Here is a 56,221-nt window from a genome sequence, read left to right on the forward strand (position 1 = left end):
CTCGAGCGCGAACTGACAGGCGAGGGTTTCGCGCCGCTCGCTATGCCTGCGGTCGAAACGCGTGCGGTCGAGCCGTCACAGGACATGCAGACGCCGGTTTCGTTAGTTGCGCAGACAATGCCGGAGCCGACCGTAAGCGCCGCTGCGATCCAGGAACAGGCCCTGCCGGTCGACACGGCATCCGTGGGCCGCGAGGCGGTATTGACGGCTACGGTAGCGCAGACGCCAGTGTTCTCGCAGCGGGAAGAAATGATCCGTCATACGGATCGTATCTCGGCGCAGAAGCCGGTCATCGTCGACCAGGCCGACAAGCTGGCGCCGACCGATGCCGATCTGATCGATGACGATTTCGAGCTCGCGCTCGACGATCTCGATCTCGACTTTTCGGAACTCTCCGAGCCGGAACCCGTCGCGCCTGCGCGGTCTATCCCGGGGGCGGCCCCGGTTGCCCCGGTTCAGGCCGCTTACCAGAACGAGCGACCGGTCGTATCGCAGGCCGCAGCCTATAGTGCGCCTCCAAGCCATGTTCCTGCACACGCACCGGCGCCGGCCGATGTCCCTCCCTTTGCTGCAAGCAGCGGGACCGTCGATGCCGAACAGTTCGATCCAACGCTCATCGCCGAGGGCGAAGAGCATGTCGAAAGCATGTTCGAGGTCGACGTGCCGGAATTGCCGGTCGAAGAACCCGTCGTCCTGCCGAAGCACGACGCCGATTTCGATATCGATCTCGATGCCGAACTTGCCAATCTGCTGCAGGCTTCGCCGGTAGCTGCCCCGTCTCTCACCAGAGGCAGTGCCGCCACGGACAATTCCGCTCAGGCGCGGCCGACGATGTCGCGCGCAACGCCGACGACCGCGGTGCCGGTCGCCGTTGCAGAGCCGGCCGCAGCCGTGGCAAAGCCATCCTACGATGCCGATCTCGATGACTTCGAGCGGGCCTTGGAAGAGGATTTCCGCCGCAGTCTGTCGAACCCGCTGCCGCAGGGCGCGGGTGCGACCGACGACAGAGACGACGGCTATGCGGCGCCCGCCGTGGCGCGGCAGGTCCGTTGGGGTGCTCCTGCGGCGATTGTCGGCGTTCTTTTGATGGGAGGGCTTTCGGCTTACGCCTATTATGCGAGCGGACTTCCCGGCAAGGCCGAAAGCGGCCAGCCGCTGGTCATTGCGGCGGACAAGGAGCCGGTCAAGATTGCGCCCGAAAATCCGGGCGGAAAGACCGTTCCCAACCAGGATAAGGCGGTCTACGAACGCGTGGCCGGCGGGTCCAGCGATGCGCCGCGCCAGGAAACGCTGATTTCCAGCAACGAAGAACCTATGGACGTCGTGCAGCGGACGCTGACATCCGACAACCTGCCTTTGCAGGGCGAGGAAGAAGCGCAGATCGAAGGTCTGGACACGCAGGATCCGCGTCTGCTGCCGCAGCAGGCAAACGCCCTCCCGCAGGGTGAGCAGCCGGTCAGCGTCATGCCGCGCAAGGTTCGTACCATGGTCGTTCGGCCCGATGGCACCCTGGTCGAGCAGGAGGTCTCCGCACCCGTGGCGGCTATCCAGCAGGCGGCTGTGCCAGCACAGCCGGTGGCTTCGCAGAAGGTTCCGGCGCAGCCGGCACTGGCCGAGCCGACGGTAGCGCCGAAGACAGCCCATATCGCTCCGGCCACGCCGGCACCGATGAGCGCTCCCGCAGAACCGTCGGAGCCGGCTGAGCTTGTAACCGCCAGCGCCCCGGCACGACCGGTCCCTGCCGCACGTCCTGCCGAACAGCCCGTCAATGTCGTCGCTTCGGTTTCGGAGCGCGGCAATGTTCAGCAGGCGGTCCCGGCACCGCAGCAGGTCGCCTCGATTGCGGCAGGTGGCTATTTCATCCAGGTTGCCTCGCTGCCGTCGCAGGCCGATGCGCAGAAATCCTATCAGAACCTGTCGAACAAGTTCGGCACGGTCATCGGTGGTCGCGGCGTCGATATCAAGGCTGCAGAGATTGCCGGCAAGGGGACGTTCTACCGCGTTCGCATCCCGGCTGGCGGCAAGGATGAAGCGGTGCAGCTTTGCGAACGGTATCGCTCTGCCGGGGGCAGCTGCCTCGTGACGCGCTAAGCGACTGAACAATCTGACAGAGCAGACGGGGCCGATGGCCCCGTTTTGCGTATGGGCGTAGAGACGGTGCAATGCCGCTCTCGCAATTGCAGCCGACCGCTTTATGATTGCTGCCATGAGCGAATCAAAAGCAATGATTCTCGGCTGCGCCGGGACCGCCCTTACCCCCCATGAGATCGACCTCTACAAGGGCGAGCGCCCCTGGGGATTCATCCTGTTTGCCCGCAACCTGCAGGCGCCCGAGCAGATCCGTGATCTGGTCGCCGCCATGCGGGACGCCGTCGGTCGTCCCGATGCGCCGGTCCTGATCGACCAGGAAGGGGGACGCGTCCAGCGCATCCGTCCGCCCATGATCGAGAAATATCCCCCGGCGCAGCTGCTCAGCGAACTCTACCGGGCGGACAGGGCAAGGGGTTTGCGCGCGGCATGGCTGATGTCGCGCCTGCACGCCTTCGATCTGATGAAGCTCGGCATTACGGTCGATTGCCTCCCGGTCCTCGACGTGCCGGTCGAAGGTGCCAGCAATGTCATCGGCGACCGCGCTTACGGTTTCGATCCGGTCACGGTGGCCGAAATGGGCCAGGCGGCGGCTGAGGGCCTCAAGGCTGGCGGCATGCTGCCTGTCATGAAGCATATTCCCGGCCACGGCCGTGGCATGGCCGATTCGCACCATGAGCTTCCAGTGGTGAATGCTCCGCTTGAAGACCTTGAAGCGCATGATTTTCGTCCGTTCATGGCCATGAAGGACGAATTGATGGCCATGAGCGCCCATATCGTTTTTACCGCACTCGATCCGGAGCGTCCGGCCACGACATCGCGCAAGGTGATCGAAGAGGTCATTCGCGGCCGGATCGGTTTTGACGGCTTGTTGATTTCCGACGACAGTTCCATGAACGCCCTGAAGGGGACACTCGGCGAACGCGCTGCCGACATTGTTGCCGGCGGCTGCGATATCGTCTTGCATTGCAATGGCCTGATGGACGAAATGAGGCAGGTCGTGGATAAGGTTCCGCTGCTGGCCGGCGAGGCGCTGCGCCGCGCGCAGGCGGTCGAGACTGGTTTCCGCACGCCGGATGATGCCGATGAAGCGGCGGTTCGGGCGGAATTCTGGTCATTGCTGCCGACGTCCTAGGCTGCAGGAGGGGAGGCGCATGGCGAGCGAACGATCGAAGAGCGCCACGCCGATGGAAAAGCTCTGGCAGGATGCCGAGGACCGTGCGGTCACCGACCCGGCGCTTGTGATTGACGTCACCGGTTTCGAAGGGCCGCTTGATCTGCTTCTGCATCTGGCCCGCACCCAGAAGGTCGACCTCCAGCGGATTTCAGTTCTGGCTCTCGCCGAACAGTATCTCCAATTCATCGAAAGTGCCCGCAAGGTGCGCATCGAACTTGCCGCCGACTATCTGGTCATGGCCGCATGGCTCGCATTTCTCAAATCCAAACTGTTGATCCCCCAGCAGAGCCGCGGCGATGACGGCCCGACCGGTGAGGAAATGGCGGCCATTCTGGCGTTTCGCTTGAAACGGCTGGAATCCATGCGGGAACAGGCGACCATGCTGGTCAACCGCAACCGCATCGGCCGCGATATCTTCGTGCGCGGCGCGCCGGAGCATATTCCGCAACGCAGCCAGTCGGCCTTCGATGCGAGCCTCTACGACCTGTTATCCGCCTACGCCAACCTTCGCCAACGGCAGGCCGTGACGCAGGTCACGATCGAGCGCCGGAAAGTCTGGTCGCTGGTCGAAGCGCGGCAGATGCTGACCGACATGATCGGCGAGATCGCAGACTGGACGGCGCTGCAGGACTATCTGTTGCGATACATGCCGGCGGAAGAGCGGGTGACGGCGACTGCAAGCGCCTTTGCCGCCTCGCTCGAACTGGTGCGGGAGGGCAAGCTCGAGCTGCGGCAGGACGGCGCCTTCCAACCGATCTATCTGCGCGAGGGGCGCAGACCGCCGCTATCGGTCGTTTCGACCGAACAGGAGAGTGACCGTGCAGACGACTGAAGACGATAGCTTGCCTCCGGAAACGGAGATGGAGGCCGAGAACGGGCAGGGCGAGACGCCGCGTTTCACCCTGTCCGACTTCGATATCCAGCGGACAGTCGAGGCACTGGTCTTCGCTTCGGCGGAACCGGTTTCAGAAGCCTATCTCGCCGACCGCCTCCCGCGCGGTACGGATATCGCCGCTGCGATGCGTCAGCTGGCGGCCTTCTATGCGGGGCGGGGCGTCAACCTCCTGCGGGTCGAGGATCGCTGGGCTTTCCGTACAGCGGCCGACCTGTCCTTCATGATCCGTCGCGATGAAACCGAGGTGAAGAAGCTTTCGCGTGCCGCGCTGGAAGTGCTGGCGATCATTGCCTATCACCAGCCGGTAACGCGCGCCGAGATCGAGGAAATTCGTGGCGTCCAGACGTCCAAGGGCACGCTCGACGTGCTGATGGAAGCAGGCTTCGTACGGTTTCGGGGCCGGCGACGTTCGCCGGGGCGTCCGGTCACGCTTGGTACGACGATCGGTTTTCTCGATCATTTCGGTCTTGAAGAACTGCGCGATCTCCCCGGTCTCGAAGAACTCAAGGGCGCCGGCATGCTTTCCGGGCGTATCCCTCCGAATTTCAATATTCCAATCCCCTCGCTTGGGGACGATCTGACCGAGGATGAGGATCCGATCACGCAGCTCGATCTGGAAGAACTGGGCCTGCTGGCGCCGAGCGGTGGTGGCGAATAAGGCGCAGACTAGTTGCGAGAACCGTCGTCCGCGCTTCTGATGACGCAGACGTTATCGACTTGCTCACCCCGAGCCGCGTTCGAGCATGCATGGCGCGATTTGGTATTTGAAAAATTCCGGCAATACGCTTACACCGGGCCAAAGGCGCTTTAGCCGCGCGATCCATGGAGTTTGAAAATGGGTAGTTTCAGTGTATGGCACTGGTTGATCGTTCTGGTCATCGTGTTGATCTTCTTCGGCCGCGGCAAGATCCCGGATCTGATGGGCGACGTTGCCAAGGGCATCAAGAGCTTCAAGAAGGGCATGGCCGACGACGACGCGCCGACGGACAATTCCAAGACCGTTGACGGCCGTACCGTCGACCACAAGGCCGAAGAGACAAAGACTAGATAACAGAAGGCGTCTCTGCAGAGACGCGATTCGGCGGGAGCCGCGTGAATGTTGGATATCGGCTGGACCGAGCTTTTGGTCATAGCGGTCGTCATGATCGTTGTGGTCGGGCCGAAGGATTTGCCCCCCATGCTGCGGGCGTTCGGAAAAATGACGAGCAATCTGCGCAAGATGGCCGGCGATTTCCGCACCCAGTTCGACGAGGCGCTGCGTGAAGCGGATATGGATGATGTGCGCAAGACCATCTCCGACGCCAAGAGCCTGAACCCCGCCAATGCGCTGCGCGATGCGATCAATCCCCTGCGCCAGATGGGCCAGGAGATCCGTGACGACCTGCAAAAGGCGACCACTTTTCCCAAGCAGGCGGAAAATGGCACGTCGGCTGACGATCCGATGCTGACGGGCGAGGGGACGCAGGACGCCGACGACCTCGCTGATGCGACGGTCCCGCAGGCGGCAACGGCGCCGGTCCAGCCCGCCGCTGCTGCACCCGCCGCCGCCGCTCCCGCTCCCGCCACAACAACTCCTGGGCCGGCCGTGCCTTCCGCCGTGCCCGATACCCTGACCGCCGCTTCGGACGTTCCGGTGCGCAAGCAGCGTGCGCCTCGCGCCAAGGCGGGGGGCGATGCGCCCTTGACGGCCGACGCCCCGGTCGTGTCCAAGCCAAGGGCCAGGAAGGTCGGCACTACGGCGGATGGATCGGCGACGGGCGTCCCGCAAGCGGTAACTTCTGCCGGCAAGCCCGCCAAACGGCCTGCAAAGCAGGAGACGGCCGTTGCTGTCGCAAGAAGCCCGCGCGCGCCCAAAAAGGTCACCCCGCCGAAGGATGAAGCATGACCGGCGATATCGATGACAAGCCGCAGCCGCTGATGGAGCATCTGCTGGAACTGCGCACACGCCTTATCTGGTCGCTGGCCGCGTTCTTCGTTGCATTTCTCGTCTGCTTCTTCTTTGCCAAGGGCCTGTTCAACATTCTTGTCCAGCCTTATCGCTGGGCAGTGATCTGGGCGGGTCTGGACGTTTCGAAGTCGGAACTGATCTATACGGCGCCGCAGGAGTTCTTCTTCACCCAGGTCAAGGTGGCGATGTTCGGTGCGCTGGTCATTGCCTTCCCGATCATTGCCTCGCAGCTTTACAAATTCGTGGCGCCGGGCCTCTACAAAAACGAACGCGCAGCCTTCCTGCCGTTCCTGATTGCCTCCCCGATCCTGTTCCTGATGGGCGCGGCTCTCGTCTATTTCTTCTTCACGCCCATGGTCATGTGGTTTTTCCTGGCCATGCAGCAGGCGCCTACGGATGGCGGCGTGGCGATTTCGCTTCTGCCGAAGGTATCGGAATATCTCAGCCTGATCATGACACTGGTCGTGTCTTTCGGTCTGGTGTTCCAGTTGCCGGTGGTCACGACGCTGCTGGCCCGCGTCGGCCTTCTCACCAGCGACTGGCTGCGGGAAAAGCGCAAGTTCGCGATCGTCATCGCATTCGTCGTCGCCGCCGTGCTGACGCCGCCTGACCCCCTGTCCCAGATCGGTCTTGCGCTACCGACCATCCTTCTCTACGAGATTTCCATCTATGCCGCACGATTGGTGGAGCGTAAGCGCAAGGATCAGGATCTGGCTGAATCTGGCGATAGCGTCTCCGCTTCACCGGCGGACCCAGTCTAACGCGCTCCGGAACACTGTCTTGCTCAGGCCGGAGCAAACCTCGCGGCCGAGCCGGCTGGCACGGCCATAGTCCCTATCCCGACCGATGACGTGGAACGACGATGCTCGATATCAAGTGGATCCGTGAGAACCCGCAGGCGCTCGATGCAGCCTTGGCCAAGCGCGGTGCCGAGCCGCAGTCCGCTGCGCTCGTGGCGATGGACGAAAAGCGCCGCGCCGTCATCGCCAGCCTGCAGGACATGCAGTCCCGCCGCAATGCCGCTTCCAAGGAAATCGGCGCCGCGATGGCACAGAAGAACATGGAACTGGCGGACAAGCTGAAGGCGGAGGTTGCGACCCTTAAGGACGCCATGCCGGCGGCCGAGCAGCAAGAACGCGAAGTCAGCGCCGCGCTTGACGACATGCTGTCGCGCATTCCCAACATTCCGCTTGAAGACGTTCCGGTGGGCAGAGACGAGAACGACAACGTCGTCACCCGCATCGTCGGCGAAAAGCCGCTCTGGACCCATGCCGCCAGAGAGCATTTCGAAATCGGCGAAGCACTTGGCTACATGGATTTCGATCGGGCGGCAAAGCTGTCCGGCTCGCGCTTCACGGTGCTGACCAGCCAGCTGGCACGGCTGGAGCGGGCACTCGGGCAGTTCATGATCGATCTGCATACCGGCGAGCACGGCTATACGGAAGTTTCTTCGCCGTTGATGGTGCGCGACGAGGCGATGTTCGGCACCGGCCAGTTGCCGAAATTCGCCGAAGACCTGTTCAAGACGACTGATGGCCGCTGGCTGATCCCGACCGCCGAAGTGACGCTGACCAATCTGGTCGCCAACGAGATCCTGGAGCAGGAAAAGCTGCCGCTACGCTTCACCGCTCTTACCCCATCCTTCCGTTCGGAAGCCGGTTCGGCCGGGCGCGATACGCGCGGCATGCTGCGTCAGCACCAGTTCTGGAAATGCGAACTGGTCTCGATCACCGATCAGGACAGCGCGCTGGAAGAGCATGAGCGGATGACGGCCTGCGCCGAGGAAGTGCTCAAGCGGCTTGGCCTGCATTTCCGTACCCTGACGCTGTGCACCGGCGACATGGGTTTTGGTGCACGCAAAACCTACGATCTGGAAGTCTGGCTGCCGGGCCAGAATGCCTATCGTGAAATTTCGTCCTGCTCGGTTTGCGGCGATTTCCAGGGGCGGCGCATGAATGCGCGCTATCGCGGCAAGGAAGACAAGGCGACCCGCTTCGTACACACGCTGAACGGCTCGGGCACCGCCGTCGGTCGCTGCCTGATCGCGGTGCTCGAAAACTATCTGAACGAAGACGGCTCTGTCACAATTCCAGACGTGCTTGTGCCCTACATGGGCGGCCTGACGAAAATCGAAAAAGCCTAGGCTCCAAGGATGCGCATTCTCCTGACCAATGACGACGGTATTCATGCGGAAGGGCTGGCAGTTCTCGAACGAATTGCCCGCCAGCTTTCCGAGGATGTCTGGATCGTGGCGCCGGAAACCGATCAAAGCGGTTTTGCCCATTCTCTAACCCTGTCGGAGCCGCTGCGCCTGCGCAAGATCAGCGACAGGCATTATGCGCTGCGCGGCACGCCAACCGATTGCGTCATCATGGGCATGCGCCAGGTCATGGGCGGCAAGCCGGATCTGGTCCTTTCAGGGGTCAATGCCGGAGCCAACCTTGCCGACGACGTCACCTATTCCGGGACGGTCGCCGGCGCGATGGAAGGCACGCTGCAGGGCGTGCGCTCAATCGCGCTGAGCCAGGCCTATATCAAACAGGAGGGCGCCAGGATCATTCCCTGGGAGACCGCGGAAGCCCATGCTGTCGGCCTCATCCGCAAGCTGCTGGAGACCGAATTGCCGGCCGGCACCCTGCTTAACATCAACTTCCCGGCCTGCGCACCGGACGAGGTTGCAGGTATCGATGTAACGGCGCAGGGCAAGACGGATTTCGATCTGGCCGTGGACGAGCGCAAGGACGGACGCGGTTTCCCCTATTACTGGCTCTATTTCGCATCGCGCGCCGGCCGTCCGGGCGACGGCACGGATCTCAACGCCGTGCGTGAAAACCGTATTTCGGTGACGCCGCTGAAGCTGGACCTGACGGATTATTCGGTGCAGGATCGGTTGAAGACGGTTCTGGGCTGACAGCCTTTCGATATGCGTGACGGAGTAGCTGCTTGAAGCCGGGAATGGTCGAGAAGGAAGGTTTTGCGGCGCTCGTGCTGCGTCTGCGCTCCGAGGGTATTTCCGATCTCGACCTCCTGACGGCGGTCGAGCAGACGCCGCGCTCGCAATTCGTGCCGGCGCAATTCTCCGACAATGCCTATTCCAGCCGCACCATTCCCATCGATTGCGGCTCCTTCATGGAAGGGGCCGACCTTGCCGTTCGCATTCTCGCCAGGCTTCAGGTCAAACCTGGCCAGCGCGTGCTGGAGATCGGCACGGGCAGCGGCTTCATGACAGCGGTCATCGGTCGGCTGGCAGAAAGGGTGCTGTCCGTCGAACGCTACAAGACCCTGGTAACCCAGGCGCAGGCCCGCATCGAGGCGTTGGGTATCGGCGGAGTCATCATCCGTCAGGCAGATGGCGGCAACGGCATGCCCGGCGAGGGCACGTTCGACCGTATTCTGGTCACAGCTGCCTTTCCCACAATGCCGCGTTTCTATGCCGATCAACTGACGCATGGCGGCTCGATGATGGCGCCGCTGATGATCGACGAGGATACCTGCATGATGGTGCGTCTCACCAAGACCGGCAGCCGTTTCGAGCGGGAAGACCTCTTCACCGTTCCCTATCTGCCGCTCGTTCCGCAGATGGCAGCGCAGCTCTAGCCGCTCCAACCGGTCACTCGGACCCTCGCTTTCGCAGCCCCGATCCTATGGTTAGCAATTTGCCAAAAATAACCTGAGATTCCACCAGCTTTAACCCGACGGTAAGACTAACGCGCTTTAATCATCCTCACTTGGTTGCGTCACGAGTAGGTCGGTCATGCGTTTTCAGAGTTCATACAAAGTCGGAAAATCGAGCCTGCGGTTTGCGGCTTTGGCCTTGCTGGCAAGCGCCGCAACGGGCTGCAGCTCCGATGCAACCCGTTTCGATAACCTGTTTTCCAAAACGGACAACTTGACCACGGCATCGATCCCGCAGCGGCAGGGTAGCGGCGCTTACGGTCAGGCGCCCGTTCCGCAAGGCGATATCAATGGTGGCGGCATGTCCGCGCCGATGGCCAATGCCGGCGGGTACCAGGGTAGCGGCGGCTATCAGGCCAATGCCGGTTATCAGAACAATGGTGGCTATGGCGGCTCGATGTCGGCAAATGCGGCTCCGTCCGCTTCGGGCAGCGTCCAACGCTCCGAGCTGGCGGCCCCGTCGACGAGCGGCGCGCCGGCGACATATCGTCAGCAGGCCATGGCCCAGCCGATGCCGGCCAGCCAGAACAATGAAGGGCTTGCCCCACGTTCACTCTCGGTGCCCTCGGCAGACAGCGCAGCGTCCGCCCCCGCAAAGTCGGCATCCGGCTGGACCACGGCCAATGCCCCGAAGGTGACCGTTCGTGCCGGCGAAAGTGCCGCTTCGCTCGCCAAGCGTTACGGCGTCCCGGAAAAGGAAATTCTGAAGGCGAATGGCGGCAAGGTTCAGGCCGGCCAGATTGCCGTCATCCCGACCTATGGCACACCGCGCAATGCGGCCAAGGCTCATTCGGACGGCAGCGATCTTGCCGGCGAGAGCCAGGCGCCAATGCCGCAGCAGCCGGAGCAAAAGGTGGCAGCTCTGCCAGGCGCGCCGACGGCACGCGACAAAGCCCGGAGCGAAGGCGGTAAACTAGGCCCGGCCGGCGGCGGCAAGACGGCGGGTGGCACCTATACGGTAGCGCCGGGCGATTCGCTGGCCAAGATTGCCCGCTCCACGGGCACGCCGATCGATCAGTTGAAGTCGGCAAACGGTCTGTCGACGGAAAACCTCCGGATCGGCCAGACGCTGACGCTCCCGAACGCGGGTTCAGATACGGCGAAAACCGCCTCCATTCCGGCCCAACCCGCATCGGCAAAGCCCGCCCAGCCGGCCCAGGTGGAAACCGCCTCCGTAGCGCCGCAGCAGGCTGCAAAGCCGGCAGCCGAGGCAACGCCTGCCGCCACAGCCAGCGTTTCCGAGGTCGAAAAGAAGTCGGATGTGGCTTCGATTGCCCCGAGCTCAACGGGTATCAGCAAGTATCGCTGGCCGGTCAACGGCGCGGTTGTTGCCGGCTACGGCGCCAACGTCAACGGCAGCCGCAATGACGGTATCGATATCTCCGTTCCGGAAGGCACGCCGATCAAGGCTGCCGAAAACGGCGTCGTCATCTATGCGGGCAACGGCCTGAAGCAACTGGGCAACACGGTTCTGGTACGCCATGACGACGGCAAGGTCACGGTCTATGGTCATGCCGGCAATATCAATGTCAGCCGTGGCCAGAAGGTTCAGCGCGGCCAGACACTCGCGGCTTCCGGCATGAGCGGCGATGCCAAGCGCCCGCAGGTGCATTTCGAGGTTCGCAAGGACGCGACCCCGGTCAACCCCATCACTTTCCTTGAATAATGTAGTGCGTTTCAAGGATGTTCGAAAAAGCCCGGTTTCGCCGGGCTTTTTTGCGACTGCCCGATGGTTGCCTACTTGTCCGTCAACGGTTTGCGCAGCCGACCGGCCAGATCCTGAATGAATTGCCAGGCGACGCGGCCGGAGCGGCCGCCGCGCGTAGTTGCCCATTCCAGCGCCTGGTGGTGCAGGGCGGACCGCTCGATGCCGAGATCGAAATGGTCGGCGTAGCCGTCGATCATTGTCAGGTAGTCGTCCTGACTGCATTTGTGGAAGCCCAGCCAGAGCCCGAAGCGGTCGGACAGGGAGACTTTCTCCTCCACGGCTTCGGAAGGATTAATCGCTGTCGACTGCTCGTTTTCCATCATGTTGCGGGGCAAGAGATGGCGACGGTTGGAGGTGGCGTAGAACAACACGTTGTCAGGCCGGCCCTCGATCCCGCCATCCAGCGCCGCCTTGAGCGACTTGTAGGCGGTATCGTCGTGATCGAAGGAGAGATCATCGCAAAACAGGATGACCCGGTGCGACGAGGTCTTGAGGATGTCGAGGAGAGCGGGAAGCGATGCGATATCCTCGCGATGCACCTCGACGAGCTTGAGGGGCGAGCCCGTGGCGCGGCGCACTTCTTCGTGAACGGCTTTCACCAGCGACGACTTTCCCATGCCGCGCGCACCCCACAGCAGCACGTTGTTGGCCGCATATCCTTCAGCGAAACGCAGCGTGTTCTCATGCAGGATATCGCGGACATGATCGACGCCGCGGATCAGCGTCAGCGCCACCCGATTGGGACGGGGAACCGGCTGAAGCGACTGATTTGCCGGCGCCCAGACGAAGCAATCGGCAGCGTCCCAGTCATTGACGGCGGGCGGCGGACCCGCCAGTCGTTCGATGGCGTCCGCAAGGCGACGGACCTCGGCCAGCAGCAGGGCGGTGTTCGGTTCAGTCATTTCGGCCTCCGGGCGCTGGTTTTTTGTGTATTCGACCGGCGGTAGCATGGTGTTGCCGGCCTCGAAAGGGTAGGACGCTTTGAAACGGTACGCCGAACGGTCTGTGTTGCATTCGGGGCGGCGGTTACTATATTTCGGCGGCCTTCACGGCTATCTACGCGTATCGCGTCAATCTGGGAGTTTTCGATGTTTGTTTCCGAGGCATTTGCCCAAGCCAGTGGTGCAGCCCCCGCAGCCGGTGGCGCATTCGGCTCCGGTCTTGAAATGCTCTTCCTCTTCGCGCCATTGATGGTCGTCTGGTATTTCTTCCTGATCCGGCCGCAGCGCGCTCAGTTGAAGAAGCGTCAGGAGACCCTGAGTGCAATCCGCCGCGGTGACCAGGTCGTGCTCGGCGGTGGTATTTCCGGCAAAGTGAACAAGGTCATCGACGACAACGAAGTCGAAGTCGAAATTGCCGAAAACGTCCGGGTTCGCGTTCTGCGCTCCTATATCGCGGAAGTCCGCGTCAAGGGCGAGCCGGTCAAGACCGAAGCCGCGAAGTAACATCGTCAAATCCCGTGCGCCGCCCGAGCCAAGAACATCTTTTCCGATGAAACCTGTACAGATCCGCGACGCACATTTTCCGGGCCGGGCCGAGATCGACGTTTATGGCAATGGCGGTTTCCGCTTTGCCGACATGTCGCATCGCGGCTCGATCCTCTGCCTTCCGTCCGGCATCTACGGTTGGGATATGTCGGAAGGGGACGCGCTCGAGGCTGCAGCCTTCGAAAAGGTTCTGGCGGATGCCGGCGAGATCGAGTTTCTCATTCTTGGCACCGGCGTGGATCTGCGCCCCATTCCGGCCGCGCTGCGCGCCGTGTTCAACCAGCACGGGATCGCATCCGACCCGATGAACACAGGCGCCGCGGTCCGCACCTACAACATCATGCTGATGGAATCGCGACCGGTGGCGGCTGCCCTCATCGCGGTCGACTGACAGGTGACAAGGAACGGGCTTCGTGAGCGCATCGGCCGACACCAATTCGGATATCTGCCTCTCAACATTGAGGCAGACGGACCGTGACCGTTATCTTGCCTGTCTGCTTTCGCCGCAGGACAAGCGCGCCGCTCTTGCAGCTCTTTATGCCTTCAATGCCGAGATCGCCAAGATCCGCGACGTGATCCGCCAGCCGCTGGCCGGTGAAATCCGCCTGCAGTGGTGGCGCGGCCAGTTCGAGAACGGCCCGAACGAAGAAGCACATGCCAACCCGGTTGCCGCCGCGCTGTTTGCGGCGGTCGACCGGTACCGGCTGCCACGCCAGACCTTTATCGACATGCTCGATGCGCGGATCTTCGATCTTTACGATGACCCGTTCCCGGATCGCAACGCGCTGGAAGGCTATGCGGGCGAGACGGCTTCGGCGCTTATCCAACTTGCAGGCCTGATCCTGTCGCCGGCGGATGCCGCGCGTGCCGCGCCCGCTGCGGGGCATGCGGGCGTCGCGCATGCGATATCGGGTACGCTCCTGCTGATGCCGAACCATTCGGCCCGTGGCCAGCTCTATATTCCGCTCGATCTTCTGTCTGCCGTCGGCCTTGACCGAGAAACCTTCCTAGCGGGCGATGACGGTGACCGGATCTCCGCCGCCATCGAGGCCTTTGCCGGCCTGGGCCTCGACCATCTGGCACGAGCCCGGGCGCAGGGCAGGGTGCCCGCCGCGGTTATGCCGGCCTTCCTGCCGGCCGCAACGACCACGGTCGTGCTGAAACGGGCTCGGACGCTGGGGTCAGGTGTTTTCACGCGAAATCTTCTTCCTCTTCAGTGGCGCCGTCAGGTGCATATGGTCATCGCACTGTCGCGCGGGTCCATTTGACTAGGCCGGCCGTCTGGCTCCGCTTCCCGGACCTTTTGTTCGGACCCGTGCGTTGGTAACCTGTTGCACGGCCATGTCCACGCAAGCCTGATGCGCTAGTCGGATATGCCCGCAAGGACGCGGGGTGTTTTCGGGAGGAAAGATGAGCCTTGTCAGCTGGTTGATTATTGCCGTGATCGTCATCGCGCTGGCCTATTACGTGACGCGCATGGCCAAGGACCGCGAGGATGGCGAACGCCACGACCCGGGGCTCGCCATTCTGGAGTTCGGTCGGGCGTTTCCGACGGAAGCGATCCGCGCGCTGCATGAGACGGCCGACGGCAATGCCGTCTTCATCCGGCTGCATGACGGCAAGGCCGGCGTGATGCGCAATTACGGCCGGCATTATTCATGCCATGTCATCCAGCCCGGCCGCGCGCGCGCCACGAGCACGGCCGACGGCAGGGGTTTTGTTATCGAGTTCCTCGATGCGCCGACGCAGAATGGCGAATTCGTCTTTCCAAGCCAGCAGGTCGCTGCCGAAGTCGGGCTCTGGCTGCTGGGAAATTATGTAAGCCCCGAAGACAAGACGGCCGAAGACCGCAATGCCGACTGACCGTTGGCGCGCTGACCAGCCGGGCTCGGTGCGGAGAGCGTCGTGTGCGAGACCGCAAATTGATTATCAAACGACAACGGCCCGCATCTGCGGGCCGTTGCTTTTCAATGCGATGCTCGGGAAAGCCCTGCGTTCAGCCAAGCCATTCCTTGCAGTCCTTGAGCGCGCGCGCCGCGATCAACTGCCGCTTCATGATCGTCTTGTCCTTGCCGCGAAAACGCTTGACACCCTCCGGCTTGACGATGGAGCCCGGTTCCAGTTCAGGGAAAAGTCCGAAATTGATGTTCATGGGCTGGAACGACCGCTTGCCTGGCTCATCGTCGGACATGATGTGCCCGCCGGTGATGTGGTTGAGCAGCGAGCCGAGCGCGGTCGTGGCCGGCGGCAGCGACGGTGTCTCGCCCCTGCGTTCGGCGGCGGCGAACCGGCCGGCAAGCAGACCGACGGCGGCACTTTCCACGTAGCCCTCGCAGCCGGTGATCTGGCCGGCAAAGCGCAGCCCCTTGCGGCTCTTCAATGTCAGCGAAGGGTCGAGCAGAACCGGCGACTGTATATAGGTATTGCGATGCAGCCCGCCGAGCCGGGCGAATTCGGCATTTTCGAGCCCCGGGATCAGGCGAAAAATCTCCGCCTGGGCGCCGTATTTCAGTTTCGTCTGGAAACCGACCATGTTGTAGAGCGTGCCGAGCGCATTGTCCTGACGCAGCTGCACGACGGCATAGGCTTTCACGGACGGGTTATGCGCGTTGGTCAGGCCCATTGGTTTCATCGGGCCGTGGCGAAGGGTTTCGCGTCCGCGTTCTGCCATCACCTCGATCGGCAGGCAGCCATCGAAATAGGGTGTGCCTTCCCATTCCTTGAAACCGACCGTATCGCCGGCAATCAGCGCATCGATGAATGCATCGTACTGGTCCTTGTCGAGCGGGCAGTTGATGTAATCCTTGCCGGTGCCGCCAGGTCCGACCTTGTCGTAGCGTGACTGGTACCAGCAGATATCCATGTTGATGGAATCCCGGTGGACGATCGGCGCAATGGCATCGAAGAAAGCGAGCGCGTCCTGTCCGGTCTGTGCCTGGATGGCGCCGGCGAGATCCGGCGATGTCAGCGGCCCGGTGGCGATGACGGCGAGATCCCAGACCTGCGGCGGTAGGCCGGTCACTTCTTCGCGCAGCACCGTAATCAGTGGATTGCCGTGAATGGCCGCAGTGACGGCATCGGAAAAGCCGTCACGATCGACGGCCAACGCACCGCCGGCCGGAACCTGGTTCTGATCGGCGCAAGCCATGATCAGCGAGCCGGCAAGGCGCATTTCCGCATGGATGACGCCGACGGCATTGGCCGTGGCATCATCGGACCGGAAGGAGTTTGAACAGACCAGTTCGGCAAGGCCGTCGGTCTTGTGGGCGTCGGTGCCGCGTGTGCCGCGCATCTCGTGCAGGATGACGGGAACGCCGGTCTTGGCGATCTGCCAGGCGGCTTCGGAGCCGGCAAGGCCGCCACCGATAACGTGAATGGGGGAGTGGAGCGTGTTTGTCATGGCGCGCTCATTATCATGCGTGCCTGCGCCATCCAAACGGAAAGCATTCGGGCGCATTCGCGGTAGCGAGTAAAAATAGATCAGACATGCAAACGGCGCCGCGTGGGCGCCGTCGAAGAGATATCGAACAGCCGATATCCCATGAACGCGGCCTCATGCCGCGAGGACTTTTACTTAACGGTAGCTGCGGGCGGCGACGTTGCGAATGTCGTAACGCGTCAGGCCGATATCATTCAGGGCCTGGTTCGACAGGCTGCCGAGCTCGTTCATCGTGCGGCGGTAGCTGATCCAGTTCTTAGCGATGCGGATCGGGTTCATGGTTTCCTCGAGTGATCTGATGCCGAGAGCGTTCTTGCTGCGGCGACTGAGGAGCTTATACAACCGAAGGGCAACGGAACGGAGTGCAAAAAATCGGCCGCTGCCATGCAAATGTGCAGGATGTTGAACAAAAAACGCGCTTTGCTGCTTTGCGATGCAGCGCCAGGCAGATTTATGGCAAGAATCGAGCATAAAAAAAGCGCCCGGTAAGGGGCGCTCTTTTGACATCCTGCAACACCCTTCCGGGCAGCAGAAATCAGTTGCCGACGGCGGTGCGAGCCACACGGCGGATGTCGCCACGGCCGATGCCGAGGTCGTGCAGTTCACGGTCGGACATGCGACCAAGTTCAGAGACGGTCTGACGATATTTGCGCCAGTTGGTGAGCGAGCGAGCGATGTTCATGGCCTATTCCTCTATAGTAACTTGCCGACACTCATCATGGCCGGCCTCAATTTCATGAGCTCAATATAAATCGATTTAATCCCCGTAACAGCGCTATTAACGAAGGGGACGTATGCGCGATATGCAGGTCTGGTTAAAGGTCGTTAGCCAAATTCGCAGAAATGAGGCGGACGGCGCCGGAACCGTGTGGGCCTAGACACCAAAACGCCCACCGGGGGAGGAGATCCGGTGGGCGTCTGAGGAAGCGACCAGCGATCGGGAGGAGGAAGATCGCCAGTCTATCGAAGTCACGTTTGGGAGGAGGATACGTGACCCGAATTCTGTTCGCAGGTGAAAGCTTGACGGTGTTTCGACGATTACGTCCGGCCGCCAGCCGTTGCAGCTGCTGTATTGTCTGCTAAGGCGCTTTATAGCTAAGCTCGCTGGCAATTGGAGTGCAAACTGGGAAAGAGAGCCATGCCCTGCGCGCATCGCTCAGCTCGGGCTGCCGTTATTGCCTGCCAATACCGTACTACTGGGAATTCCCACTATCGCGTCTTCGAACGTCCACCGGGAATTGGGATCAATAAAGCGTTGGAAACCGGCTTTTCGGGTGCATGACAACTGTCATTTTTCCTTTGCGTGTCGAAAAACGGGTGATATAGAGACGCGCGCTCCGGAAGGCCTCTTGTCCGAGGATTTCGTCGCGGTTCGGTGCGCGGGTATGGTGAAATTGGTAGACACGCCAGATTTAGGTTCTGGTGCCGCAAGGCGTGGGAGTTCAAGTCTCTCTACCCGCACCAGGATCGCGGAGTTGGCAGTCGGAGCCTTTTGTTTAAGGGCAGTGGAACTGCCGTCGCTCCCCGGTTGCGTTCGAGATTGTATCTGAAGCCACGGCCGGCTGCGTTCCGGGACCGTGCGATCGAAACCACGGCCGTGTGCACACAGCCGTTTGATATGAAGGTTAGACAATGCAGGTTACCGAAACCCTCTCCGAGGGCCTGAAGCGCGAACTTAAGGTCGTCATCCCGGCCAAGGACATGGAAGCGCAGATGAACGTGCGCCTCGCCGACGCCAAGGATAAGGTCCGCATCAACGGCTTCCGTCCGGGCAAGGTGCCGGTCGCGCATCTGAAGAAGATGTACGGCAAGTCCATCATGGCCGAACTCGTCAACGAGATCGTGCGCGAACGCCCGACCGCCATTCTTTCCGAGCGCGGCGAAAAGTCCGCCACCCAGCCTTCGATCACCATGACCGAAGACGAAGCGGAAGCCGAAAAGATCCTGGCCGCCCAGGCCGATTTCGAATTCAGCATTGCCTACGAAGTCATTCCGCCGATCGAACTTCAGCCGACCACTGGCATCAAGGTCACGCGCGAAGTCGTTGAAGTCTCGGAAGACGAAGTCACCGAGCAGATCCTCAAGGTCGCCGAAAGCGCCCGTTCTTACGAAACCAAGAAGGGCAAGGCCGCAGAAGGCGACCGCGTCACCATGAACTATCTCGGCAAGGTCGACGGCGAAGCCTTTGACGGCGGCGCTGCTGAAGATGCCGAACTGGTCATCGGTTCCAACCGCTTCATCCCGGGCTTCGAAGATCAGCTGGTCGGCGTCAAGGCTGGCGATGAAAAGGTCATCACCGTCACCTTCCCGAGCGAATACCCGGCTGCCAACCTGGCCGGCAAGGAAGCCACCTTTGACATCACCGTCAAGGACGTTGCGGCCGCTGCCGAACTGGAAATCAACGACGACCTCGCGACCAAGCTCGGTCTCGAATCGGCTGACAAGCTGAAGGAAATCGTTCGCAGCCAGATCGAAGGCCAGTACGGCAACGTCACCCGCCAGAAGGTCAAGCGTCAGATCCTCGACCAGCTCGACGAACTCTACAAGTTCGACGCGCCGCAGGGCCTCGTCGACGCCGAGTTCGAAAACATCTGGCGCCAGATCAACACCGACCTCGCACAGTCCGGCAAGACCTTTGCCGACGAGGACACGACCGAGGAAGAAGCCCGCGCCGAATACACCAAGCTGGCTGAACGCCGCGTTCGTCTCGGCCTCGTTCTTTCCGAAATCGGCGAAAAGGCCGGCGTCGAAGTAACCGAAGAAGAAATGCAGCGCGCGCTTTACGCACAGCTGCAGCAGTTCCCGGGCCAGCAGAAGGAAATCCTCGATTTCTTCCGCAACACGCCGGGCGCGTCCGCTTCGCTGCGCGCGCCGATCTTCGAAGAGAAGGTCATCGACAAGCTGCTGTCGGAAGTTGACGTCACCGACAAGACCGTCAGCAAGGAAGAGCTGATGGCCGACGACGAGGACGACGCTTCGGAAAAGCCGGCCAAGAAGGCTGCTCCGAAGAAGAAGGCCGCCAAGGCTGACGACGCCGCCGAAGGCGAAGAAGCCGCGCCGAAGAAGAAGGCTGCTCCGAAGAAGAAGGCCGCTGAAGACAGCGCCGAATAATCCTTTTCGGATAGACAATATGAAAGGCCGGGTTGGAAACAGCCCGGCCTTTTTCGTGTTTTGGATGGTGGATTGAAGTTATGGAAGCAACACCATTAATGTTGCCAATGGTTGCATTTGAGGGTGTGGCATGACTCTGGTTCATAATGAACGCCGCAAATACCTGGCTGCGTCTTTTGATCGTGCATCGACTGCTTCGCTTGCCGTCGGCGTCTTCGGTCAGTTGACGGCGCTCGATGTGTGGACCATGGGCTGGAAATCGCTGGGTGCAGGTGGGATTTGGTTCGTTGCGGCTCTTGTGCTACATTTTGCCGGTCGCCAGGTTTTGGGAGGCTTACGCGAATGACTTCTGCTTCGTTCTTCTTCTGGTACATCCTGCCTGTTTTGATCTCTGTTTTTGGCTGGGGCGTCGCGGCCTATGTTACGCGCAACGATTCCAAGCCGCCTCATAATCAACATCCGGCCGAATGACGTTGTAAGCGGCATAAATTCCGCGACTTTCTTCGCCGCGCATGACATAAGGCAGCCGATTTCTCTCTTCCGAACCGGCAGCCATGATCCGCATCGAAAACGTCAGCAAGTCGAACAGCCATCGCATTCTTTTCATCGAAGCGACCGCAGCCCTCAACAGGGGCGAAAAGATCGGTCTGGTTGGCCCGAACGGCGCCGGCAAAACGACACTGTTTCGCATGATCACCGGCAGTGAAGAGCCGGATGAGGGCCAGGTCTCCATCGATAAGGGGGTGACCATCGGCTATTTTAATCAGGATGTCGGCGAAATGTCGGGCCGTAGCGCCGTGGCTGAAGTCATGGAAGGTGCCGGGCATGTCAGCATTGTCGCAGCAGAACTGCGCGAGCTGGAAGCCGCGATGGTCGATCCCGGCCGCATGGACGAGATGGATCAGATCATCGAGCGCTATGGCGACGTGCAGGCGCGTTACGAGGAACTGGACGGCTACGGGCTGGAAGGTCGCGCTCGCGAGGTTCTCGATGGCCTGAGCTTTTCCCAGGAAATGATGGATGGCGATGTCGGCAAGCTTTCGGGCGGCTGGAAGATGCGTGTGGCTTTGGCCCGCATTCTGCTCATGCGGCCGGATGTGATGCTGCTCGATGAACCGAGCAACCATCTGGATATCGAAAGCCTGATCTGGCTCGAAGCCTTCCTCAAGGGGTATGACGGCGCCTTGCTGATGACCTCCCATGACCGCGAGTTCATGAACCGCATCGTCGGAAAGATCATCGAGATCGACGGGGGCTCGCTCAACTCCTATTCCGGCGATTACGGTTTCTACGAGGAGCAGCGCGCTCTCAACGAAAAACATCAGCAGTCGCAGTTCGAACGCCAGCAGGCCATGCTTGCCAAGGAAATCAAGTTCATCGAGCGCTTCAAGGCGCGTGCCAGTCATGCCTCGCAGGTGCAGAGCCGTGTGAAAAAACTCGACAAGATCGAGCGCGTCGAGCCGCCTAAACGCCGCCAGACGGTGGCTTTCGAGTTCCAGCCGGCGCCGCGTTCGGGTGAGGATGTCGTCAACCTCAAGGGCGTGCACAAGGCTTATGGCAGCCGCACCATTTATGAAGGTCTGGATTTCATGATCCGCCGCAAGGAGCGCTGGTGCATCATGGGCATCAACGGTGCCGGAAAATCGACGCTGCTAAAACTGATTGCTGGTACAACCAATGCCGATCAAGGCTCTGTGTCACTCGGCGCCAGCGTCAAGATGGGGTACTTTGCCCAGCACGCCATGGATGTTCTGGATGGCGAACAGACCGTGTTCGAATGGCTGGAAAGCGAGTTTCCACGGGCAGGACAGGGCTCGCTTCGCGCGCTGGCCGGCTGCTTCGGTTTTTCCGGTGATGATATCGAGAAGAAATGTCGCGTGCTGTCAGGCGGCGAAAAGGCGCGTCTGGTCATGGCGGCGATGCTGTTCGATCCTCCAAATTTCCTCGTTCTCGACGAGCCGACCAACCACCTTGATCTGGATACCAAGGAAATGCTGATCAAGGCGCTGTCGGAATATGAAGGCACGATGCTGTTCGTCAGCCACGACCGTCATTTCCTGTCGGAACTGTCCAACCGTGTTCTGGAGCTGACGCCTGAGGGTATTCACCAGTATGGTGGTGGTTATACGGAATATGTCGAGCGCACCGGTTACGAAGCGCCGGGCCTGCATATCTGATCGGGCTTATGGGAGAAGCAAAAAAGGCGGCCGTCCGGGCCGCCTTTTCGTTCCTACACGGTGCCTGTCAGGCGCGCTCTTCCCAGATCTTTGCCAGCTCAACGAGCGTCGCCACGGCCTTGTCCATGTCCTGATGGCTGATCCATTCCAGCGGCGAATGGAAGGCATGGCCGCCGGCAAAGATGTTGGGGCAGGGCAGGCCCATGGCGGTGAGGCGCGAGCCATCCGTACCGCCGCGGATGCTTCCACGCACCGCCTTCATGCCGGCGCGTTCGACCGCTTCCAGCGCGTAATCCATGATTTGCGGATGCTCGGAAAGCACGTTGTTCATGTTGCGATACTGTTCGGTGACCTTGAACGTGTAGGTCGAACCCGGATAGCTCGCCATCACTTCCTTGACGATGCCTTCCAAGAGTTCTTCCTTCTCCGTCAGGCCCGCATCGACGAAGTCGCGGATGATGAAGTGGATGGAGGCGCTTTCCATCGCGCCGGATACGCCGGTCGGATGGATAAAGCCCTGCTTGCCCCTGGTGCTCTCCGGCGCCAAGTCGCGTGGCAATCTGGCGATGATCTCACCAGCGATGCGGATGGCGTTTTCCATCTTGCCGAAGGCGAAACCCGGATGGATGGCGACGCCCTTGATTTCGATATCGACGCCATCGGCGGAAAAGGTCTCGTCCTCGATATGGCCGGGCGTTTCGCCATCGACCGTATACCCGAAATCCGCACCGAGTTTCGCGAGATCAACCTTTTCGACACCGCGGGCGATCTCCTCGTCCGGCGTGAACAGAAGGCGTATGGCGCCGTGCTTGATGTCCGGGTTGTTCATCAGGATTTCGGCGGCCGTCATGATTTCGGCCAGGCCCGCCTTGTCATCGGCGCCGAGCAGGGTCGTGCCGTCGGAGGTGATGATCGTGTTGCCGATATTGTTGGCAAGTTCCGGATTGTCGCCGGCCCTGATGATGCGGCTCGTGTCGCCCGGCAGAACGATGTCGCCACCCTGATAGTTTTCGATTACCTGCGGCTTGACGCCGGTGCCGGAAAAATCGGGCGCCGTGTCCATATGCGAGCAAAAGCAGATGACGGGCACATTGTTCTTAGCCGAGGTAGCCGGGATGGTCGCATAGACGTAGCCGTGTTCGTCGAGATGCGCGTCGGAAATGCCGATCGCCTGCAACTCGTCCACCAGAAGACGGCCGAGCGTCAATTGCTTGGCGGTCGATGGCTGGGTTGGGGAGGAGGCGTCGGATTGGGTGTCGATGACGACGTAGCGGAGAAAGCGATCGAGAACGGTGTCGGACATGTCGGAATCCCCTCATTGCCTGGAAGAGGATTGCATATAGCCTGCGCAGCGACAGACGGGAATGCCCCAAGCGTCGGCAACGTGATCACGACGCTTCCGCTCGGTTCGCGGCCGTCCTGCCTGGTACATCGTTCCGCAAGCCACCGAGCCTGCTCGCCGATGGGTCTACCCGCTCCGGTGTTGAATGGATATCGTTCCTGGCAGGAACATTGATCTTCCGCCTGCTTCGCTCGGTAAAGATCAGGATCCCGTGACGGCCATGCTGGATAAAACGAGCATTCTGGGCGCGCAGAGCTAACGCGTCCCAACGGACAGTCATGGCCGCGGCACGACCGCGGTCTCAACGCGCCATCAAAGATTATTCGATGAATGGCCGCTTCCACACGCAGCGTCGTGCTCGCCATTGTGCGGCGTAGTCTGGCAGGATCCACCCTTGCACCGCGCAGCTGCAATTCTTACTTTCAGTTCCAATTGACCGGCGGACGGCGAATGCCCCCGCCAGTGCTCGGGGTCTTGTCATGGATATTGAAAGAATTTCACGGTCCGTCGTGGCCGTGCGCGCCACCATTCCCGAGGATGCTTTCACCGCAGGGGCTTTGGGCACACGCCGTGAAGGCAGCGGCATTGTCATCCGGGAAAACGGGCTGGTGCTCACCATCGGTTATCTGATCACCGAGGCGGAAGATGTCTGGCTGACGCTACAGGATGGCCGCGTCGTGCCCGCACATGCGCTAGCTTATGATCAGGAGAGCGGTTTTGGCCTCGTGCAGGCGCTCGGTCCTCTCGATTTGCCGGCCGCCCCGCTGGGCGAATCCGCCAGAGCGCAGGTCGGCGAGCCGGTGGTCATCATCGATGGCACGGGTGACTATGTTCAGTCAGCGATCGTCGCCAAGCAGGAATTTGCCGGCTATTGGGAGTACCTGCTTGATGAGGCGATATTTATTGCGCCGGCGCACCCTTCCTGGGGCGGTGCCGGCCTTTTCGATGCGGAAGGCACGCTCCTTGGTATCGGTTCGCTGCGCCTGCAGATGAGCCAGCGCAACGAAGTGACCGACATTAACATGGTGGTGCCGATCGACATTCTGCGCCCGATCCTGGATGATCTGCTGAATCGCGGCGAAATCGATCGCGAACCCCGACCCTGGCTGGGCGCTTTTTCCGCCGAAAGCGAGGGCGAAGTTGTGGTCATGAGTGTGGCCGAGGGCAGCCCTGCGGCCAAGGCCGGACTCAAACGCGGCGACGTCATTTCCGAAATCCGCGACGGCGAGGTCGACGGTCTGGCTGATTTTTACCGAAAGGTCTGGAGCAGCGGTCCGGCCGGCGCGCAGATCCCGATGCGGGTTCTGCGCGAGGGTCGCGAGGCATGGCTGCGCATCAGTTCCGCCGATCGCAACAGCTTCCTGAAAAAGCCGTCGATCCAGTAGCGCCAGCCAACCGAAATCAGCTCGCGGCCTGCATCTCGCCTGCGAGCGCATTGTCGATCTCCGAGGCGCGCTTGTATGCCGGTCGTTCGGAAAGGCGCGCGAAATAATCGACGAAGGCCGGGCGTTTTTCGATCGAGCCGAACTGCATGCCCCAGCCGATCTGAGAGCCGACATAGACGTCGGCGGCGGAGAAGCGATGGCCACCAATATAGGTGTGGCTGGCGACGGCGCGCTCCAGCGTTTCCATGACGTCGGCATAGGTGCCGTAGCCAACCATGCGCTCGCGTTCCGGGCTGACCTCGACGCCGAGGGTCCTGTTGGTCGTGGCTGCTTCCAGGGGGCCGGCTGCGTAAAAAAGCCAGCGATAGTAGTCGCCGCGCTCCTTGACCGGCGGTGCCAGATTGGCTTCGGGAAACGCGTCTGCAAGATAGGCGCAAATGGCCGCGCATTCCGTGACCACCGTCTGCCCGTGCACGAGGGTCGGCACCTTGCCCATCGGGTTGAGGAGCCGGTATTCGGCATGCTTCATTGATGCGCCGAATGGCAGGGTTTCGGCACGGTAGGGCAGGCCCGTTTCCTCCAGCATCCAGCGCGCGATCCGTCCGCGCGACATGGGATGGGTATATAACAGCAGATCTTCGGCCATTCGCATCTCCTCTACAGGCTCTCGGACAGGATGTTCATTCGCCGAACGGCGACCGTGCGGACTGGAAACTACGCTCACCCTAGAGTGGTTTGCGATATTGGATGAACCCAGGCGCGACAGCGACGCGGTCATAGAGACGGCGCGCGGGGCCATTGTCTTCCTGCGTCAGCCAGTAGAGACGGCCAGCATTCTTGTCGCGGGCAAGCAGCGCCACCTTCTCGATCAGCGCCTCGCCGACACCGCGTCCGCGCTGGCTTTGATCGACATAAAGATCCTGCAGATAGCAGGTCGTATCCGGCAGCCATGTGGAGCGGTGAAGGACGGCGTGCACGATACCGACCAGCTTGCCGTCATCGAACGCGCCGAGCGCGTACATCGGTTCGGCCTCGTCGTGAAAGCGGCTCCACGTGATGTCGTACTGATCCTTCGGGAGTTCGGATTCGTAGAAGCGCAGATAGGCTTCGAACAGCGGCTCCCAGCCGGCCCGGTCGGATGGCGCCAGAGGACGGATCTCGATCGGGGAATTGGCCATGTTTGCCTCCGGTGCAAAAGAAAACGGCGGGGATGAACCCCGCCGTTCAAATTAGACCGAAGTTGAAGGCTTACGCCATGGCCTTCTGAAGATTTTCGTCGATCTTGTCGAGGAAGGCGGTGGTGGAAAGCCACGGCTGATCCGGGCCGACAAGCAGCGCCAGATCCTTGGTCATGAAACCGGCTTCGACGGTATCGACGCAGACCTTCTCGAGCGTTGCGGCGAACTTTGCCAGTTCGGCATTGTCGTCGAGCTTGGCGCGGTGCGCGAGACCACGGGTCCATGCAAAAATGGAGGCGATCGAGTTGGTCGAGGTTTCCTGACCTTTCTGATGCTGGCGGTAATGGCGGGTAACCGTGCCATGCGCCGCTTCGGCTTCGACGGTCTTGCCATCGGGGGTCAGCAGAACCGAGGTCATCAGGCCGAGCGAGCCAAAACCCTGAGCAACCGTGTCGGACTGGACGTCACCGTCATAGTTCTTGCAGGCCCAGACGTAGCCGCCGGACCATTTCAGGGCGGAGGCAACCATGTCGTCGATCAGGCGGTGTTCGTAGGTGATGCCGATTTCGTCGAACTGCGCCTTGAACTCGGCCTGGTAGACTTCCTCGAAAATGTCCTTGAAGCGGCCGTCATAGGCTTTCAGGATGGTGTTCTTGGTCGACAGGTAGACCGGCCACTTGCGCATCAGGCCGTACATCATCGAGGCGCGCGCGAATTCGCGGATCGATTCGTCGAGGTTATACATGGCCATGGCGACGCCGGCGCCGGGCGCATCGAACACTTCCTTCTCGATCACCTGACCGTCTTCGCCGACGAACTTGATGGTGAGCTTGCCCTTGCCGGGGAATTTGAAGTCGGTGGCGCGGTACTGATCGCCGAAGGCGTGACGGCCGACAACGATCGGCTTGGTCCAGCCTGGAACGAGGCGCGGAACGTTCTGGCAGATGATCGGCTCGCGGAAGATGACGCCGCCCAGGATATTGCGGATCGTGCCGTTCGGGCTCTTCCACATCTGCTTGAGGTTGAATTCCTTGACGCGGTCTTCGTCGGGCGTGATCGTCGCGCACTTGATGCCGACGCCGTGCTTCTTGATGGCGTTGGCGGCATCGATCGTCACCTGATCATTGGTGGCGTCGCGGTTCTCGACCGACAGGTCGTAATAGTCGATTTCGAGGTCGAGATACGGATGGATCAGCTTGTCCTTGATAAGCTGCCAGATGATGCGCGTCATTTCATCGCCGTCGAGATCTGCAACGGGATTGGCGACCTTGATCTTTTTCATGTATCTGCCTCGTTCGAGAGATGGTGGGATGGCCGTTGAAAAACGGTCACACCCTGATGGAAAAATGGTCTTAGCGCATGCGCTATATCATCGCATCGGCGTGGCGCAAAGAGTTTGGGTGTCGATCTCCCGAATGATTGTCATTGCCAAAATTTCGATCGCCGCTAAGGTCTGGCGACGCTTTTACCGCAAGGACTGATTTTGATGCGCACCCTTCGCCTCGCGCTGCTTTTCTCTGTTGTCGCCACGGTTTGCCACGCCGCCGGCCCTAGCGATCCGGTCAATGAAGTGATGCGAATCACATCCGACAACTGGAAGAGCGCCGAAAGCGACTGGAAGTTCATCTTCGATGCCGAGCCGCTGTCCAGGCTGTTCAGCAAGCGTTTTCAGGCGGCCTATCACGAGGCAGCAAAACACCCGGCTTACGATACCGATAACGGCCAGCCAGGCGATCCCTTCGGTTATGACGTCATCACCAATTCACAGGACGGTTGTCCGCTGCAGGACCTGAAAGTCGACGAAAAGCCGGGCAAGAACGGCGCGACGGATGTCGGCGTCAGCTTCAAGTTCTGGACCTGCATGGATGACGCCGAGATCAAGAATTCGGTCGAGACGGTGCATTTCGACGTGATCACCGAGGACGGTCATCCGGTCATCGACGACATCCACCGTTACGACGATGACGAGAGCGATTCCGTTTATGCTGAAATGCAGGAACTGGCCAAGGGACCGTAAACGGAGCCTCCGGTCGCAGAACAGCTCGGTTGAAAGGGCAATGCTTGAAGCCCGTGGCCATGCGCGCTATTGCCGGCGAAACATTTCATAAGAACATCCGGACATCAGCGCCGGACGCAAACGACCGGAAGAAGTCATGTCTGGCACCAATAGCGAACGCGTCCTGATCGCCGAAGGCCCCGCCATCATTCTCGTCGAGCCGCAGCTCGGCGAAAACATCGGCATGGTAGCGCGCGCCATGGCCAATTTCGGGCTGGCCGAACTGCGCCTCGTCAATCCGCGCGACGGCTGGCCGAATGAGAAGGCAAGCGCCGCCGCCTCCAAGGCCGACCACGTCATCGACGGGGCCAAGGTCTACGAGACGCTGGAAGCGGCGATCGTCGACCTCAACTTCGTTTATGCGACGACGGCGCGCGAACGCTATGGGTTCAAGCCGGTGCGTTCCCCGGTCGTTGCCTGCCAGACGCTGCAGCAGAAGTTCAAGGCCGGCGAAAAGACCGGCGTGCTGTTCGGGCGCGAGCGGTGGGGCCTCACCAATGAGGAAGTGGCGCTGGCCGACGAGATCGTCACCTTTCCGGTAAACCCCGCCTTCGCTTCGCTCAACATCGCCCAGGCCGTGCTTCTAATGTCCTATGAATGGATGAAGTGCGGCATGGAGGATCATGCAGAGACGCTGTTCGATGCGATCGAGCAGACGCCTGCTACCAAGGAAGAAGTGTTCGGCCTGTTCGATCACCTGGAAGAGGCTTTGGACGCCCGCAACTATTTCCATCCCCCCGCCAAGAAGCCGAAGATGGTCGACAACCTGCGTGCCGTTCTGACGCGGCGGGCCTTTTCGAGCCAGGAAGTCAGCGTGTTTCGCGGTGTGATCAATTCGCTCGATCGTTTCCCGCGTCGATGGCCGCGACAGCAAACGCCAAGGCAGCAGAAGGCGCAGGCGGACGAGATTGCAGGGATCGAGGGGAATGACGGCGAATGATCCCAACCGGCCCGTGCTGGTGTTCGATTCGGGCATTGGCGGACTGACGGTCTTGCGCGAGGCGCGCGTGCTGATGCCGGAACGTGGCTTCATCTATGTCGCCGATGACGCCGGTTTTCCCTATGGCGGATGGGAAGAGGAAGCGCTCAACGCGCGCATTCTCTCGCTTTTCGAAAAGCTGCTGGCCGATTATCGCCCTGAGATCTGCATCATCGCATGCAATACGGCGTTCACGTTGGCAGGCGCGGCGCTGCGTGAAACCTTTCCCGAGATGACCTTTGTCGGCACGGTGCCGGCCATCAAACCGGCGGCGGAGCGGACCCGTTCGGGTCTGGTCTCCGTGCTGGCGACGCCCGGCACCGTCAAGCGTGCCTATACGCGCGATCTCATCCAGTCCTTTGCCACACAATGCGACGTCCGCCTCGTTGGTTCGCAAAACCTTGCCCGCATGGCCGAAGCCTATATCCGAGGCGAGCCGCTGACGGATGACGAGGTCCAAGCAGAGATCGCACCATGCTTCGTGGAGACGGATGGGAAAAAGACCGATATCGTCGTTCTTGCCTGCACGCATTACCCGTTCATGGCCAATCTCTTCCGGCGGTTGGCGCCATGGCCGGTGGACTGGCTCGATCCGGCCGAGGCGATCGCCAGGCAGGCACGCCGCAAGGTGCCGCTGATCGACGGAGCCGAGCATCCGGAAGATTTCGACTTCGCCGTCTTCACCTCCGGCAACCCGAATTTTGCCACGCGACGACTGATGCAGGGGTTTGGTCTCAGCACCAGCTGAGCATTGCTGCCATAAGGACAGTGTGGCGATCTCGCAACAAATTGAGCGGCGAATGCAATTTTCGATTGCGGGGACTTGCGCGATCAAAAAACGCGTGCCATGTTCCAGGCATCCGCAACTCGATAAGAAGGAGGCGCCACATGACTGCTCATTTTGCACTTAATCGCCTCCATGGCGGATCCACCCGAACCATGCACGGCAATCGCCCGTGGCACATGCGTCGCGTGGCATTTACGGGCTGATAACGCCCGAAATCCGCCTTCCGGCATCCATTTATCTCAAAAACTGACGTAACCGGCTTATCCGTTCGGCGCCTTTTGCCGTCCGCTTTTCCGCGCGCGTCGCTGACCTCGAAAGGACCTGGCCGCTTGGCAGCGCCGGGACGGAAAAGCTATGCGTGAAATGCAATTAATGGTTGATGATGTTCTTCAGGCTCAGTTGGAGGCTCTGTGGCAGCGCCACGGTCCCTGGGCGATTGTGAAGGGGCTGATCGGTGCGTCGATGCGGCGGAAGGCGCCGTGGCGTGCAAACAAAATTGACGATCTGAACAACTACATGCGTCGCGATATCGGCGCTCCCGAGATCGTGCTTGAGGTTGACCGCGCCCTTCAGGCCCGGTTTCTGCGATGGAGAGCGGGCCCGTGAGCGACGAGCTGACCTGTCGTCAACTCGCGTTAAAGGATATGGCTGACGCGTCGATTGTGTTTCCCAACGCATTCGACGCGCGGCTTCCCTGGCTTGCAGGCGGTCACAGTCCCGAAGAAGATCTGGATTTCTGGTCGGGCTATCTGTTTGCGAATTGCGTCATCAGGGGCGTCGCGCGGCAGGCCGAACTTATAGGCGTCATCGCCTTTCGTGAGAACTGGATCGAGCAGCTTTACGTCCTTCCGCACGCACAAGGACAGGGGACCGGATCTGGGCTGCTCGACGTGGCTAAAGCGCGCCATAGCCAGCTTGAGCTTTGGGTGTTCCAGAAGAATGATGGCGCTCGCCGCTTCTACGAAAGCCGGGGGTTTTGTGCCGCCCGCGAAACTGACGGGGCCGACAATGAAGAACGCGAACCCGACATCCTTTACTACTGGCGTCGCGTTGGCTGATTTCCGACGCTTGCCAGCCTGTCAATCTCATGGCTTGCTCATGTCACCTTTGGAGAGAAACGCATGTCGCTCGAACACTGGCTCGCCTTCGTTGCCGCATCCGCCATTCTTCTGGCCATTCCCGGCCCGACGATCCTGCTGGTCATTTCCTATTCGCTGAGCCACGGTCGCAAGGTGGCAAGCGCGACGGTGGCGGGCGTGGCGTTAGGCGATTTTACCGCGATGACTGCCTCCATGCTGGGGCTTGGCGCGCTTCTTGCAACTTCGGCCTTGCTCTTTACCGTGTTGAAATGGGTTGGTGCTGCCTACCTCGTCTATCTCGGCCTCAAGTTATGGCGCGAGCCGGTGGCTGGACAGGTGGCCGAGGAGAGTGCGGCCGATGTCCCAGCCGTCAGGCCGCTACGCGTCTTCCTGCATACCTACGCCGTCACTGCGCTGAACCCGAAAAGCATCGTGTTTTTCGTCGCCTTCCTGCCGCAGTTTCTTGAGCTGACAAAACCGCTGTTTTTCCAGATGGCCGTATTCGAGGTGACATTCCTTGTTTTGGCGACCATCAACGCTGCACTCTATGGCCTGCTTGCATCCATGGCGCGCGATACGATCCGCAAGCCAAAGGTCCAGAAAATCGTCAATCGTACCGGTGGTTCGCTGATGATCGGGGCAGGGCTTCTGTCGCTTGGCTTCAAGCGTGCGGCGGCCTGAGGCCGCATCAGAAGCAAAGACTGTGCATTTCGTCTCTTGCACCGCGAAACGAATCCCGATGTCTGTTATAGGGCAGGAGTCGCGCATGCGCTAAAGAGCGCCGAGTGGGTGCGGCTTGAATGATATCAACTGATTAGCGTTTCAGACGAGGACAGCGCATTGCAGGTCGGCATCGATATGGGCAACCTGGCTGGAGGGGACGCCGCCAAGCTCGATATCGAGGAGCTGCTGGCGACGCGCCTTCTTGTCCAGGGCAATTCCGGGTCGGGAAAATCGCATCTCCTGCGCCGCTTGCTAGAGCAATCCGCGCCTTGGGTGCAGCAGGTCGTCATCGATCCTGAGGGCGATTTCGTCACGCTGTCCGACAGGTTCGGCCATGTGGTCGTGGATGGCGAGCGCACGGAAGCGGAGCTTGCCGGCATTGCCAATCGTATCCGCAGGAACCGAGTCTCCTGCGTGCTGACGCTCGAAGGCCTTGATCTCGAAGAGCAGATGCGCGCCGCCGCCGCCTTTTTGAACGGCCTGTTCGATGCCGATCGCGATTTCTGGTATCCGGTACTGGTGGTGGTCGATGAGGCACAGATGTTCGCGCCTTCTGTCGGCGGCGATGTCTCCGAGGACGCCCGAAAAATGTCGCTCGGTGCGATGACCAACCTGATGTGCCGTGGCCGTAAGCGCGGTCTGGCCGGCGTCATCGCCACGCAGCGTCTGGCAAAACTTGCCAAGAACGTCGCGGCCGAAGCCTCGAACTTTCTGATGGGCCGCACCTTTCTCGATATCGACATGGCGCGTGCCGCCGACCTTCTCGGCATGGATCGCCGTCAGGCGGAGATGTTCCGCGATCTGAAGCGCGGCAACTTTGTTGCGCTCGGCCCGGCTTTGTCGCGCCGTCCGCTGCCGATCGTGATCGGCGCGGTGGAAACCTCGGCGCGCTCGTCCAGCCCGAAACTGATGCCGCTACCGGATGCCCCTCAGGATGTCGAAGACCTGATCTTTACGCCGGACCCGGAAGAGTTTGCGCGCCCGTTGACGGCGGTGCGGCGCCCGACGCCGGCGCCGCGCCCAACTACCGATATTCTCGCCGAACTGTCGCGCTCGACGCCAGCCGTTCTGCAGCCGGCGCCGTCCGAGCCGCGAGTACCGGTGCCGGAACTGTCGGCAGAGGAGCGCGAAGAGCGGTTGATGGCGGTGATGTCGGAAATTCTCGACGATCCGCAATCGGCCTATCGCACCGATGCCGTGCTCTATCAGGATTTTCTGGTGCGGGCGCGCATGCGGCGGCTGCCAGGCGCGCCGATCTCGCTCAGCGAGTTCCGTCGCCGTACTGCGATTGCGCGTTCAGGCGTTGATGCCGCGATGGCAGCCAGCGATGCGTGGGCAACCGTGCTGTCTCTGTCGAACGGCGTGTCGGATGATCTTCAGGGCGTGTTCCTGATGATGGCGAAGGCGGCGCTGGGAAGCGAGCCGTGCCCTTCGGACGCCCGCATCGCCCGCGCTTACGGCACCCATTCGGCGCGACGCGCCCGTCGTCTTCTCGGTTATTTCGAGGAGCAGGGGCTTATCGTCGTGCATACGGACTTTGCCGGCAAGCGGATCGTCGCGTTCCCGGATCTGCAGGCCGAAACCGCGCCCGGCAGCGCCGAAGCGCCGGATGAGGGCGATCTCAAGATCGCTGCGGAGTAGGGGTCAGGTCGGGATGATGTATAATGCATCGCGCCCCCTGATGACGGCTTGATGACGAATGCGGTGATCAAACGTGGCGAAGAAGCCCAGCTGACTATGGGCGATATTCCTAATCCCGAAGCGCACTGACCATTTCAAGCGTGACCGGCTTCGAGCCGAACTGCTTGGGAATGAGGGGGAGTACCGTTGCGCATCTCCCCCGGATCGGCGTCGGTGCCTGGCGCATCGGGTCCGAAATCACTTCATCGATCGGCCGTTGCTGCTAGTCGGCTATTCCTGGGCTGCTTCCAGAACGTCGTCGGCGATGTTAATTGTTGTCTGCATGGCTGCTCTCCAGCGGTCGCGGCAAATATAGCGGTAAATGGCGCCCGCCTCGACGCATCGCGCAGTTGACAATTCTATGACATCCCCCTAAAGACCGCGCCAGCGCCGGGTCTCAAAGCCCGGTGTTTCAATGACATGTCCCGTGGCACTCTCCGATCGCTTTCGTGAGAAGCCTGTCAGAACGTCCAGAACGATGTTCAGAGGAGGGCGTGTTTCCTTCATCCGGTCTGGCAACAGGCTGGTGCAACACTCTGAAAGGAAATGCGATGAGCAAGCGCGAATCGTCCAAGTACAAAATTGACCGCCGTATGGGCGAAAACATCTGGGGCCGTCCGAAGTCCCCGGTCAACCGCCGCGAATACGGCCCGGGCCAGCACGGCCAGCGCCGCAAGGGCAAGCTTTCGGACTTCGGTGTGCAGCTGCGCGCCAAGCAGAAGCTGAAGGGCTACTACGGCGACATCCGCGAGAAGCAGTTCCGCGCGATCTACGAAGAAGCCAACCGCCGCAAGGGCGACACCGGTGAAAACCTGATCGGTCTGCTCGAGTCGCGTCTGGACGCCATCGTCTACCGCGCCAAGTTCGTTCCGACGGTCTTTGCTGCCCGTCAGTTCGTCAACCACGGCCACGTTACGGTCAACGGCGTTCGCGTCAACATCGGTTCCTATCGTTGCAAGGCCGGCGACGTCATCGAAGTTCGGCAGAAGTCGAAGCAGCTCGTCACGGTTCTCGAAGCCGTTTCGCTCGCTGAACGCGACGTTCCGGATTACATCGAAGTCGACCACAACAAGATGGTTGCCACCTACGCCCGCGTACCGTCGCTTTCGGATGTACCGTACCCGGTGATCATGGAACCGTCGCTGGTCGTCGAATTCTACTCGCGTTAATCGCGACGACAATTTCGCGAGAATGGCCCCGGAAGGGGCCATTTTTGTATCTGGCGTATTGTGAATTCGTCATCCTCGCGCCAGCGATTATCGGCGTGCTTGGATCCCCGGGACAAACCCGAGGATAACGGCGACGGACTTTCGCGCTCTGCGCCAGTCCAGGGTATTTTCTTTCGGATGGGGCTTTTTACTGCTGAGCCCGGCGGCGGCGCTTGCGGATGATGCGGACGATGACGAAGCCGGTCCAGGCGAGGACGCCCAGGAAGCCGAGCGGCACGGTCGCCATGCCAAGCCAGCCGAGGATGAACAGGAAGGCCAGCGGCTCTCCGATATCGGTACCGAACAGGATGCAGGGATAGCTGCCCGCCTCGTCGACCCTACATCCGCTTGCATCGGCGATGGCAAGGCTTGCCCATGCGGAGATCAGGGGGAACAGCGCAAAGGCGAGAATGGCTGCGAGCGTCGCGAAATAGGCCAGCACCGGATGGCGCTGACCGAAACGCGGGCGTTCGCTGCCGAGCGGTCGCCTCACCGGATCGCGGCTTTTTTCTTTGCCGGTTCGACGGTTCCTGCCGCCTTTACGCCTTCGGCCGCCTTGACCCCATCCGCAGACTGGCCGGCAACCACCTCCTCCTTCGGCACGGGCGGACCCATGCGGTTCCAGGCGTCGAGGCCGGCGATTTTGTAGGCTTCCGCCAGTGTCGGATAGTTGAAGGTGTTTTCGACGAAATATTCGACCGTGCCTTTGAGATTGAGAACGGCCTGGCCAATGTGGACGAGTTCGGTTGCTGTTTCGCCAATGATGTGGACGCCCAGCAGGCGGCGGGTCTTCAGCGAGAAGATCAGCTTCAGCATGCCGTTGTCGAGGCCCATGATATGGCCGCGTGAGGTTTCCCGGAAACGGGCAATGCCGCATTCATAGGGAATGCCGCGTTCCCGCATTTCCTCTTCCGTGAGGCCGCAGGTGGAGATTTCCGGCACGGCATAAATGCCGTATGGGAAGTATTTCTGCGGTTCCTTGGCAATCGCGCCGACCGCGACACGCGCGGCGATGCGTCCCTGTTCCATCGAGGTCGAGGCAAGGCTCGGAAAGCCGACGACATCGCCGGCGGCAAAGATGCCGGGCACGGATGTTTCGAACGTTTCCGGATTGACCTTGAGCCGGCCGCGGCTATCGGCTTCAAGCCCTGCGGCCTCCAGGTTGAGGCCATCGGTCGCGCCCATGCGTCCGGCTGCGAAAAGAACCATGTCGACGACAATGCGGCGGCCGGTATCGACGGTCACGCTGACCTTGCCGTCCGGCAGACGCTCGACCTTTTCCGCCTTCTGCCCAAGCAGCAGCTTCATGTTGCGGTCGCGCAGTTGGTAGGTGAAGTCCTCGACGATCTCCTTGTCGATGAAATCGAGCATGGTCGATTTCGGATCGATGACTGTCACCGCGGTGTCGAGCGCGGAGAAGATCGTGGCATATTCGATGCCAATGACGCCTGCGCCAATCACCACCATCGAGCGCGGCAGTTCGGCAATGTCCAGCAACTCGTCGCTGTCAAGCACGGTCTTGTTGTCGAAGGGGATGTAGTCCGGGCGAAACGGTTTCGTGCCGACGGCGAGAAGGATGCTGCTTCCGTTGACATGCAGGATTTCGCCGTCCTCCTTTTCGATCGCCAGCGTGTCCTTCGCAACGAAGGTGGCCTTGCCGCGCATCAGCTGAACGCGGTTGCGGGAAAACTGGTGCTCGAGCACCTCAACCTCATGGTCGAGTGTGATCAGTAGCCGACGACGTAGATCCTCGGCACTGATTTCCTGCTTGACCCGGTAGGATAGGCCGTAGAAGCCGCGCTCGCGCCAGCCTGACAGATTGAGGGCCGTTTCGCGCAGCGTCTTGGACGGGATGGTGCCGGTATGGACGGAGACACCGCCAACCCGTTTGCCCTGTTCGATAACGAGGACTTTCTTGTCCAGCTTGGCGGCTTGGATGGCGGCACGCCGGCCCGCAGGTCCGCTACCAACGACGATCAGATCGTAATGAATCATTGAAAAGCTCCGGCTCCATATGCTCGGTCGAGACTGCAATATGGCGACCAATCGTCGCGATTTCTACCTTATTTTTCACGGTTTCCGCCGCGCGGCATCCTGGATTTTGCGCAGTTGCGTAGAATTTGTGCAACGCAAAAGAATGGTGAAATTTTGGCTTGACCACGGTCATCAAATGCCTTTGTCTGGAACCAATTCGGAATTGGTTCAGCAATGGTGCAGCGGTGACAGAGGTCCCTAACGACAATTCGGCATATGCGCTCGAGCGCCTGCGCACCCTGATTGGCAGCGGCGAACTGGCGGATGACAAGTTGCCGACTGAACGAGCGCTTTCCGAAGTGCTGGGCGTGGGGCGCCGGTCCGTGCGGCGTGCGCTTGAGGTGCTGGAATCGGAGGGGCTTATCTGGCGCCGTCAGGGCGCTGGAACCTTCGTCGGCGAGAAGCCGGACGGCTGGGCGAGCCATGTCGAGGCATTGGTGGCCGGCACCGACATCATGGAAATCATGGAGGTGCGGTTGCGCATCGAGCCGCAGCTGGCGCAGCTGGCTGCGATGCGTGCGAAGCCGGACGAGATCGACCGCATGCGTGCGCTTGCGGAAAAGATTGGCCAGAGCACGGATGCCGACGCCAAGGAGCTATGGGACGGCGCCCTGCATCGGCAGATCGCGCAGAGCGCCGGCAACCAGCTGTTTCTATCGATTTTCGACGTCATCAACCGCATCCGTCAGGATAGCGCCTGGCAGACGATCCGCGAACGCGCCCGCCGCGTCGGCCGGAACGCCCGCGCCTCCTATCTGCAGCATCACGCCATCGTCGATGCCATTGCCGCGCGCGATCCGGGCAAGGCAAGCGAAGCGATGCGCCTGCATCTTCTGATGCACCAGGAACGGCTGATCCGCGCGACATCGCTCGACGAGGCGCATCTGACGGAGGCGCTGATGACGGCGGAGGAAAACATCGATGCCGGTCGCGCGCCGCGCGACCCTGAAGATCTGCTTGGCCGCGTGCTGAGCCGTTGAAATGCCTGCCGTACCGTTTCGGGCGGCCAATAACAAAAGTCTAAAACCGTGTCAGATCAGACCAGAGGAACGAACATGAAGAAATTTGCAACCTTGACTTCGGCGCTGCTCGCCAGCGCCTTTTTGGCCGCGCCGGCCCTGTCGGCAGAATTGCGCATCGGCCTCAACGACGATGCTGATGTCCTCGATCCGGCCCAGTCGCGCACATTCGTCGGCCGTATCGTCTATACCTCGATGTGCGACAAGCTCGTCGATATCGATCAGGACATGAAGATCGTGCCGCAGCTCGCCACCGAATGGGCGTGGTCGCAAGACGGCAAGGCCCTGACGATGAAGATCCGCGACGGGGTGAAATTCCATGACGGCGAAACGCTCGATGCTGCGGCGGTCGTCGCCACCATCGAGCGCAACATGACCTTGCCGGAATCGCGCCGCAAGAGCGAGTTGTCTTCTGTCGAAAAGGTGGAGGCGACCGGCCCGCTGGAAGTGAAGTTCACGTTGAAGGCGCCCGACGTGACGCTGCTTGCCCAGCTGACCGACCGCGCCGGCATGATCGTTGCCCCCAAGACGGCCAAGGAACTTGGCGCCAATTTCGGCTCGAAACCGGTCTGCGCCGGCCCGTTCAAATTCGTCCAGCGTGTTCAGCAGGACCGGATCGTGCTGGAAAAGTTCGCGGACTACTGGGACAAGGACCGCATCCTGGTCGACAAGCTGACTTTCCTGCCGATCCCGGATGCGACAGTCAAGCTCGCCAACCTGCGTTCCGGCGACCTCGATATCGCCGAGCGCATCTCCGCCTCCGACGCGCAGTCGGTCAAGGACGATGCGAACCTGACCTATGCCGACGTCATCGGTCCCGGTTACATGGCGATGTATGTGAACATCAACAATGGTGCGCGTGCCGACAATCCGCTCGGCAAGGACAAGCGCCTGCGTCAGGCCTTCTCGCTCGCCATCGATCGCGAAGCGCTGGGCCAGATCGTGTTCGAGGGCACGTCGCTTGCCGGCAACCAGCCTTTCCCGTCCACCAGCCCGTGGTTCAACAAGGATCTGCCGGTGCCGGCACGTGACGTGGAAAAAGCCAAGCAGCTTATGAAGGAGGCGGGCTACGAGACGCTCGATATCGAGCTTCAGCACGCCAACAACACGACGCAGACGCAGGCCATGCAGATCATCCAGTCGATGGTTGCCGAAGCCGGCTTCAACGTTTCGCTGAAGGCGACGGAGTTCGCGACGCTGCTGTCCGAACAGACCGCCGGCAATTACCAGCTTTCGCGTTCCGACTGGTCGGGCCGCATTGATCCGGATGGCAACCTTCACCAGTTCGTCACCTGCAAGGGCGGCATCAACGACGTGAAATACTGCAACCCGGAAGTCGACAAGCTGCTGGACGAAGCCCGTACCTCGCAGGACGAAGCCGTGCGCAAGCAGAAGTATGATGCCGCCGGCCTGATCCTCGCCGACGACATGCCGATCATCTATCTCGGCCACCAGCCCTATGCCTACGCGATTTCCAAGAAGGTCGAGGGCTTCAAGCCGTCGCCGGACGGCATGATACGCCTGCTCGGCGTCTCCAAGAAGTAACACGGTAAAGCGACAGCCGCGCGGACAAGTCGTTCGCGCGGTCTCTCAAGATCCGGAAGGGCGATGACATGCCTGTCTATATTGGCAAGCGGCTTATGGTCGCGATCCCGACGCTGCTGATCATTTCGATCTTCGTGTTCTCGCTGCAGAAACTTCTGCCGGGCGACCCCATTCTCGCCATGGCGGGCGAAGAACGCGATGTTGCAACGCTGAATTTCCTGCGCGAGAAATATCACCTCAACGACCCCTTCATCATGCAGTATATCCGCTGGCTTGGTGGCGTGCTGACGGGCGATTTCGGCATTTCGCTGCGCACCAACCAGCCGGTGCTGGAACTGATCGGCCAAAAACTGCCGGTGACCATCCAGCTTGCCACAATGGCGATGATTTTCGCGATGGTGCTCGGTATTCCGATGGGCATTCTGGCGGCGGTCAAGAAGAACACGTGGATCGATTATGTCGCCAACGTCGTGGCGCTATCGGGTCTTTCCATCCCCAATTTCTGGCTGGGTATCATGCTGATCCTGCTGGTTTCAGTGCAGCTCGGCTGGCTGCCGGCCTCCGGTTACGAATCGATTTTCGTCGATCCGGTGCGTTCGCTCCAGACGATGATCATGCCGTCCTTCGTGCTGGGCAGCGCGCTTGCTGCGACCCTCATGCGTCACACCCGCTCGGCCATGGTGGCGGTAATGAACGCGGATTACATCCGCACCGCGCGCGCCAAGGGGCTGTCGCCACGCGAGATCGTGCTTTCCCACAGTTTTCGAAATGCCCTGCTTCCGGTCATCACGCTTCTCGCGCTGTTGTTCGGCGAGCTTTTGGCCGGTGCCGTCCTGACCGAACAGATCTTCACCATTCCCGGCTTCGGCAAGATGACCGTCGACGCCGTCTTCACCCGCGATTACGCGGTGGTCCAGGGCATCGTCCTGTGCACCGCGATCGGCTTCATCGTGATGAACCTGATCGCCGACGTGGCCTATGTGCTGCTCAACCCGCGCCTGCGCGCGACCCTTTAGGAGCATCGCCATGACAACCATCGTCGAGAGTGTGGGAACCGTTTCGGCAAAACGCGCGCCCAACCGTGCATGGCGCAAGATGAAGCGCAACAGGAGCGCGCTCGTGGGCCTCTGCATCGTGCTGTTTTTCGCGATCCTTGCCGTTCTGGCGCCGCTTCTGCCCATCCCCGATCCGATCGCCACAAGCTGGGGCGCCATCCGCAAGGCGCCGTCGGCGGCCCATTGGCTCGGAACCGATGATCTCGGTCGCGACGTGCTCTCCCGCATGATCTGGGGTGCACAGGCGTCCCTGATGGCCGGGTTCTTTTCGGTGTTGATCGCAATCGGTATCGGCGTTCCCTTCGGTCTTCTTGCCGGTTATTTCGGCGGCTGGGTCGACATGGTGATCTCGCGCATCACCGATGCGCTGCTGGCCATGCCGTTTCTGATCACGGCGATTGCGCTTGCCGCCTTTCTCGGACCCAGCCTCACCAATGCGATGATCGCCATCGGGTTGTCCGCCATGCCGATTTTTGTGCGGCTGACGCGCGGACAGGTTCTGGCGGTGAAGACGGAAGATTATGTCGAGGGTGCGCGGTCCGTCGGCCTCGGCCATGTCGACATCATGACGCGCTACATCTTGCCCAACGTATTCGCACCGATCATCGTACAGGCCACGCTTACGGTCGCGACCGCGATCATCGCCGAGGCATCTCTCTCCTTCCTCGGCCTCGGCCAGCAGGCACCGGCACCTTCCTGGGGTTCGATGCTCAATGTCGCCAAGAATTTTCTGAGCCAGGCGCCTTGGATGGCGATGTGGCCCGGTATCGCCATCTTCCTGGTCGTGATCGGTTTCAATCTTCTCGGCGACGGCCTGCGCGATGCGCTCGACCCCCGCGAAAGCTAATTTTTTCCAAGGAATGCAGACATGAGCGACTTTACGACAAGGCCTGAAATCCTCGGCACGTTCGGTGTCGTCACCTCCACCCACTGGATCGCGTCTGCGGTCGGCATGGCCATCCTCGAAAAGGGCGGCAACGCCTTCGATGCGGCCGTCGCCACCGGCTTCGTGCTGCAGGTTGTCGAGCCGCATCTGTGCGGTCCCGGCGGCGATATGCCGGCGATCATCTATTCGACCAGAAAGGACAGGGTCGAGGTTATCTGCGCGCAGGGGCCGGCGCCGGCTGGCGCTACCATCGAGCACTACACGTCCGAGGGCCTGAAGCTGATCCCCGGCGACGGCCTTCTTTCCACCGTCATTCCGGGCGCCTTCGACGGCTGGATGCTGATGCTGCGCGACTACGGCACAATGACGGTGCGCGAGGTGCTTGAGCCGGCGATCTATTACTGCGAACACGGCCATCCGGTCCTGCCGCGCGTTTCGGCCACCATCAAGGGATTGGCCGAGTTCTTCAGACAAGAATGGCCAACATCTTACGAAACCTGGCTGCCCGGTGGCTCTGCGCCTGAGCCCTGGGCCAATTTCAAGAACCCGGTCCTGGCCGGAACCTGGAAGCGTATCATCAACGAATCCGAAGCGGTCGCCGGGCGCGAGGCGCAGGTCGATGCCGCACGTGACGCCTTTTATCGCGGCTTCGTTGCTGAGGCGATCGGCGATTTCCTGAAGACCGCCGAGGTGATGGACGCCAGCGGATCCAAGCACAAGGGCGTGCTGACTGCCGCCGACATGGCCGGCTGGAGCGCCACGATCGAAGCGCCGCAGACCTACGACTACCACGACTGGACCGTTGCCAAGACCCCGAGCTGGGGGCAGGGGCCCGTTCTGCTCCAGTCTCTGGCGCTGCTCTCGAAGATCGATCTGGCATCCATGGACCCGAACGGTCCGGAATTCGTCCACACGGTCGTCGAGGCGATGAAGCTCGCCTATGCCGACCGCGAAGTCTATTACGGCGATCCGGAATTCGCTCAGGTGCCGATGCAGACGCTGCTCTCGGACGCCTATAACGACGAGCGCCGCAAGCTGATCGGCACCGAAGCTTCTTTTGAGTTGCGTCCGGGCAAACTGCCGGGTTTTGAGAACCAGCACGACCTTACACTGTCCATGCTGGACAGTTTCAGCGGCAAGGGCGCGGTCTATGAGCCGACCATGGCGCATCTGTCGGAAAAGCGCGGCGACACCGTGCATATCGATGTCATCGACCGCTGGGGCAACATGGTCTCGACCACGCCGTCAGGCGGCTGGCTGCAGTCTTCGCCGATTGTGCCGGCTCTCGGTTTTGCGCTCAATTCACGTGCCCAGATGTTCTGGCTGAAGGAAGGCCTGCCGACGTCGCTGGCACCGGGCCGCCGTCCGCGCACGACGCTGACGCCGTCGCTGGCGCTGCATCAGGGCCGCCCGACCCTTGCGTTCGGAACGCCCGGCGGTGACCAGCAGGACCAGTGGCAGCTGCCGTTCTTCCTACGCTACGTGCACCATGGCAAGAACCTGCAGGCAACCATCGACATGCCGCTGTTCCACACCACGCATTTTCCGGGCTCGTTCTATCCGCGCACCAGCCAGCCGGGCAATATCATGGTGGAAGCCAATGTCGGCGAGGCGGCTCTTGGCGAGCTGCGCAAGCGCGGGCACGACGTCACCGTTTCCGATGTGTGGAGCGTTGGCCGCCTGACGGCTGCCAAGCGTGAGGCGGACGGTCTGCTGAAGGCGGCGGCGACTCCGCGCCTGATGCAGGCCTATGCGGTGGGGCGCTGATCCATGGAGAGCACAGTTCAAAATCCGCCCGTTCTGTCGGTACGCAATCTTTCTACCGCGTTCAGAACCGATGACGGCTGGAAGACGGTGGTTCGTAACATCTCCTTCGATGTGAATGCCGGTGAAACGGTCGCCATCGTCGGAGAATCCGGTTCGGGCAAATCCGTCACCTCGCTGTCGATCATGCGGCTTCTGGCGCCGGGATCGAGCCGGATCGAAGGTGAGGTTTTCCTGAACGGCCAGAACATTCTGACGCTGTCGGAAAAGGATATGCGCCGCGTGCGCGGCAACGACATGGCCATGATCTTCCAGGAGCCGATGACGTCGCTGAACCCGATCTTCACCATTGGCCGGCAGATCTCCGAGGTTCTCGTTCGCCACAAGGGCATGACGCCGACCGAAGCACGCGCGGAAACGGTGCGGCTTCTCGAAAAGGTACGCATCCCGAATGCCTCGTCGCGTTTCGATGAATATCCGCATCAGTTTTCCGGCGGCATGCGTCAGCGTGTGATGATCGCCATGGCATTGGCCTCCAAGCCGAAACTCTTGATCGCCGACGAACCGACCACCGCGCTCGACGTGACCATTCAGGGCCAGATCCTGGACCTCATAAAAATCCTGCAGGAAGAGGAGGGCATGTCCGTTCTCTTCATTACCCACGACATGGGCGTGGTCGCCGAGATTGCCGACCGTACGATCGTGATGTTCCGTGGCGATCAGGTGGAGGCGGGCGCGACGGAGGAGATTTTCCTGCGCGGCCAGCATCCCTATACGCGGGCGCTGCTTTCGGCCGTGCCGAAACTCGGCTCGATGGAAGGGCGTAAGCGGCCGACGCGCTTCCCGATCGTCGACGTGAAGACGGGCGAGGCGGCCGAACCGATCGAACTCACCGATACGGTCGGCAAGGGCAAGACGCCGCTTCTGGCGGTCAAGAATCTGGTTACCCGCTTCCCGGTGCGCTCCGGCCTGTTTTCGCGCCAGACCGGCGCGGTGCATGCGGTCGAAAATGTCTCGTTCGACCTGTTCAGGGGCGAGACATTGTCGCTCGTGGGGGAGAGTGGTTGCGGCAAGTCGACGACCGGTCGTTCGATCATGCGGCTGATCGAGCCGACATCGGGCGAAGTCTCGATCGATGGTTATGATGTCATGCGTCTCGATCAGGTCGGTCTGCGTCAACTGCGCAAGAGCGTCCAAATGATCTTCCAGGATCCGTTCTCATCGCTCAATCCACGCATGAGTGTCGGTGCGGCAATTGCCGAACCCTTCATCAAGCACAGGCTTGGCACTATCAAGCAGGCCAGGGAAAAGACGGCCGATCTCTTGGAAAAGGTCGGCCTGTCAGCCGATATGGCAGACCGTTTTCCGCACGAGTTTTCCGGCGGTCAGCGCCAGCGCATCGCTATCGCGCGGGCGCTTTCGCTTGATCCAAAGGTGATCGTGGCGGATGAAAGCGTGTCGGCGCTCGACGTCTCGATCAAGGCGCAGGTCTGCAATCTGATGCTCGACCTGCAACAGAGCCTCGATATCGCCTTCCTGTTCATCTCCCACGACATGGCAGTTGTCGAACGCGTCAGCCACCGCGTCGCGGTGATGTATCTAGGCGAGATCGTCGAGATCGGGCCGCGTGCCTCCGTGTTTGAAAACCCGCAGCATCCCTATACGAAAAAGCTGATGTCGGCCGTTCCGGTGCCGGACCCCGCCCGTCGCGGCATCCGTCGCGGCATTTCCAACGACGAGCTGAAAAGCCCGGTTCGGGGCATGGATTACCGTCCACCGGTGCGCGAATATCGTGAAGTGTCGGAAGGCCATCTGGTGCAGGTGGCCTGACGGGAACGATCAGGCCTTTGCCCGGCGATCGTTGAGAAACGCCCTGACGCGCCCGGCGTCAGCGGCGGTCGCCGGGGTAAAGATCATCAGGCCGAGATCCGGCCGGCCATCGACGGCGAAGGACGAATATTCGAAGGCCAGATCGCCAGCCGTGGCGTGGCGCATGCGTTTGATACCTTCGCCGTAGTTCTGAAGGTCGTAATCGCCCCAGATCGCCGCAAATTCCGGGTTTTGCGCGCTGAGTTCATCGACCAGCGCCTGTACTGCCTGCGGATCGCAGGTGCGCACCGCTTCCGCCCGGAAGGCGGCGACGGCGTTGCGGGCATCGGTTTCCCAATGCGGCATGACCTTGCGGGCATTGCGAAAAACCAGTTTCAGGATATTGCGCTCGTTCGGCGCAAGCGCCGCATAGTCATAGAGCACGGCCGCTGCCGCGTCGTTCCAGGCGACCACGTCCCATAGCGCGGTGCGCACCAGCGCCGGGCTGTATTCCATCGAATCGAGGACGCGCTGCAATTGTGCCGACACCGGCTCGAACGGCAGCCTGCGCATTTCCGGCGGCCGGTGCTGGGCGAGCAGGAAGAGATGTTCGCGCTCGACGGCATTCATGCCCATGGCTTTGGCCAGACGATCAAGCACATCGGCGGAGGGCGCGCCGCCGCGGCCCTGTTCCAGCCATGTGTACCAGGTGGCGCTGACATTGGCACGTAGGGCGATCTCTTCCCGGCGAAGGCCCGGCGTGCGCCGCCGCGTGGTGGAAATGCCGAAATCGCTCGGGTCTAGTTTGGCCCGCCGGTCGCGCAGATAATTGCCGAGGAGGTTTTCAGTGGCGAAGTAGTTCTCGGATGTCTCGATCGTTGACATGCGCATCAGCCTGTTAGTCGGGGTACCGGTATAAGGTCACGGCTTTTAACGCGCGGCCCCCCGGCTTTAGTTGACACCTATCAGCATAGAGCATGAGGATTTCATATGCGCGTCTTTGTAACGGGTGCAACCGGTTTCGTGGGTTCAGCTGTGGTGCGGGACCTTCTCGATGCCGGCCATCAAGTTCTGGGGCTTTCCCGCTCCGATGCCGGTGCGGCGTCGCTTGAGGCTGCCGGTGCCGATGTCCATCGCGGTTCGCTGGATGACCATGCCAGTCTGCGGGCAGGCGCCGCCAAGGCCGATGGCGTCATCCATACCGGCTTCAACCACGATTTTCGAGGTTCAAGGAGAGCTGCGAGGAGGATCGTCACGTTATCGCGGTGATGGCGGATGAACTGGCCGGTTCCGACCGGCCTTTGCTGGTGACATCCGGAACCGGGCTTTTGCAGCTTGGCCGGCCATCGACGGAACATGACATGTCGAATGTCGGCTCCTCGGTCATTCCGCGTGTTGCCTCGGAAGAGGCGACGGCGGCGGCGAGGGAGCGTGGTGTGCGGGCGTCACTCGTGCGGCTTCCGCCCTCGGTACATGGCGTCAGCGACCACGGTTTTGTGCCGCTGCTGATCAATCTCGCGCGGCAGAAAGGCGTGGCAGCTTATATCGGCGATGGCGAGAACCGCTGGCCGGCCGTGCATCGTCTGGATGCGGCGCGGGTCTACCGACTGGCGCTGGAACACGGTGCGGCCGAACCGCGCTATCATGCCGTGGCTGAGGAAAGCATTGCTTTCCGAAAGATTGCCGAGATCATCGGGCGACGCCTGAACGTGCCGGTCGTGTCGAAAACAGGCGACGAAGCGGCAGAACATTTTGGCTGGTTCGCGCATTTTGCCGGGATGGATTCGCCGGCAACAAGCGCGCGAACGGCGGATCTGCTCAGGTGGACGCCGACCCAGCCGGACCTCCTCGCCGATCTCGATCAGGATGCCTATTTCGCCGTTTGACGCCCTGTCAGGCGACGGTCAGATCAGCCTCAGTCCCTTGAGGCTGGCATGGCCGTCCTTGCCGATGATGATGTGATCATGCACCGCGATCCCCAGCGGTTTCGCGGTGTCGATAATCGTCTTGGTCATGTCGATATCGGCGCGTGACGGGGTCGGGTCGCCGCTAGGATGATTGTGGACGAGAACCAAGGCCGTGGCCGAAAGCTCCAACGCGCGGCGCACCACTTCGCGCGGATAAACCGGGGTGTGATCGACCGTCCCTTTGCCTTGCACCTCGTCGGCGATCAGAGCATTGCGCTTGTCGAGAAAGAGGATTCGGAATTGTTCGCGCTCTTCATGGGCCATGGCTGCATGGCAATAATTGATGACCGACGACCATGAGGACAGAACCTGCTTTTCGCGCAACTCGCTTTTCAGCATGCGCTGGCCGACGGTGGCGACGAGTTTCAGGTCCAGCGCGACGTTTTCTCCGACCCCCTTCACTTCCCGCAGCAGCCCAAGCGGCGCGCCGAGCACGCCGGCAAGATTGCCGAAACGGGCGATCAGGGTTTTGGCGAGCGGTTTTGTGTCGCGGCGCGGGATGGAGCGGAACAGAAGAAGCTCGAGGATTTCGTAATCGGCAAGCGCGGTATCGCCATGGTCGCGATATTTGTCACGCAGGCGCTCCCTGTGACCGTGATAATGCGCGGGAGGCTCCGTTGCGCCGCTGGCCTCGATCGCCTTCCTGATATTGTCGCGGCGGCCGGCCTGTTCGGCGAAGAAACCGCGCTCATCGACTAAACCATCTTCCGCCTCCGCCCCATCCGCGGGATCATCACCGTCAAGCAAGGGAAAGGCGGGAGGTTTTGCCATGTCAGCCCTGTAATGGTGGCAGGCCGGGGCGGTCGAGGCCGCCCGGCGACAGCGTGAAAATTTCGCAGCCGGTGGCGGTGACGCCGACGGCGTGTTCGTATTGCGCCGATAGCGAGCGGTCGCGGGTGACGGCCGTCCAGCCATCGGCCAGCACTTTCACATGCGGCTTGCCGAGATTGATCATCGGCTCGATCGTGAAAATCATGCCTTCGCGCATTTCCGGACCTTCGTCGGCGCGGCCGTAATGCAGGATATTGGGCGTATCGTGAAAAATCTGCCCGACGCCATGGCCGCAGAAATCGCGCACGACGGAGCAGCGCTGCGCTTCCGCATAGGTTTGGATCGCTTCGCCGATGGCGCCGATACGGGCGCCGGGGCGGACGGCGGCAATGCCGCGCATCAAACATTCGTGGGTAACTTCGAGCAGGCGTTCGGCGGCGCGCTTGATCTGGCCGACCGGATACATGCGGCTTGAATCGCCATACCAGCCGTCGAGAATGTAGGTGACGTCGATATTGACGATATCGCCCTCGCGCAGCGGCTTGTCGTCCGGCATGCCGTGGCAGACGACGTGGTTGAGCGAGGTGCAGACAGAATATTTGTAACCGCGATATCCGAGCGTTGCCGGCAGGGCGCCATTATCCATGCCGAATTCGAAGACGAAACGATCCAGTGCATTGGTGGTGACGCCCGGCTTGACGAGCGCGGCCAGTTCATCGAGGCAACGGGCGGTCAGTTGCGACGCCTTGCGCATGCCGGCGAAGTCCTCGGCCGTATAGAGCCGGATCGCGCCAGTGTTCTTCAAGGGTGCGGAAACCGCGTCGATGTAACTTACCATTGCCGTGCCTTCATCAAGTTACCCTCCGTTCATAAAGGAGTGGAGCGGGGTTCGTCCATTGCCTTCATTTCAGGGAGGCAGATTTGTGCGGAGCCCTGCCTTGGAGAAGCTGTTGCACGGCGATCGATCTTACGGCCCTGATTTCATGCGGCGTCACCTCGCATGCCAGGGCATAGGCCTCGACGCCGCGCGAGGCGGCGCGGCGGAATGCGCCGGCATAGGCCGGATCAAGGTCACCGCCGATGCGCAGGGCATCACAGTCGTTGCGCTGGACGATGTAGAGCATCACGGCGCGGTGCCCGGCCTCGGCCATGTCTGCGAGTTCATCCAGATGACGCGTGCCGCGTTGGGTGGCTGTGTCGGGAAACTCGGCAAGGCCGGCCTGCCGCATGAAATGCACGTTCTTGACTTCGACATAGCAGTCCGGACGCCCTTCGGACGACAAAAGGAAATCGATCCGCGATTTCAGTCCGTATTTCTGTTCGCGCCTGAGCAGATCGTAGCCGGCAAGCGCAGGCAGGAGGCCGGCGAGGATGGCTTCTTCCGCCAGCCTGTTGGGCAGACCGGTATTGATACCGACGATAGTATCGTCGGCCTCGATCATTTCGAACATGTAGCGATATTTGCGTGTCGGGCTGTCATGCTCGGAAAGCCAGATGCGCGAACCGGGCGTCGTCAGTCCGCGCATGGAGCCGGTGTTCGGGCAAGAGCCGGTAATGGCCGTGCCGTCGTCGAGGATGGCGTCGAACAGGAAACGCTTGTAGCGGCTGACCAGTCTCGCCGGCACGAGGGGAGAGGAGAACTGCATTGCCTCGGTGAAACTCAGGAGCGGACGAGAACATAGGTGCCGGGCGCGTCGCCGAGCGTTTTCAGCCTGTTGCCGCCCGGCTGGCGGGCCGGCACCTGGGTTTGGTCCTGCGCCGCGATCCAGTTCTGCCAGTTCGGCCACCAGGAACCGCCCTGCGCATAGGCCGCCGAGAGCCAGTCGTCCAGCGACCCTGAAAGCGGTGCCCCTGACCAGTAGCGGTATTTCTCCGGCTCGGGCGGATTGACCACGCCGGCGATATGACCGGAACTGGCAAGCACGAATTCGGTCGGGCCACCGAACAGCATCGTGCCGTTGAAGACCGATTTTGCCGGCGCGATGTGGTCGTCGCGGGTTGCGAGACTGTAGACCGGTATGGTGATGTCGGACAGCGCAATCGGCTTTCCAGCAAGGACCATACGTCCCTCGCTCAGGGCGTTGTCGAGATAGCAGGTGCGCAGGTAATAGGCGTGGCTGGCCGGGGTGAGCCGGGTCGAATCGGCATTCCAGTACAACAGGTCGAAGGGCAGGGGATCGCGCGCCCTCAGATAATTGCTGACGACATAGGGCCAAATCAGTTCGGAGGCGCGCAGCATGTTGAAGGCGGTCGCCATTTTCGATCCTGCCAGATAACCGACATCGGCCATGTGCTTTTCAAGGATCGCCAACTGCTCGTCGTCGACAAAGACCTTCAGATCGCCGGCATGGGTGAAATCCATCTGGGCGGCAAGAAAGGTGGCAGATGCGACTCGGGACTGTCGCGGTTTCGGCTCGTCGCTGTTGCGGGCCAAAGCCGTAGCGAGAAGCGTGCCGCCCACGCAATATCCGATGGCGTTGACATCGTCTTCGCCGGTCGCGGTGCGAACCGTCTTCAGGGCAAAGTCGATCCCTGCTTCGATGTAATTTTCCCAGCCGATCTCTGCATGCCTCTCGTCCGGGTTGACCCAGGAGATCATGAACACCGTATGGCCTTGTTCGACGCACCAGCGGACAAAACTTTTCTGTGGGGTCAGGTCGAGAATATAGTACTTGTTGATCCAAGGCGGCACGATCAGCAACGGCCGCCTGAACACGGTTTCGGTCGTTGGCGCATATTGGATGACTTCGCAGATTTCGTTGCGAGCAACCACCTTGCCGGGGGTGATCGCGAGGTCGCGGCCAACGATATAGCTGCTTTCATCGGTCTGCCGAAGCCGCAATTCGCCGCCACCCCTGGCGATATCCTCGGCGAGCTTGGCCATGCCCTCAACGAGGTTCAGGCCGCTTGATGCGACCGTTTCGCGAAAAACCTCCGGGTTGGTCAGGGCGAAATTGGCGGGTGACAGTGCCGCGGTCACCTGGCGCAGGTAGAATTCCGCCTTATGGCGGCTATGGGCATCGAGACCTTCGGCGCGGTTCACCAGTTGGGCGGCCCAGTCCGCCGTCACGACATAGGCCTGCCGCACGACCGCAAAAAACGGGTTGTTGGTCCAGTCCTCGTCGGCAAATCGCTTGTCCCTCGGCAGCTCGGGTTCGGGCGGTACCTGTTCGCCGGAGAAGCGCGCGACCGAACGGGCCCAGATGGCCATGTAGCTCGATAGCAGCAGGGTCTGTGCTTCCAGTGTCCGCTGTGGCTCAGCCATCCAGTATTCGGCCACCTTGGACAGCGACTTTATAAGGTCACTCAACGGATCGAGCGTATCGACGACGGCGCCGCGTTCACGCGGCCCGAGCCATTCGGTCGCAGCCTTGCCGAAATTTTCGGCGGCGCGGGCAAGGTTGACGGCGAGACTCTGGGGATCCTTGACCAGATAGGGATCGAGCGCGGCAGGATCAAAGCCGGGAAAACTCTGGCTTTTTGCATTGCCGGTCTGGTCTTTTTTCGCGCTCACGCTGGCCGTCCGGTCTCTGTTGAATTAAAGTCCGTTTTCGTTTGTATATGGCGATCGAAAGCGAATACAAGTCCGACGACTGGCGCTCGCCAACGGACGTTTGAATGAAAGGTGGACGCAGGGAATGGAAAAAATGAGGCACGCGTACGGCAGATTGTCCTTGTGGGCTGCCCTGATTGCCATTCCGGGCGCGCTGTCCGGCTGCTTCGCGCTGGATGACGGTATTCCCAACACCGCGCCGCAGGCGACTGTCGTGTCTTCGCGCGCCGTACCGCCGGCTGGGCCGATTGCCCGCAAGCAGACCAATACCTACCCGACGTTCGACGGCAAGCTGACGGCTGCCAATACGCAAATCGACGATGCCGAATATGTCAGCCAGGAAAGCCAGATGTCGGCGCTCGCGCAAGCGCGCAGCAACGGTTCGATTTCGGAGGCGGAATATCAGCAACGCGTTGCCGAATTGCAGGCCGTCGCAACCGGTCACGTAACCGAAGCGGACGCTAAAATCTCCGGCAACTAGGCTTGCCTTTGTGCCCGATTGGTCGCAAAGCACGCAGCAGCCACAGATGAGCCGCATCGGTTGCGGCCCAAGGCTTATATCCTTCCAAGGGGAGTGACATGGAAGAGTTTCATAAGGTTCGGCGCCTTCCGCCCTACGTCTTCGAACAGGTCAACCGTTTGAAGGCCAGCGCGCGAGCGGGTGGCGCGGACATTATCGATCTCGGCATGGGCAACCCCGATCTTCCGACGCCAAAGGCGATCGTCGACAAGCTGTGCGAAGTGGTTCAGGACCCGCGCACGCACCGGTATTCGTCGTCCAAGGGTATCCCCGGTCTGCGTCGCGCCCAGGCTGCCTATTATGCCCGGCGTTTCGGCGTGAAGCTGAACCCGGATACGCAGGTTGTCGCGACCCTCGGTTCCAAGGAGGGCTTTGCTAACATGGCGCAGGCCATCACGGCGCCGGGCGATGTCATCCTGTGCCCGAACCCGACCTATCCGATCCACGCTTTCGGCTTCCTGATGGCCGGTGGCGTGATCCGTTCGATGTCGGTCGAGCCGGACGAGAGCTTTTTCCCGCCGCTGGAACGCGCGGTCAAGCATTCGATCCCCAAGCCGCTGGCGCTGATCATCAACTATCCGTCCAACCCGACGGCGCATGTCGCCTCGCTGGATTTCTACAAGGATGTCATCGCGTTCGCGAAGAAGCACGACCTGATCGTGCTGTCCGACCTCGCCTATTCTGAAATTTATTTCGACGAAAGCGCGCCGCCGCCATCGGTTCTGGAAGTGCCTGGCGCGCTCGACGTCTGCGTTGAATTCACCTCGATGTCGAAGACGTTTTCCATGCCCGGCTGGCGCATGGGATTTGCCGTCGGCAACGAACGCCTGATCGCGGCACTGACTCGCGTGAAATCCTATCTGGATTATGGTGCATTCACGCCGATCCAGGTGGCGGCGACGCATGCGTTGAACGGTGATGGTTCCGATATTGCCGAAGTGCGTAACGTCTATCGCCGCCGGCGCGATGTGATGGTCGACACGTTTGGCAAGGCGGGTTTCGAAGTGCCGCCGCCGGCCGCGACCATGTTCGCCTGGGCAAAAATCCCCGAAAAGTTCCGCCATCTCGGTTCGCTCGAATTCTCGAAACTGCTGGTCGAAAAGGCCGATGTGGCCGTGGCTCCCGGCATCGGTTTTGGCGAGCAGGGTGACGATTACGTGCGTTTGGCGCTGGTGGAAAACGAGCATCGCATCCGCCAGGCGGCCCGATCCATCAAGAAGTTCATGTCTAGCGCCGACGAGACCATGCACAACGTGATTTCGCTCAACGCGCATCGCTGACAGAACCATTCCCGCGCGACCGGACGATGCTTCGGTCACGCCCGCCTTCGACACCAAAATCAGGAAATCACAGATGGCTGACGCCCTCAAAATCGGCATTGCGGGTCTTGGTACCGTGGGCTCGTCCCTGGTGCGCATTCTCGGCGAACGCGCAAGCGAACTCGCCCGGACATGCGGACGCCCGATTACGATTACGGCGGTCAGCGCACGCGACAGAAGCCGCGACCGCGGCGTCGATCTCTCCGCGATCCAATGGTTCGATTCGGCCGTGGACATGGCCAATTCTGCCGATATCGACGTTTTCGTCGAGTTGATGGGCGGTGCCGAAGGCGCCGCTGACCAGTCGGTACGTGCAGCCCTGGCGCGGGGCCTGCATGTCGTGACCGCCAACAAGGCGCTCCTGGCCCGCTGCGGCGTCGAGCTTGCCGTGATGGCCGAGGACAAGGGCGTGCTTTTGAACTACGAAGCCGCCGTCGCCGGGGGCATCCCGGTCATCAAGGCGCTACGCGAATCGCTGACGGGCAACGTCGTGTCGCGCGTCTACGGCATCATGAACGGCACCTGCAATTACATCCTGACGCGCATGGAGAAGGAAGGCCTGTCCTTCGAGGCGTGCCTCAAGGAAGCGCAGCGTCTCGGTTATGCCGAAGCCGATCCGACCTTCGATATCGAGGGCAATGATACCGCCCACAAACTGGCCATTTTGACGACGCTTGCGTTCGGCACGCAGATTGCCGCCGACGAGATTTATCTCGAAGGCATTTCCAACATTTCCACCGAGGATATCCAGGCGGCGGCCGATCTCGGTTACCGCATCAAGCTGCTCGGCGTGGCGCTTCGCACCGATAGCGGCATCGAACAACGCGTGCATCCGACCATGGTCCCGCATGACAGCGTCATCGCGCAAGTCGATGGCGTCACCAATGCGGTGGCGATCGAGTCGGACATTCTCGGCGAATTGCTGATGGTGGGCCCCGGTGCCGGCGGCAATGCGACGGCCTCGGCCGTGCTAGGCGACATCGCCGATATTGCCAAGAGCCAGCCGGGCACGCAGCGCGTTCCGGTTCTCGGTAATCCTGCGGCTTCGCTTGCGCCCTACACCCGCGCCCAGATGCAGAGCCACGAGGGCGGTTACTTCATTCGCCTGACCGTACTCGATCGGGCGGGGGTCTTTGCCGATGTTGCCACGCGAATGGCAGATAACGGCATTTCGCTCGAATCCATCGTGCAGCGCGCCAAGGGAGCGGAAGAGGATTCCAAGACGATCATTCTCGTGACCCATGCGACGACCGAGCATTCGGTCCGCCAGGCCGTCGACGCGATCAAGTCCGGGACCTATCTGGCCGGCGAACCGCAGGTGATCCGTATCGAAAGGCCAAAGGCCTTCTAAGATTTACTGCGCCGATCACGGATATGTTATTCTTGGTCGACGCGCCCTCGAAAAGTATCAGATGCCGCCGCATCTGGCATCTGTTCGGGCGGGCCGCCTCGCTTCAAGTTTATTTTTGGTGAGATCTTGCCCGCGAACGACGTGGGCTGGTTTTGTATTTGGCTTTGGTATATGAACATATCCAACCAGAAAACGCGGGGAGGCTCTCTGAAATGTCATTGGGTGTGGCGGAAAACCTGTCACGTTTGATCGTCGATGCGGCTGCAGAGAGCATTGCCAATATTCGATTGCTTGATGGCTGGAAGGGGAGCGAAAGCGACGACGATTTTCAGGGCACGCGCAACTGGGCAGCACTTCTTGTGCTGTTGTCTGTCCCGGCATTTCTCGTCATCGTGGTGACGTTTCTGATCTGGTTGTTCTGACGCCGTTCGCGGCGCGCAGCTGTGAATGTATCCTGGGTTCGCCCGCTCCTTCCAACTCCTAGCAGATTCCAATATTGTCGGGTGCCGGGGGAATGGGCTAGATGGCTCGCATGAGCCCAAGCCCCATCATGCCTACCGCCTCCGAGCCAGCCGATCCCATCGCACGCGCCTTTCTGGGCGTCGACAAGTCAGTCAGCGACCAGCGCTGGATGGCGCGCCTTGATCAGGCTGGTCTCAACCGCGCACTGGCAATGTCGCAGGTTCACGGCATCCCCGAACTCGTTTGTCGCGTGCTGGCCGGGCGTGGCGTCGGTGTCGACGAGGCGCCGGCCTTCCTCGATCCGACCATCCGTTCGCTGATGCCCGATCCGTTCACGCTGACCGATTGCGAGAAGGCAGCACTACGTCTGGCCGACGCGGTCATGCGGAAAGAAAACATCGCAATTTTCGGCGATTACGATGTCGACGGCGCGGCCTCCTCGGCCCTGATGTCGCGCTTCTTGCGCCATTTCGGCCTTGCCAGCGAGATCTACATTCCCGACCGCATTTTCGAAGGCTACGGCCCCAATCCGGCTGCGGTGCGCCAGTTGATCGCCAATGGGGCCCAACTGATCGTGACCGTGGACTGCGGTTCCACCAGCCATGATTCGCTTGCTGTCGCCCGCGATGAAGGCTGCGACGTGCTGGTCATCGATCACCACCAGCTCGGCGAGGCACTGCCGCCCTGTCTGGCGCTCGTCAATCCCAACCGCGAGGACGATCTCTCTGGCCAGGGGCATCTGTGCGCCGCCGGCGTCGTCTTCCTCGTTCTCGTGGCAACCGCACGGGTCCTGCGCGAGCGGCAGCATCCGCAGGCAGGTTCGCTGGATCTGCTTGCCTGGCTCGATATCGTGGCGCTGGCGACGGTCTGTGATGTCGTGCCTCTCAAGGGCCTCAACCGCGCCTATGTGGTCAAGGGGCTGCTGGCGGCCCGCCATATGGGCAATGCAGGGCTTGCGGCGCTCTTTCGCAAGGCGGGGCTGGCCGGCCCGGTGACGCCCTATCATCTGGGTTTCCTGATCGGCCCGCGCATCAATGCCGGAGGCCGCATCGGCGATGCGGCGCTCGGCAGCCGACTTTTGACGCTGGATGACGGACCGGCGGCCGACGTGATCGCCGAACGTCTGGACGAGCTCAACCGCGAACGCCAGGCGATGGAGGCTGTCATGCTGGCGGAAGCCGAAGGCGAGGTCCTGGCCGAATACGGCAATGGTGAAAGTGCCTCGGTCATCGTGACCGCCAACCAGAACTGGCATGCCGGGATCGTCGGCCTGATCGCCGCCCGTATAAAGGAAAAGTTCAAGCGCCCGGCCTTTGCCATCGCCTTCGACCCGTCCGGGCGCGGCACTGGTTCCGGCCGGTCCATTCCGGGCTTCGACATGGGCCGGATGGTACGTGCGGCCGTGGATGAGGGTCTGCTGGCCAAGGGGGGCGGCCACGCCATGGCGGCTGGCCTGACGGTTGACCGGGCCAATCTGGGCAGACTGCGTGCATTTTTCGAAGCGCGCGCTGAAAAGGACGTGCCGTCGCTGGTGGCCAATCACGTACTCAAGATAGACGGGGCGCTATCGGCCTCCGGTGCGACGCTGGAACTGATCGATCGCATGGAACAGGCGGGTCCCTATGGCTCCGGCCACGCCCAGCCCGTTTTTGCGCTGCCGTCACATCGCATCGTGGATTCGCGTCCGGTCGGCGCCGCCCATGTGAAGGTCACGCTGGAAGCCGTCGATGGCAGCCGCATCGACGGAATTAGTTTTCGGTCAGCCGATACCCCGCTCGGTCAGATGCTGCTCAACGGCCGAGGTACCCAGATTCACGCCGCCGGCAATCTGAGTGCCGACCACTGGCAATCCAGCCGCCGCGTCCAACTGCGCATTCTGGACGCCGCCAAAGCGCTTTAACGGTCGCCCGACGTCACGCAGGGAACCGTTGGCAACGAACCGAACGTTCGCGTTTTTCAGTAGTCTTTTTAGGGGGGAGGGAGTGGCACGCCCTAGGGGAGTCGAACCCCTCTTTTCAGAATGAAAATCTGACGTCCTAACCGA

Annotated in this window: 56 protein-coding genes, 2 tRNA genes and 1 pseudogene (2 of these 59 cut by a window edge); 42 read left to right on the forward strand and 17 right to left on the reverse strand. The window is 61.2% G+C overall.

Going from position 1 to position 56,221, the window contains the following annotated elements:
• The 11 genes from ACQKKX_RS08960 to ACQKKX_RS09010 form a co-directional block, all read left to right on the forward strand.
• Positions 1-2,091, forward strand: partial view of an SPOR domain-containing protein gene (locus ACQKKX_RS08960; protein ID WP_427570271.1) — the 3' portion only. 768 nt of this gene lie to the left of the window's left edge; the window shows 2,091 of its 2,859 coding nt (coding positions 769-2,859); its start codon lies beyond the left edge, outside the window; it ends in the stop codon at positions 2,089-2,091.
• A 115-nt stretch (positions 2,092-2,206) separates the two neighbouring features.
• Positions 2,207-3,223: a beta-N-acetylhexosaminidase gene (gene nagZ, locus ACQKKX_RS08965; protein ID WP_427570272.1), complete on the forward strand. Its 1,017-nt coding sequence runs from the start codon at positions 2,207-2,209 to the stop codon at positions 3,221-3,223.
• A gap of 19 nt (positions 3,224-3,242) precedes the next feature.
• A complete protein-coding gene (locus ACQKKX_RS08970; RefSeq protein WP_427570273.1) occupies positions 3,243-4,097 on the forward strand; it encodes a segregation and condensation protein A in 855 nt (284 codons plus the stop codon).
• The gene (gene scpB, locus ACQKKX_RS08975; RefSeq protein WP_427570274.1) at positions 4,084-4,818 is read left to right on the forward strand and encodes an SMC-Scp complex subunit ScpB; all 735 of its coding nucleotides are present in this window, start codon (positions 4,084-4,086) and stop codon (positions 4,816-4,818) included. Before ACQKKX_RS08970 ends, scpB begins: the two co-directional genes overlap by 14 nt.
• Before the next feature lie 177 nt (positions 4,819-4,995).
• Positions 4,996-5,211 carry a twin-arginine translocase TatA/TatE family subunit gene (locus tag ACQKKX_RS08980; protein ID WP_427570275.1) on the forward strand — a complete coding sequence of 72 codons (216 nt, stop codon included), beginning with the start codon at positions 4,996-4,998 and terminating at the stop codon, positions 5,209-5,211.
• A gap of 45 nt (positions 5,212-5,256) precedes the next feature.
• On the forward strand, positions 5,257-6,045 hold the full coding sequence (gene tatB / locus ACQKKX_RS08985; protein WP_427570276.1) for a Sec-independent protein translocase protein TatB: 789 nt from the start codon (positions 5,257-5,259) through the stop codon (positions 6,043-6,045).
• Positions 6,042-6,869, forward strand: coding sequence for a twin-arginine translocase subunit TatC (tatC, locus tag ACQKKX_RS08990; RefSeq protein WP_427570277.1), 828 nt, complete (start codon positions 6,042-6,044; stop codon positions 6,867-6,869). The genes tatB and tatC overlap by 4 nt, the downstream gene beginning before the upstream one ends.
• A gap of 101 nt (positions 6,870-6,970) precedes the next feature.
• Entirely contained in the window at positions 6,971-8,251 is a 1,281-nt protein-coding gene (serS, locus tag ACQKKX_RS08995; protein WP_427570278.1) for a serine--tRNA ligase, read from the forward strand.
• 9 nt (positions 8,252-8,260) lie between these two features.
• Positions 8,261-9,019: a 5'/3'-nucleotidase SurE gene (gene surE / locus ACQKKX_RS09000; RefSeq protein WP_427570280.1), complete on the forward strand. Its 759-nt coding sequence runs from the start codon at positions 8,261-8,263 to the stop codon at positions 9,017-9,019.
• Between the two features lie 44 nt (positions 9,020-9,063).
• Positions 9,064-9,705 (forward strand): protein-L-isoaspartate(D-aspartate) O-methyltransferase, encoded by a 642-nt coding sequence (locus ACQKKX_RS09005; RefSeq protein WP_427570613.1) that lies wholly within the window; start codon positions 9,064-9,066, stop codon positions 9,703-9,705.
• 157 nt (positions 9,706-9,862) lie between these two features.
• Positions 9,863-11,449 (forward strand): peptidoglycan DD-metalloendopeptidase family protein, encoded by a 1,587-nt coding sequence (locus ACQKKX_RS09010; protein WP_427570282.1) that lies wholly within the window; start codon positions 9,863-9,865, stop codon positions 11,447-11,449.
• 71 nt (positions 11,450-11,520) lie between these two features.
• On the opposite strand, the gene ACQKKX_RS09015 is transcribed toward ACQKKX_RS09010, so the two are convergent.
• Entirely contained in the window at positions 11,521-12,393 is an 873-nt protein-coding gene (locus ACQKKX_RS09015; RefSeq protein WP_427570283.1) for an ATP-binding protein, read from the reverse strand.
• Between the two features lie 186 nt (positions 12,394-12,579).
• Between ACQKKX_RS09015 and yajC the strand changes: the two genes are divergently transcribed.
• The 4 genes from yajC (at position 12,580) to ACQKKX_RS09035 (ending at position 14,841) form a co-directional block, all read left to right on the forward strand.
• Entirely contained in the window at positions 12,580-12,936 is a 357-nt protein-coding gene (yajC, locus tag ACQKKX_RS09020; RefSeq protein WP_427570284.1) for a preprotein translocase subunit YajC, read from the forward strand.
• Positions 12,937-12,982: 46 nt separating this feature from the next.
• Positions 12,983-13,369: an Mth938-like domain-containing protein gene (locus ACQKKX_RS09025; RefSeq protein WP_427570285.1), complete on the forward strand. Its 387-nt coding sequence runs from the start codon at positions 12,983-12,985 to the stop codon at positions 13,367-13,369.
• Positions 13,370-13,391: 22 nt separating this feature from the next.
• Complete coding sequence (locus ACQKKX_RS09030) at positions 13,392-14,246, forward strand: phytoene/squalene synthase family protein (protein WP_427570287.1); 855 nt, start codon at positions 13,392-13,394, stop codon at positions 14,244-14,246.
• A 142-nt stretch (positions 14,247-14,388) separates the two neighbouring features.
• Entirely contained in the window at positions 14,389-14,841 is a 453-nt protein-coding gene (locus ACQKKX_RS09035; RefSeq protein WP_427570289.1) for a hypothetical protein, read from the forward strand.
• 133 nt (positions 14,842-14,974) lie between these two features.
• Here the strand turns inward: ACQKKX_RS09035 and trmFO are convergent, their stop codons facing one another.
• The 3 genes from trmFO to ACQKKX_RS09050 form a co-directional block, all read right to left on the reverse strand.
• Positions 14,975-16,378: a methylenetetrahydrofolate--tRNA-(uracil(54)-C(5))-methyltransferase (FADH(2)-oxidizing) TrmFO gene (gene trmFO, locus ACQKKX_RS09040; protein WP_427570290.1), complete on the reverse strand. Its 1,404-nt coding sequence runs from the start codon at positions 16,376-16,378 to the stop codon at positions 14,975-14,977.
• A 174-nt stretch (positions 16,379-16,552) separates the two neighbouring features.
• A complete protein-coding gene (locus ACQKKX_RS09045) occupies positions 16,553-16,696 on the reverse strand; it encodes a DUF1127 domain-containing protein (RefSeq protein ID WP_427570291.1) in 144 nt (47 codons plus the stop codon).
• Between the two features lie 256 nt (positions 16,697-16,952).
• Positions 16,953-17,099, reverse strand: coding sequence for a DUF1127 domain-containing protein (locus ACQKKX_RS09050; RefSeq protein WP_427570293.1), 147 nt, complete (start codon positions 17,097-17,099; stop codon positions 16,953-16,955).
• 697 nt (positions 17,100-17,796) lie between these two features.
• On the opposite strand from ACQKKX_RS09050, the gene ACQKKX_RS09055 reads away from it, so the two are divergent.
• From ACQKKX_RS09055 to ACQKKX_RS09075, 5 genes are all read left to right on the forward strand, one after another.
• Positions 17,797-17,881: transfer RNA gene (locus ACQKKX_RS09055), tRNA-Leu, on the forward strand.
• Positions 17,882-18,049: 168 nt separating this feature from the next.
• Positions 18,050-19,528 carry a trigger factor gene (gene tig / locus ACQKKX_RS09060; protein WP_427570295.1) on the forward strand — a complete coding sequence of 493 codons (1,479 nt, stop codon included), beginning with the start codon at positions 18,050-18,052 and terminating at the stop codon, positions 19,526-19,528.
• 130 nt (positions 19,529-19,658) lie between these two features.
• The gene (locus ACQKKX_RS09065; protein ID WP_427570297.1) at positions 19,659-19,874 is read left to right on the forward strand and encodes a hypothetical protein; all 216 of its coding nucleotides are present in this window, start codon (positions 19,659-19,661) and stop codon (positions 19,872-19,874) included.
• Entirely contained in the window at positions 19,871-19,999 is a 129-nt protein-coding gene (locus ACQKKX_RS09070) for a hypothetical protein (RefSeq protein WP_427570298.1), read from the forward strand. Before ACQKKX_RS09065 ends, ACQKKX_RS09070 begins: the two co-directional genes overlap by 4 nt.
• Before the next feature lie 83 nt (positions 20,000-20,082).
• Positions 20,083-21,705: an ABC-F family ATP-binding cassette domain-containing protein gene (locus ACQKKX_RS09075; RefSeq protein WP_427570300.1), complete on the forward strand. Its 1,623-nt coding sequence runs from the start codon at positions 20,083-20,085 to the stop codon at positions 21,703-21,705.
• 67 nt (positions 21,706-21,772) lie between these two features.
• On the opposite strand, the gene pepT is transcribed toward ACQKKX_RS09075, so the two are convergent.
• Positions 21,773-23,008: a peptidase T gene (gene pepT, locus ACQKKX_RS09080; protein WP_427570301.1), complete on the reverse strand. Its 1,236-nt coding sequence runs from the start codon at positions 23,006-23,008 to the stop codon at positions 21,773-21,775.
• Between the two features lie 518 nt (positions 23,009-23,526).
• On the opposite strand from pepT, the gene ACQKKX_RS09085 reads away from it, so the two are divergent.
• On the forward strand, positions 23,527-24,432 hold the full coding sequence (locus ACQKKX_RS09085; RefSeq protein ID WP_427570302.1) for a S1C family serine protease: 906 nt from the start codon (positions 23,527-23,529) through the stop codon (positions 24,430-24,432).
• A gap of 16 nt (positions 24,433-24,448) precedes the next feature.
• Here the strand turns inward: ACQKKX_RS09085 and ACQKKX_RS09090 are convergent, their stop codons facing one another.
• The 3 genes from ACQKKX_RS09090 to ACQKKX_RS09100 all read right to left on the reverse strand — a co-directional run bounded on the left by ACQKKX_RS09090 (position 24,449) and on the right by ACQKKX_RS09100 (position 26,892).
• A complete protein-coding gene (locus ACQKKX_RS09090) occupies positions 24,449-25,078 on the reverse strand; it encodes a glutathione S-transferase family protein (protein ID WP_427570303.1) in 630 nt (209 codons plus the stop codon).
• A 79-nt stretch (positions 25,079-25,157) separates the two neighbouring features.
• Entirely contained in the window at positions 25,158-25,610 is a 453-nt protein-coding gene (locus ACQKKX_RS09095) for a GNAT family N-acetyltransferase (RefSeq protein ID WP_427570304.1), read from the reverse strand.
• A 70-nt stretch (positions 25,611-25,680) separates the two neighbouring features.
• The gene (locus ACQKKX_RS09100; RefSeq protein WP_427570306.1) at positions 25,681-26,892 is read right to left on the reverse strand and encodes an NADP-dependent isocitrate dehydrogenase; all 1,212 of its coding nucleotides are present in this window, start codon (positions 26,890-26,892) and stop codon (positions 25,681-25,683) included.
• 28 nt (positions 26,893-26,920) lie between these two features.
• Between ACQKKX_RS09100 and ACQKKX_RS09105 the strand changes: the two genes are divergently transcribed.
• The 9 genes from ACQKKX_RS09105 to rpsD all read left to right on the forward strand — a co-directional run bounded on the left by ACQKKX_RS09105 (position 26,921) and on the right by rpsD (position 34,083).
• Positions 26,921-27,091 (forward strand): hypothetical protein, encoded by a 171-nt coding sequence (locus ACQKKX_RS09105; RefSeq protein WP_427570307.1) that lies wholly within the window; start codon positions 26,921-26,923, stop codon positions 27,089-27,091.
• A 5-nt stretch (positions 27,092-27,096) separates the two neighbouring features.
• On the forward strand, positions 27,097-27,627 hold the full coding sequence (locus ACQKKX_RS09110; RefSeq protein ID WP_427570309.1) for a hypothetical protein: 531 nt from the start codon (positions 27,097-27,099) through the stop codon (positions 27,625-27,627).
• A gap of 136 nt (positions 27,628-27,763) precedes the next feature.
• Positions 27,764-28,606, forward strand: coding sequence for an RNA methyltransferase (locus ACQKKX_RS09115; protein WP_427570310.1), 843 nt, complete (start codon positions 27,764-27,766; stop codon positions 28,604-28,606).
• Positions 28,593-29,393 (forward strand): glutamate racemase, encoded by an 801-nt coding sequence (murI, locus tag ACQKKX_RS09120; protein WP_427570312.1) that lies wholly within the window; start codon positions 28,593-28,595, stop codon positions 29,391-29,393. The genes ACQKKX_RS09115 and murI overlap by 14 nt, the downstream gene beginning before the upstream one ends.
• A gap of 393 nt (positions 29,394-29,786) precedes the next feature.
• A complete protein-coding gene (locus ACQKKX_RS09125; protein ID WP_427570313.1) occupies positions 29,787-30,038 on the forward strand; it encodes a hypothetical protein in 252 nt (83 codons plus the stop codon).
• Positions 30,035-30,490 carry a GNAT family N-acetyltransferase gene (locus ACQKKX_RS09130; RefSeq protein ID WP_427570315.1) on the forward strand — a complete coding sequence of 152 codons (456 nt, stop codon included), beginning with the start codon at positions 30,035-30,037 and terminating at the stop codon, positions 30,488-30,490. The genes ACQKKX_RS09125 and ACQKKX_RS09130 overlap by 4 nt, the downstream gene beginning before the upstream one ends.
• Before the next feature lie 63 nt (positions 30,491-30,553).
• A complete protein-coding gene (locus tag ACQKKX_RS09135) occupies positions 30,554-31,192 on the forward strand; it encodes a LysE family translocator (protein WP_427570316.1) in 639 nt (212 codons plus the stop codon).
• 159 nt (positions 31,193-31,351) lie between these two features.
• Entirely contained in the window at positions 31,352-32,875 is a 1,524-nt protein-coding gene (locus ACQKKX_RS09140; RefSeq protein ID WP_427570318.1) for a helicase HerA domain-containing protein, read from the forward strand.
• A gap of 590 nt (positions 32,876-33,465) precedes the next feature.
• Positions 33,466-34,083 (forward strand): 30S ribosomal protein S4, encoded by a 618-nt coding sequence (gene rpsD / locus ACQKKX_RS09145; protein ID WP_427570320.1) that lies wholly within the window; start codon positions 33,466-33,468, stop codon positions 34,081-34,083.
• A gap of 187 nt (positions 34,084-34,270) precedes the next feature.
• On the opposite strand, the gene ACQKKX_RS09150 is transcribed toward rpsD, so the two are convergent.
• From ACQKKX_RS09150 to ACQKKX_RS09160, 3 genes are read right to left on the reverse strand one after another with little or no spacing between them, the layout of a single operon-like run.
• Entirely contained in the window at positions 34,271-34,615 is a 345-nt protein-coding gene (locus ACQKKX_RS09150) for a hypothetical protein (RefSeq protein ID WP_427570321.1), read from the reverse strand.
• Positions 34,612-36,117, reverse strand: coding sequence for a Si-specific NAD(P)(+) transhydrogenase (gene sthA, locus ACQKKX_RS09155; protein WP_427570322.1), 1,506 nt, complete (start codon positions 36,115-36,117; stop codon positions 34,612-34,614). The genes ACQKKX_RS09150 and sthA overlap by 4 nt, the downstream gene beginning before the upstream one ends.
• On the reverse strand, positions 36,086-36,289 hold the full coding sequence (locus ACQKKX_RS09160) for a hypothetical protein (protein WP_427570323.1): 204 nt from the start codon (positions 36,287-36,289) through the stop codon (positions 36,086-36,088). Before ACQKKX_RS09160 ends, sthA begins: the two co-directional genes overlap by 32 nt.
• Positions 36,290-36,341: 52 nt before the next feature.
• Between ACQKKX_RS09160 and ACQKKX_RS09165 the strand changes: the two genes are divergently transcribed.
• From ACQKKX_RS09165 to ACQKKX_RS09190, 6 genes are all read left to right on the forward strand, one after another.
• Positions 36,342-37,136 (forward strand): FadR/GntR family transcriptional regulator, encoded by a 795-nt coding sequence (locus tag ACQKKX_RS09165; RefSeq protein WP_427570324.1) that lies wholly within the window; start codon positions 36,342-36,344, stop codon positions 37,134-37,136.
• A 75-nt stretch (positions 37,137-37,211) separates the two neighbouring features.
• On the forward strand, positions 37,212-38,720 hold the full coding sequence (locus tag ACQKKX_RS09170) for an ABC transporter substrate-binding protein (RefSeq protein ID WP_427570325.1): 1,509 nt from the start codon (positions 37,212-37,214) through the stop codon (positions 38,718-38,720).
• 68 nt (positions 38,721-38,788) lie between these two features.
• Positions 38,789-39,736 carry an ABC transporter permease gene (locus ACQKKX_RS09175; protein WP_427570326.1) on the forward strand — a complete coding sequence of 316 codons (948 nt, stop codon included), beginning with the start codon at positions 38,789-38,791 and terminating at the stop codon, positions 39,734-39,736.
• Between the two features lie 10 nt (positions 39,737-39,746).
• Positions 39,747-40,622 (forward strand): ABC transporter permease, encoded by an 876-nt coding sequence (locus ACQKKX_RS09180; RefSeq protein ID WP_427570327.1) that lies wholly within the window; start codon positions 39,747-39,749, stop codon positions 40,620-40,622.
• 21 nt (positions 40,623-40,643) lie between these two features.
• Entirely contained in the window at positions 40,644-42,428 is a 1,785-nt protein-coding gene (locus ACQKKX_RS09185; RefSeq protein WP_427570328.1) for a gamma-glutamyltransferase family protein, read from the forward strand.
• 3 nt (positions 42,429-42,431) lie between these two features.
• Positions 42,432-44,255, forward strand: coding sequence for an ABC transporter ATP-binding protein (locus tag ACQKKX_RS09190; RefSeq protein WP_427570329.1), 1,824 nt, complete (start codon positions 42,432-42,434; stop codon positions 44,253-44,255).
• 9 nt (positions 44,256-44,264) lie between these two features.
• On the opposite strand, the gene ACQKKX_RS09195 is transcribed toward ACQKKX_RS09190, so the two are convergent.
• Complete coding sequence (locus tag ACQKKX_RS09195) at positions 44,265-45,119, reverse strand: helix-turn-helix transcriptional regulator (RefSeq protein ID WP_427570330.1); 855 nt, start codon at positions 45,117-45,119, stop codon at positions 44,265-44,267.
• 105 nt (positions 45,120-45,224) lie between these two features.
• On the opposite strand from ACQKKX_RS09195, the pseudogene ACQKKX_RS09200 reads away from it, so the two are divergent.
• Positions 45,225-46,120: pseudogene (locus tag ACQKKX_RS09200) on the forward strand (SDR family oxidoreductase).
• A gap of 18 nt (positions 46,121-46,138) precedes the next feature.
• Here ACQKKX_RS09200 and radC read toward each other — a convergent pair.
• The 4 genes from radC to ACQKKX_RS09220 form a co-directional block, all read right to left on the reverse strand.
• Complete coding sequence (gene radC, locus ACQKKX_RS09205; protein WP_427570331.1) at positions 46,139-46,972, reverse strand: RadC family protein; 834 nt, start codon at positions 46,970-46,972, stop codon at positions 46,139-46,141.
• 1 nt (position 46,973) lies between these two features.
• Positions 46,974-47,810 carry a type I methionyl aminopeptidase gene (gene map, locus ACQKKX_RS09210; protein ID WP_427570332.1) on the reverse strand — a complete coding sequence of 279 codons (837 nt, stop codon included), beginning with the start codon at positions 47,808-47,810 and terminating at the stop codon, positions 46,974-46,976.
• Positions 47,811-47,874: 64 nt separating this feature from the next.
• Complete coding sequence (gene sfsA, locus ACQKKX_RS09215; protein ID WP_427570333.1) at positions 47,875-48,618, reverse strand: DNA/RNA nuclease SfsA; 744 nt, start codon at positions 48,616-48,618, stop codon at positions 47,875-47,877.
• Between the two features lie 14 nt (positions 48,619-48,632).
• Positions 48,633-50,486, reverse strand: a complete 1,854-nt coding sequence (locus ACQKKX_RS09220; protein WP_427570334.1) for a PHA/PHB synthase family protein — start codon at positions 50,484-50,486, stop codon at positions 48,633-48,635.
• 133 nt (positions 50,487-50,619) lie between these two features.
• Here ACQKKX_RS09220 and ACQKKX_RS09225 point away from each other — a divergent pair, with 133 nt between their 5' ends.
• From ACQKKX_RS09225 to recJ, 5 genes are all read left to right on the forward strand, one after another.
• A complete protein-coding gene (locus ACQKKX_RS09225) occupies positions 50,620-51,006 on the forward strand; it encodes a hypothetical protein (protein WP_427570335.1) in 387 nt (128 codons plus the stop codon).
• 98 nt (positions 51,007-51,104) lie between these two features.
• The gene (locus ACQKKX_RS09230; RefSeq protein ID WP_427570336.1) at positions 51,105-52,325 is read left to right on the forward strand and encodes an LL-diaminopimelate aminotransferase; all 1,221 of its coding nucleotides are present in this window, start codon (positions 51,105-51,107) and stop codon (positions 52,323-52,325) included.
• Between the two features lie 73 nt (positions 52,326-52,398).
• A complete protein-coding gene (locus tag ACQKKX_RS09235) occupies positions 52,399-53,715 on the forward strand; it encodes a homoserine dehydrogenase (RefSeq protein WP_427570337.1) in 1,317 nt (438 codons plus the stop codon).
• Between the two features lie 158 nt (positions 53,716-53,873).
• Positions 53,874-54,137: a hypothetical protein gene (locus ACQKKX_RS09240; protein ID WP_427570338.1), complete on the forward strand. Its 264-nt coding sequence runs from the start codon at positions 53,874-53,876 to the stop codon at positions 54,135-54,137.
• 110 nt (positions 54,138-54,247) lie between these two features.
• On the forward strand, positions 54,248-56,077 hold the full coding sequence (gene recJ, locus ACQKKX_RS09245) for a single-stranded-DNA-specific exonuclease RecJ (protein WP_427570614.1): 1,830 nt from the start codon (positions 54,248-54,250) through the stop codon (positions 56,075-56,077).
• A gap of 83 nt (positions 56,078-56,160) precedes the next feature.
• On the opposite strand, the gene ACQKKX_RS09250 is transcribed toward recJ, so the two are convergent.
• A tRNA-Glu gene (locus tag ACQKKX_RS09250) sits at positions 56,161-56,221 on the reverse strand; it runs 14 nt beyond the window's last position.

It is taken from the genome of Neorhizobium sp. NPDC001467, from assembly GCF_050275975.1.
GTDB lineage: Bacteria > Pseudomonadota > Alphaproteobacteria > Rhizobiales > Rhizobiaceae > Neorhizobium.

Bases quoted from the DNA above. Each gene is read 5' to 3' on its own strand.
- ACQKKX_RS09190 (WP_427570329.1), top strand. From the start codon at position 42,432: ATGGAGAGCACAGTTCAAAATCCGCCCGTTCTGTCGGTACGCAATCTT.
- ACQKKX_RS09085 (WP_427570302.1), top strand. From the start codon at position 23,527: ATGGATATTGAAAGAATTTCACGGTCCGTCGTGGCCGTGCGCGCCACC.
- serS (WP_427570278.1), top strand. From the start codon at position 6,971: ATGCTCGATATCAAGTGGATCCGTGAGAACCCGCAGGCGCTCGATGCA.
- nagZ (WP_427570272.1), top strand. From the start codon at position 2,207: ATGAGCGAATCAAAAGCAATGATTCTCGGCTGCGCCGGGACCGCCCTT.
- ACQKKX_RS09105 (WP_427570307.1), top strand. From the start codon at position 26,921: ATGGCCGTTGAAAAACGGTCACACCCTGATGGAAAAATGGTCTTAGCG.
- ACQKKX_RS09035 (WP_427570289.1), top strand. From the start codon at position 14,389: ATGAGCCTTGTCAGCTGGTTGATTATTGCCGTGATCGTCATCGCGCTG.
- ACQKKX_RS09175 (WP_427570326.1), top strand. From the start codon at position 38,789: ATGCCTGTCTATATTGGCAAGCGGCTTATGGTCGCGATCCCGACGCTG.
- ACQKKX_RS09015 (WP_427570283.1), bottom strand. From the start codon at position 12,393: ATGACTGAACCGAACACCGCCCTGCTGCTGGCCGAGGTCCGTCGCCTT.
- radC (WP_427570331.1), bottom strand. From the start codon at position 46,972: ATGGCAAAACCTCCCGCCTTTCCCTTGCTTGACGGTGATGATCCCGCG.
- ACQKKX_RS09025 (WP_427570285.1), top strand. From the start codon at position 12,983: ATGAAACCTGTACAGATCCGCGACGCACATTTTCCGGGCCGGGCCGAG.
- murI (WP_427570312.1), top strand. From the start codon at position 28,593: ATGACGGCGAATGATCCCAACCGGCCCGTGCTGGTGTTCGATTCGGGC.
- trmFO (WP_427570290.1), bottom strand. From the start codon at position 16,378: ATGACAAACACGCTCCACTCCCCCATTCACGTTATCGGTGGCGGCCTT.
- ACQKKX_RS09135 (WP_427570316.1), top strand. From the start codon at position 30,554: ATGTCGCTCGAACACTGGCTCGCCTTCGTTGCCGCATCCGCCATTCTT.
- tig (WP_427570295.1), top strand. From the start codon at position 18,050: ATGCAGGTTACCGAAACCCTCTCCGAGGGCCTGAAGCGCGAACTTAAG.
- ACQKKX_RS09065 (WP_427570297.1), top strand. From the start codon at position 19,659: ATGACTCTGGTTCATAATGAACGCCGCAAATACCTGGCTGCGTCTTTT.
- ACQKKX_RS09125 (WP_427570313.1), top strand. From the start codon at position 29,787: ATGCGTGAAATGCAATTAATGGTTGATGATGTTCTTCAGGCTCAGTTG.
- ACQKKX_RS09100 (WP_427570306.1), bottom strand. From the start codon at position 26,892: ATGAAAAAGATCAAGGTCGCCAATCCCGTTGCAGATCTCGACGGCGAT.
- map (WP_427570332.1), bottom strand. From the start codon at position 47,810: ATGGTAAGTTACATCGACGCGGTTTCCGCACCCTTGAAGAACACTGGC.
- recJ (WP_427570614.1), top strand. From the start codon at position 54,248: ATGAGCCCAAGCCCCATCATGCCTACCGCCTCCGAGCCAGCCGATCCC.
- ACQKKX_RS09070 (WP_427570298.1), top strand. From the start codon at position 19,871: ATGACTTCTGCTTCGTTCTTCTTCTGGTACATCCTGCCTGTTTTGATC.
- ACQKKX_RS09160 (WP_427570323.1), bottom strand. From the start codon at position 36,289: ATGACCGTGGTCAAGCCAAAATTTCACCATTCTTTTGCGTTGCACAAA.
- tatB (WP_427570276.1), top strand. From the start codon at position 5,257: ATGTTGGATATCGGCTGGACCGAGCTTTTGGTCATAGCGGTCGTCATG.
- yajC (WP_427570284.1), top strand. From the start codon at position 12,580: ATGTTTGTTTCCGAGGCATTTGCCCAAGCCAGTGGTGCAGCCCCCGCA.
- ACQKKX_RS09230 (WP_427570336.1), top strand. From the start codon at position 51,105: ATGGAAGAGTTTCATAAGGTTCGGCGCCTTCCGCCCTACGTCTTCGAA.
- sthA (WP_427570322.1), bottom strand. From the start codon at position 36,117: ATGATTCATTACGATCTGATCGTCGTTGGTAGCGGACCTGCGGGCCGG.
- ACQKKX_RS09110 (WP_427570309.1), top strand. From the start codon at position 27,097: ATGCGCACCCTTCGCCTCGCGCTGCTTTTCTCTGTTGTCGCCACGGTT.
- ACQKKX_RS09225 (WP_427570335.1), top strand. From the start codon at position 50,620: ATGAGGCACGCGTACGGCAGATTGTCCTTGTGGGCTGCCCTGATTGCC.
- ACQKKX_RS09075 (WP_427570300.1), top strand. From the start codon at position 20,083: ATGATCCGCATCGAAAACGTCAGCAAGTCGAACAGCCATCGCATTCTT.
- ACQKKX_RS09115 (WP_427570310.1), top strand. From the start codon at position 27,764: ATGTCTGGCACCAATAGCGAACGCGTCCTGATCGCCGAAGGCCCCGCC.
- ACQKKX_RS08970 (WP_427570273.1), top strand. From the start codon at position 3,243: ATGGCGAGCGAACGATCGAAGAGCGCCACGCCGATGGAAAAGCTCTGG.
- ACQKKX_RS09010 (WP_427570282.1), top strand. From the start codon at position 9,863: ATGCGTTTTCAGAGTTCATACAAAGTCGGAAAATCGAGCCTGCGGTTT.
- sfsA (WP_427570333.1), bottom strand. From the start codon at position 48,618: ATGCAGTTCTCCTCTCCCCTCGTGCCGGCGAGACTGGTCAGCCGCTAC.
- ACQKKX_RS09235 (WP_427570337.1), top strand. From the start codon at position 52,399: ATGGCTGACGCCCTCAAAATCGGCATTGCGGGTCTTGGTACCGTGGGC.
- ACQKKX_RS09180 (WP_427570327.1), top strand. From the start codon at position 39,747: ATGACAACCATCGTCGAGAGTGTGGGAACCGTTTCGGCAAAACGCGCG.
- ACQKKX_RS09170 (WP_427570325.1), top strand. From the start codon at position 37,212: ATGAAGAAATTTGCAACCTTGACTTCGGCGCTGCTCGCCAGCGCCTTT.
- pepT (WP_427570301.1), bottom strand. From the start codon at position 23,008: ATGTCCGACACCGTTCTCGATCGCTTTCTCCGCTACGTCGTCATCGAC.
- ACQKKX_RS09045 (WP_427570291.1), bottom strand. From the start codon at position 16,696: ATGAACCCGATCCGCATCGCTAAGAACTGGATCAGCTACCGCCGCACG.
- surE (WP_427570280.1), top strand. From the start codon at position 8,261: ATGCGCATTCTCCTGACCAATGACGACGGTATTCATGCGGAAGGGCTG.
- ACQKKX_RS09050 (WP_427570293.1), bottom strand. From the start codon at position 17,099: ATGAACATCGCTCGCTCGCTCACCAACTGGCGCAAATATCGTCAGACC.
- ACQKKX_RS09095 (WP_427570304.1), bottom strand. From the start codon at position 25,610: ATGGCCAATTCCCCGATCGAGATCCGTCCTCTGGCGCCATCCGACCGG.
- tatC (WP_427570277.1), top strand. From the start codon at position 6,042: ATGACCGGCGATATCGATGACAAGCCGCAGCCGCTGATGGAGCATCTG.
- ACQKKX_RS09005 (WP_427570613.1), top strand. From the start codon at position 9,064: ATGGTCGAGAAGGAAGGTTTTGCGGCGCTCGTGCTGCGTCTGCGCTCC.
- ACQKKX_RS08980 (WP_427570275.1), top strand. From the start codon at position 4,996: ATGGGTAGTTTCAGTGTATGGCACTGGTTGATCGTTCTGGTCATCGTG.
- rpsD (WP_427570320.1), top strand. From the start codon at position 33,466: ATGAGCAAGCGCGAATCGTCCAAGTACAAAATTGACCGCCGTATGGGC.
- ACQKKX_RS09185 (WP_427570328.1), top strand. From the start codon at position 40,644: ATGAGCGACTTTACGACAAGGCCTGAAATCCTCGGCACGTTCGGTGTC.
- ACQKKX_RS09090 (WP_427570303.1), bottom strand. From the start codon at position 25,078: ATGGCCGAAGATCTGCTGTTATATACCCATCCCATGTCGCGCGGACGG.
- ACQKKX_RS09195 (WP_427570330.1), bottom strand. From the start codon at position 45,119: ATGTCAACGATCGAGACATCCGAGAACTACTTCGCCACTGAAAACCTC.